We start from the raw sequence: 57,671 nt of genomic DNA, 5'->3' as shown, positions 1-57,671 counted from the left end.
TGGAAGCGCGTCATCGTGATGTTCGCCGGCCCGTTCATGAACCTGATCCTCGCCGTCCTGCTGTTCTTCGGCAGCGCCATGGCCGTCGGGTTCGAGACCCAGACCACCAAGGTCGCCGGCGTCACCAACTGCGTCATCGACCAGAGCGAGAAGCGCGACACCTGCAAGGCCGGCGACCCCGAGTCGCCCGCCAAGGCCGCCGGACTCCTCAAGGGCGACCGCATCGTCGCCTTCAACGGCGAACGCGTCTCGGACTGGAACACCCTCTCCGACCGCATCCGCGCCACCACCGGCCAGGCCACCGTCACCGTCCAGCGCGACGGCAAGGAGCTGGACCTGCGGGCGACGCTCCTCGAGAACAAGGTGCTCAAGAAGGACGCGGACGGCAAGGTCGTCCAGCCCCCGCAGTACGTCACCGCCGGCTACCTGGGCTTCGAGTCAGGCCGCGAGGTCGTCCCGCTCACCTTCGGCGAGTCCGCCTCCCGCATGACCGACCAGCTCCAGGCCGGCGCCGCGGCCGTGCTCGCCCTGCCCGGCAAGATCCCGGACCTGTGGGACGCCACCTTCGGCGACGGCGAGCGCAAGCAGGACTCCCCGGTCGGCGTCGTCGGCGCGGCCCGGATCAGCGGCGAGCTCATGAACATCGACGCCCCGCCGCAGACCATCCTGGTCTTCTTCCTGCAGCTGGTCGTGATGTTCAACGTCTCGCTGTTCCTGTTCAACATGCTGCCGCTGCTGCCGCTCGACGGCGGGCACATCGCGGGCGCCCTGTGGGAGTCCGTACGCCGCCACACCGCGCGGATCTTCCGGCGCCCCGACCCGGGCCCGTTCGACGTGGCCAAGCTGATGCCGGTGGCTTATGTGGTGGCGGGCGTCTTCGTCTGCTTCACCCTGCTCGTCCTCGCCGCCGACATCGTCAACCCGGTGAAACTGACGTGACGCACGGGCGGCCGGACCCCCTGGGTGTCCGGCCGTCCGCCGCCGGGGCGGTAATCTCGAAGACCTGAGCCCGATGAACCACACCTTGGGGTTGTACAGCTGATGACCGCGATTTCTCTCGGTATGCCGTCCGTTCCGACGAAGCTCGCAGAGCGGCGCAAGAGCCGTCAGATCCAGGTCGGATCGGTCGCGGTGGGCGGCGACGCCCCCGTCTCGGTGCAGTCGATGACGACGACCCGTACCTCCGACATCGGCGCCACGCTGCAGCAGATCGCCGAGCTGACCGCCTCCGGCTGCCAGATCGTCCGCGTGGCCTGCCCGACCCAGGACGACGCCGACGCGCTCGCGGTCATCGCGAAGAAGTCGCAGATCCCGGTCATCGCCGACATCCACTTCCAGCCGAAGTACGTCTTCGCCGCCATCGACGCCGGCTGCGCCGCGGTCCGTGTCAACCCCGGCAACATCAAGCAGTTCGACGACAAGGTCAAGGAGATCGCCAAGGCGGCCTCCGAGACCCGTACCCCGATCCGGATCGGCGTCAACGCCGGCTCGCTCGACGCCCGGCTCCTCGCGAAGTACGGCAAGGCCACCCCCGAGGCGCTCGTCGAGTCCGCGCTGTGGGAGGCGTCCCTCTTCGAGGAGCACGGCTTCGGCGACATCAAGATCTCGGTCAAGCACAACGACCCGGTCGTCATGGTCAACGCCTACCGTCAGCTCGCCGCCCAGTGCGACTACCCCCTGCACCTCGGCGTCACCGAGGCCGGACCGGCATTCCAGGGCACCATCAAGTCCGCGGTCGCCTTCGGCGCCCTGCTCTCCGAGGGCATCGGCGACACCATCCGCGTCTCCCTCTCCGCGCCGCCGGTCGAGGAGGTCAAGGTCGGCAACCAGATCCTGGAGTCGCTGAACCTCAAGCCGCGCCGTCTGGAGATCGTCTCCTGCCCGTCCTGCGGCCGCGCCCAGGTCGACGTCTACAAGCTCGCCGAAGAGGTCACCGCGGGCCTGGAGGGCATGGAGGTGCCGCTGCGCGTCGCCGTCATGGGCTGCGTCGTCAACGGCCCCGGCGAGGCCCGCGAGGCCGACCTCGGCGTCGCCTCCGGCAACGGCAAGGGCCAGATCTTCGTCAAGGGCGAGGTCATCAAGACCGTCCCCGAGTCGAAGATCGTCGAGACCCTCATCGAGGAGGCGATGAAGATCGCCGAGCAGATGGAGAAGGACGGCGTGATGTCGGGCGAGCCGACGGTCGCCATCGGCGTCTGACCGCGTACGTACACCACGAGGCCCCGGCGCCCCGCGCGCCGGGGCCTCGCGCTGTCGCTCCGCAGGGGCGGGGCGCACGCGACGCCCGGGCGAGGCCGGGCCGGCCGCGGGCGTCGGCCGGGGTTCCGGCACACCACCCGACACCCCGGCGGTGGGCCAGGTAAAGTGCGGAGATCAGCAGACCGCACCGTGAGGCGCCCCCGTGTTGACGCAGACCACCACCCGGGTCCTCGAACCCGCCGACCTCGGCGCCGCGCTCGCCGTCCTGGAGAGCGCCCCCGTCGAGAACGCCTTCGTCGCCGCCCGCGTCCAGGCCGCCGGGCTCGACCCCTGGCGCCTCGGCGGCGAGATGTGGGGCTGGTACACCGACGGGCAACTGCGCTCCCTCTGCTACTCCGGCGCCAACCTCGTCCCCATCTGCGCCACACCCGACGCCGTCCGCGCCTTCGCCGACCGCGCCCGCAGGAACGGCCGCCGCTGCTCCTCCATCGTCGGCCCCGTCGAACCCACCACCCAGCTCTGGCGCCTCCTCGAACCCAGCTGGGGCCCCGCCCGCGACGTCCGCCCCCACCAGCCGCTGATGGTCACCGAGGAACCCTCCGCCACCGTCGAACCCGACCCCTTCGTCCGCCGCATCCGCAAGGACGAGATGGAGGTGATCATGCCCGCGTGCGTGGCCATGTTCACCGAGGAGGTCGGCGTCTCGCCGATGGCCGGCGACGGCGGACTGCTCTACCAGGCCCGCGTCGCCGAACTCGTCGGCAGTGGCCGCTCCTTCGCCCGCATCGAGGACGGCAAGGTCGTCTTCAAGGCCGAGATCGGCGCCGCCACCCGCCACGCCTGCCAGATCCAGGGCGTCTGGGTCGACCCCGAGTTCCGCGGCCGCGGCCTCTCCGAGACCGGCATGGCCGCCGTGCTGCGCTACGCCCTCGCCGACGTCGCCCCCGTCGTCAGCCTGTACGTCAACGACTACAACACCCCGGCCAGGGCCGCCTACCGCCGTGTCGGCTTCCGCGAGGTCGGCGCCTTCATGAGCGTGCTGTTCTGAGGCCCGGACCGGCTTATAAGGTGCGGCGCATGGATGACGCAGAGATCGCCGAGGTCACGATCGGGCCGGTCAACCTCGCCGCGCGGGTCGACGACGCCCTCGCCGTCCAGGCGCTCGCCTTCGGACTGGGCGAGGACGAGATCGTCGTACGACGCCACATCGTGCTCCGCCATCTGCTCAGCCCCGGCGCCTGCGCGTACGGCGCTACCACCGCCGCCGGCCGGCTGGTCGGCTTCGTGTACGGGATGCCCAACGACCGCAGCCACTGGTGGTCCGGCGTGGTGGAGCCGTATCTCCGCGCCACCGGCACCGCGGAGTGGCTCGAGGAGTCGTTCGTGATCACCGAGCTCCACGTCCACCCGTCGTACCAGGGCCGCGGCGTCGGCCGTGCGCTGATCACCACCATCACCGACCAGTCGGACCTGCCCCGCTCGATCCTCTCCGCGATCGACACCGAGAGCCCGGCCCGCGGCCTGTACCGGTCGCTCGGTTACGTCGACCTGGCACGGCAGGTCCACTTCCCCAGCGCCCCCCGCCCGTACGCCGTGATGGGCGCCCCGCTGCCGCTGCCGCGCCGGAACTGATTTCACCGAGCCGGGGCGGCCCGGCTAATCTCGGGGCCATCATCCTTACCCGGCAGGAGTACGAGAACCATGGCCAACGCACCGGTCCAGCGCATGTCCCAGTTGATGGCGAAGACGCTGCGCGACGACCCGGCCGACGCCGAGGTCCTCAGCCACAAGCTCCTCGTCCGCGCCGGTTACGTCCGCCGGACCGCCGCCGGCATCTGGAGCTGGCTGCCCCTGGGCAAGAAGGTCCTCGCCAACGTCGAGCGCATCGTCCGCGAGGAGATGGACGCCATCGGCGCCCAGGAGGTGTCGCTCCCCGCGCTGCTGCCGCGTGAGCCCTACGAGGCGACCGGCCGCTGGGACGAGTACGGCGCCGAGCTCTTCCGCCTCCAGGACCGCAAGGGCGGCGACTACCTCCTCGGCCCGACGCACGAGGAGATTTTCACCCTGCTGGTGAAGGACCAGTGCTCGTCCTACAAGGACCTGCCGGTCATCCTGTACCAGATCCAGACGAAGTTCCGCGACGAGGCCCGCCCGCGGGCCGGCATCCTGCGCGGCCGCGAGTTCCTCATGAAGGACTCGTACTCCTTCGACACGGAGGACGAGGGCCTCGCCCAGTCCTACGCCCTGCACCGCGCGGCCTACCAGCGGGTCTTCGAGCGCCTCGGGCTCGACTACCGCATCGTCGCCGCGACCGCGGGCGCGATGGGCGGCTCGAAGTCCGAGGAGTTCCTCGCCCCTGCCGGGGCCGGCGAGGACACCTTCGCCGACTGCCCGAACTGCGACTTCGCGGCCAACACCGAGGCGATCGCCTACGAGCTCAAGCCGGTGGACGGCTCCTCCGTCCCGGCCGCCGAGGAGATTCCCACGCCGGACACCCCGACCATCGAGACCCTCGCCGCCTCCCTCGGCGTCCCGGCCTCCGCGACGCTGAAGAACCTTCTGGTGAAGGTCGACGGCGAGATCGTCGCCGTGGGCGTGCCCGGGGACCGCGAGGTCGACCTGGGCAAGGTCGAGGCGCACTTCGCGCCGGCCACCGTCGAGCTGGTCACCGAGACGGACTTCGCCGAGCGCGGGGACCTCGTCCGCGGCTACGTCGGCCCGCAGGGTCTGGACAAGGTGACGTACATCGCCGACCCGCGCGTGGCGCCGGGCACGGCCTGGATCACGGGCGCCAACAAGGAGCACACCCACGCCAAGAACGTGGTCGCGGGCCGCGACTTCGAGGTCGACGCGTACGTCGACGTCGTGGTCGTCCTGGAGGGCGACCCGTGCCCGAAGTGCGGCACCGGCCTGAAGCTGGACCGCGCCATCGAGATCGGCCACATCTTCCAGCTGGGCCGCAAGTACGCCGACGCCCTGAAGCTCGACGTCCTCGGCCAGAACGGCAAGCCGGTCCGCGTGACGATGGGCTCGTACGGCATCGGCGTCTCCCGCGCGGTGGCGGCCCTCGCCGAGCAGACCGCCGACGACAAGGGTCTGTGCTGGTCCGCCGAGGTGGCCCCGGCCGACGTCCACGTCGTCGCCGCGGGCAAGGCCCTCCAGACCGAGCTGGCGCTGGAGGTCTCCGACAAGCTGTCCGCGGCGGGCCTGCGGGTCCTGGTCGACGACCGCGCGGGCGTCTCGCCCGGCGTGAAGTTCACCGACGCGGAGCTCATCGGCGTCCCGAAGATCCTCGTCGCGGGCCGCCGGGCGGCGGAGGGCGTGGTGGAACTGAAGGACCGCCGGACGGGCGAGCGCGAGGAACTGACGGTCGCGGAAGCGATCGCGCGCCTGAGCGCGTAGCGCGTAAGGAGAAGGGCGGTCGGGACGCCCGGACCCCCACCTGCCCCTTGCGGAGCCGGCGCCCGCCGCCACCCGGGCGACCCTGCCCCCGCCGGTGCGAGCCCGCCCGCCCCGGCGCCCGCCGTCATCCGCGCGGCCCTGCCCCCGCTGGGGCGAGCCCGCCCGCCCGGCGGCCGCCGTCATCCGCGCGGCCCTGCGCCACCCACCCCCCCCGTGTGGGCAACTGTCCCGCTGGGGCGGGACGGGTGGGCACACGGGACGGCGCCCTTGCCGGGCCCAGGCTCCCGGTGCGTGCGGTGCCCACGGGTGCGGCGCCGTTGTCGGGTTGTGCCCACCCGTTCCGCCCTGCGGAACGCCTGCCCACAACCGGCGGGGTTGAGGGTGGGCACCGCCCGGCGGGAGGGGCCGCAACCTCGGGGTGGGGGTGGGCACCGCCCGGCGGGCTGGCGCGGTCTCTCAGGCCGCGTCGGCTTGAGGGGGTGGGTCCGCGGGGGCGCCCAGGAGCGTGTCCTCCGGGAGGTCCGGGAGGTCCGTGGTCGGGCGGGGCGTCGGGGACTCGTCCTGGAAGGTCTCCGGCAGGGCCACCGGCGGAGGCGCGGCCCCGGCCCCCGTACCGGCCCCGGCCCCGGCCACAGGCTGGCCCACCGCCCCGCCCCCCGGCTGCGCCGCCCGCTCCAGGAACCGCAGCAGCTCCACCGGGAACGGCAGCACCAGCGTCGAGTTCTTCTCCGCCGCCACCGCCACCACCGTCTGCAGCAGCCGCAACTGCAGCGCCGCCGGCTGCTCCGACATGACCGCCGCCGCCTCCGCCAGCTTCTTCGACGCCTGCAGCTCGGCGTCCGCGTTGATCACCCGCGCCCGCCGCTCCCGGTCCGCCTCCGCCTGCCGCGCCATCGACCGCTTCATCGTCTCCGGCAGCGAGACGTCCTTGATCTCGACCCGGTCGATCGCGACACCCCACCCCATCGCGGGACTGTCCAGCATCAGCTCAAGGCCCTGATTGAGCTTCTCCCGGTTCGACAGCAGGTCGTCCAGGTCGCTCTTGCCGATGATCGACCGCAGCGAGGTCTGCGCCATCTGCGAGACCGCGAACCGGTAGTCCTCCACCCGCACCAGCGCGTCCGCCGCGTCGACCACCTTGAAGTACACGACCGCGTCCACCCGCACCGTCACGTTGTCCCGGGTGATGCCCTCCTGCGCGGGCACCGGCAGCGTCACGATCTGGAGGTTCACCTTGTGCAGCCGGTCGATGACCGGCACGATCATCGTGAAACCGGGCTGCCGGACCTCGCTCAGCAGCCGACCGAAGCGGAAGACCACGCCCCGTTCGTACTGCTTCACCACGCGTGCCGCCGCCGCCGTGTACGCCACCACGGCCGTTCCGACACCTGCCGCCGCTGTCAGCAGCTCCTCGACCATGACGGCCCCCTGGGTTTCGAGCCGAGCGTTACCGGCGTTACCAGCGTTACAGCAGGGTTATTCCCCTACAGCCAGCCCGCGAACTCCATCAGCAGCTCCGCGTCCCGGCGGCGGCCCGCCGTCAGCGCCCGCGTACCCGACTCGACCGCCCGGAACAGCGTCCAGCCCCGCAGCCGCTCCCGGTCCACCTCCAGCGAGTCCGCCAGCTTGTTGACCCGGCGGCGGGCCGCCGAGGCCCCCGCCGAGGACGCCACCAGGTCCTCCACCCGGTCCCGTACGAGCCGCGCCAGGTCGTAGGCGCGCTCGCCGACCAGCGGCTCGGGGCCCACGGCCAGCCAGGGGGCGCGGTCACCGGCCAGCACCTTGCCCTGACGGAAGCACCCGTGCAGCAGCAGCGTCTCGGGGGAGTCGGCGACCAGCTCCTCGCGCGCCGCCAGCGCGGCCGCCGTCAGCGCGCCCGTCTCGGCGTCGTCGCGGTAGGACTCCATCCCCGCCGCCTGCCGGGCCGTGCGCCCGGCGACCGACTCGAAGCCGTTCTCCGCCGGCGGCTCCACCCACAGCTTCCGTACCGTCCCCGCGGCCTCCAGGAGCGCCTTCGCCTCCGGCAGGGACCGCAGCGACACCTCGGGCTGCAGACGTTCGAGCAGCAGCGAGCCGTCCTCGGGCGCGTCGAGCAGCCGCACCGCGCCCCAGCCGTTCCAGTGCGCCAGAGCGTCCCGCTCCAGGTCGGGCCGGGCGACCTCCGGGGCGACCTTCAGCGCCGCAGGAGAGCCGTCGGCCCGCCGTACGAGCACCACCAGGCTGCTGCGCCCCCCGGGCGCCACCACCCGTTCGCTCTCCAGGGAGGCGCGCTCCAGCGAGGTCCGCGCGAGCTCGGGCAGCTTCCCGAGCCACTCGGCCGCGACAGCGTCCCCGTACGTCTCGCCGAGCACCCGCACCAGTCGCTGCGGCGGTTCAAAACCCATGCGTGTGTTGTTCCTTCTGGTCAGGGAAGGACTCACACCCGCTCGGCGAGCCCAGGAAAGGTTACGTCGGTGCCGCGCCAGCGGACGGCCCGTACCGCCGCCTCGCGCAACGCGGCGGCCGCGTCCCGCCGCAGCGGCCCGTCGGCGGCCCGTACGAGATCGGAGTACACCCCGGCGACCCGGTCCTCCAGAACCGCGGCCAGCCGTACGGCGGCGGCCGTGTCCGGCACACCGAACGGCAGTTCGTAGCCGGCCGCCGCGGCGGCCGGTTCCCCGCCGAGGTCCCGTACGGTCCTGCGCAGCGCGTCCCGCCGTGCCCGGTGCGCCTCGTACGCCGAGGTCGCCTCGGCGCGCCGGTCGGCACCGATCCGGCCGCCGACGACCCCGTACCCGTACACCGCCGCGTGTTCGGCGGCGAGCGCGGCCTGCGCCGCGTCGAGGGCGCTCATGCCGGGCCTCCTTCGGTCAGCAGATAGGCGTGGGCCGCTCCGGCCGCCGCCACCGAGGCGAGCAGACGGGCGTACTCGGGCGGCGCGTCGAGGAGTGTGGCCGTGTGCGCGTCGGCGGTCCGGCGGACGGTGGCCGCCAGCTCGGTGAGCGCGGCCGCCGGATCGGCGGAGACGGAGACGGGCGCGGGGACGGGTGCGGAGGCCGAAGGGGTGACACCGTCCGCCGACCGGGTGCCCGCCGAAGGAGCGGCGTTCGTCGCCGTACGGGCGGAGGGGGAGGCGCTCGGTGCCAGGCCCTCGGCCAGCGCGGCGGCGTGCGCGGCGGCCGCGCGTCGCAGCGGGCTCAGGCGTGCCGCCAGCGAGGGATGCGCGGCGAGCACCGCGTCGTAACGTTCCAGCAGGGTCCGGCCCTGCGCCGCCGAGCGGCGGCGCAGGGCCGCCTCGGCGAGCGCCGCCCGTTCGGCCGCGGTCTGCTTCCTCGGCCGCCCGCCGCCACCCCCGTCCGAGGTGCAGCCGGCCAGTGTCACCGCCCCGGCCGTCAGAAGCGCCCGCCTGCCCAGGGTCCCCGTGCGCCCCACATCCACTCCCTCGGCCTCGGTCGAAGATCACCGCAGGCGAGCGTACCCGCGGCCCCCGGGCCCGTGGACGGCAACACCCCCCGGGACCGGATACCCTTTGGTCTGACACGCGACGAAACCCACAACAGCACACGCGGCCGAGGAGTCACCCGGATGAGCACCACCCAGAGCGACAGGCTGCGAGCACTCCTTGAGCCGCTCATCGCCTCGCAGGGACTCGATCTCGAAGAGCTCGAGGTGGCATCCGTGGGACGCAAGCGAGTGCTGCGGGTCGTCGTCGACTCCGACGAGGGAGCCGACCTGGACCAGGTCGCCGATGTGAGCCGCGCGCTCTCGGCGACGCTGGACGAGACGGACGCGATGGGCGAGGGCGAGTACACCCTCGAGGTCGGCACCCCGGGCGCGGAGCGCCCGCTCACGGAGCACCGCCACTACATGCGCGCCACCGGCCGCCTCGCCAAGCTCCAGCTGAACGACGGCGCGGAGCTCGTCGCGCGGATCGTCGCCGTGGACGACGCCGGCGTCGACCTCGAAGTGCCGGGCGTGAAGGGGCGCAAGCCCACCGCCCGCCGGGTCGCGTTCGCCGACATCGCCAAGGCGCGTGTCGAGATCGAGTTCAACCGCAAGGACAAGAAGGAAGAGGAGGCGTAGCCGTGGACATCGACGTGAAGCTCCTGAAGGGCTTGGCACAAGAGAAGGAGATCTCCTTCGACCTGTTGGTCGAGGCGATCGAGTCGGCCCTCCTCATCGCCTACCACCGCACGCCCGACGCCCGCCGCCATGCGCGCGCGCAGCTGGACAAGCACACCGGTCATGTGACGGTGTGGGCGAAGGAAGACCCCTCCGAGCTGGAGGAGGGCCAGGAGCCCAAGGAGTTCGACGACACCCCGTCGGACTTCGGCCGGATCGCGGCGAGCACCGCCCGCCAGGTCATCCAGCAGCGGCTGCGTGACGCCGAGAACGACGTCACCTTCGGCGAGTACGCCCGCCGCGAGGGCGACATCGTCGCCGGTCAGGTGCAGCAGGGCAAGGACCCGAAGAACGTCCTCGTCCGGCTGGACGACAAGCTGGAAGCCATCCTTCCGGTGCAGGAGCAGGTGCCGGGCGAGGACTACACGCACGGTCTGCGGCTGCGTACGTACGTCGTCCGGGTGGCCAAGGGTGTCCGCGGTCCGTCCGTCACCCTGTCGCGCACCCACCCCAATCTGGTGAAGAAGCTCTTCGCGCTGGAGGTTCCCGAGATCGCGGACGGTTCCGTCGAGATCGCGGCGATCGCCCGGGAGGCGGGTCACCGCACCAAGATCGCCGTACGGTCCACCCGTTCGGGTCTGAACGCCAAGGGCGCCTGCATCGGCCCCATGGGCAGCCGCGTGCGCAATGTCATGGCGGAGCTGCTCGGCGAGAAGATCGACATCGTCGACTGGTCCGACGACCCGGCCGAGATGGTCGCCAGCGCGCTCTCCCCGGCCCGGGTCTCCAAGGTCGAGATCGTCGACCTGGCCGCCCGCTCCGCCCGGGTGACCGTGCCGGACTACCAGCTGTCGCTGGCGATCGGCAAGGAGGGGCAGAACGCCCGCCTCGCCGCCCGCCTCACCGGCTGGCGCATCGACATCCGCCCGGACACCGAGCAGCCGGCCGACGAGCGGCACGACCGGCACTGAGTCGCGCGACGGGACGTCGTCGCGCTGCGAAGGCGCGCCGCGAAGGCGGGTCGCGAAGCGGGTCGCTGGGAATAGTTCTCGCCCTCGTCACGTTGAGTGAGGGCGAGATCACGACAAACGACCGTTCGATTTTTGCCCCAAACGGGTGAGGTCGGTACGGGGAGGTAGACTTAGCCGTGTCTGGCCGGACGCAAGCCCGAGCGTGCCCTGAGCGAACCTGTGTGGGATGCCGGGAGCGAGCGGCCAAGAGCGATCTGCTGCGCATCGTGGCGATCGAGGGTGCATGCGTCCCCGATCATCGCGGTACGCTGCCCGGCCGGGGTGCATATCTGCACCCCGCCTCGGTCTGTCTCGACCTGGCGGTCCGCCGCCGGGCGTTCCCGAGGGCCTTCAAGGTCCAGGGGCCGCTCGAAACGGCGGCAGTGCGCCAGGTCTTGTAAGAAGAAGTACGGCACGGAACACCGTGCGGTCAGGTACCTCGCGAGTTGGAAGTAGGTCGAGATTGCGATGAGCACTCGATGAGTACGCGATGAGTACGCCCATGAAGTAGCGACGGTCCGGCGGTAACCGGACCTAAAAGGAGCGAAGTGGCTAAGGTCCGGGTATACGAACTCGCCAAGGAGTTCGGTGTGGAGAGCAAGGTCGTCATGGCCAAGCTCCAAGAACTCGGTGAATTCGTCCGTTCGGCGTCCTCGACGATCGAGGCGCCGGTCGTGCGCAAGTTGACTGATGCACTGCAGGGGCCCGGCGGCAACGCCGGCAAGTCCGCTGCCAAGCCGGGCGCGCCTCGTAAGGCCGCCCCCTCGAAGCCCTCGGCGCCCTCCCCGGCCGCCGGGGCACGTCCCGCTGCCCCGAAGCCCGGCGCCCCGGCCCCCAAGCCGGCTCCCGCCGCGCCTGCGGCGCCGGCCCCGGTCACTCCGGCCGCCCCGGCGAGCAGCACCCCCTCTCCGGCTCCGGCCGCCTCGGGCCCCCGCCCGGGTCCGAAGCCCGCGCCCAAGCCGGTCACGCCGGCTCCGGCCGCCCCCGAGTTCACCGCGCCCCCGTCGGCCCCGGCCGCCGGTCCGCGTGCCGGTGGCGGTGCCTCGGGTCCGCGTCCCGCCGGCGAGCGTCCCGCTCGTCCGGGTCAGGGCGCACCGCGTCCGCAGGGCCAGGGTGCCCCGCGTCCCCAGGGCCAGGGCGCTCCGCGTCCCGGTGGCGCACGTCCGGCGGGTCCCCGTCCGGGCAACAACCCCTTCACCTCGGGTGGCTCCACCGGAATGGCGCGCCCGCAGGCGCCCCGTCCCGGTGGCGGTGCCCCCCGTCCCGGCGGCGACCGTGCCGTTCCGGGTGCCCCGCGTCCGCAGGGTGGCCCCGGCGGCGCCCCGCGCCCGCAGGGTCAGGGCGGCGCGCGTCCCACCCCCGGTGGCATGCCGCGTCCCCAGGCGCCGCGTCCGGGCGGCGCGCCCGGCGGTAACCGTCCCAACCCGGGCATGATGCCGCAGCGTCCCGCTGCCGGCCCGCGTCCCGGTGGTGGCCCCGGCGGCCGTGGCCCCGGTGGCCCCGGTGGTCGTCCGGCAGGCGGCGGTGGCGGTCGTCCCGGTGGCGGCGGCTTCGCCGGCCGTCCGGCCGGTCCCGGCGGTGGCGGCGGCGGCTTCGCCGGTCGTCCCGGTGGTCCCGGTGGTGGCGGCGGCGGTCGTCCGGGTGGTCCCGGCGGCGGTGGCGGCGGCTTCGGCGGTCGTCCCGGTGGCTTCGGTGGCCGTCCCGGCGGTCCCGGTGGCCGTGGTGGCACGCAGGGCGCCTTCGGTCGCCCCGGCGGTCCCGCGCGTCGTGGTCGCAAGTCGAAGCGGCAGAGGCGCCAGGAGTACGAGGCCATGCAGGCCCCGTCGGTCGGCGGCGTGATGCTGCCTCGCGGCAACGGGGAAGTCATTCGCCTGTCGCGCGGTGCGTCCCTCACCGACTTCGCCGAGAAGATCAACGCCAACCCGGCGTCGCTCGTCGCGGTGATGATGAACCTCGGTGAGATGGTCACGGCCACGCAGTCCGTCTCCGACGACACGCTGACGATGCTCGGCGAGGAGATGAACTACACCGTTCAGATCGTCTCCCCGGAGGAGGAGGACCGCGAGCTTCTCGAGTCCTTCGACATCGAGTTCGGCGAGGACGAGGGCGGCGAAGAGGCTCTGGTCTCCCGTCCGCCGGTCGTCACCGTCATGGGTCACGTCGACCACGGTAAGACCCGACTGCTCGACGCGATCCGCAAGACGAACGTCGTCGCGGGCGAGGCCGGTGGCATCACCCAGCACATCGGTGCCTACCAGGTGGGTACCGAGGTCAACGGCGAAGAGCGTCGCATCACCTTCATCGACACCCCGGGTCACGAGGCGTTCACCGCCATGCGTGCCCGTGGTGCGAAGTCGACCGACATCGCGATCCTCGTGGTCGCGGCCAACGACGGCGTCATGCCGCAGACGATCGAGGCGCTCAACCACGCCAAGGCCGCCGGCGTCCCGATCGTCGTCGCGGTCAACAAGATCGACGTCGAGGGTGCGGACCCGACCAAGGTCCGTGGTCAGCTGACCGAGTTCGGTCTGGTGGCCGAGGAGTACGGCGGCGACACGATGTTCGTCGACATCTCCGCCAAGCAGGGTCTGCACATCGACTCCCTGCTGGAGGCCGTCGTCCTCACCGCCGACGCCTCGCTCGACCTGCGGGCCAACCCGGACCAGGACGCGCAGGGTATTGCGATCGAGTCCCACCTGGACAAGGGTCGCGGTGCTGTCTCGACCGTCCTGGTCCAGCGCGGAACGCTGCGCATCGGCGACACCGTGGTGGTCGGCGACGCGTACGGCCGCGTCCGGGCGATGCTCGACGACAAGGGCAACAACGTCGAGGAGGCGACCCCGTCGACTCCCGTCCTGGTGCTCGGTCTCACCAACGTGCCGGGTGCCGGCGACAACCTCCTGGTCGTCGACGAGGACCGTACGGCCCGTCAGATCGCCGAGAAGCGCGCTGCGCGTGAGCGCAACGCCGCCTTCGCCAAGCGCGTCCGCCGGGTGTCCCTCGAGGACCTCGACAAGGTGCTCAAGGCCGGTCTGGTCCAGGAACTCAACCTCATCATCAAGGGCGACGCGTCCGGTGCGGTCGAGGCTCTCGAGTCCTCGCTGCTCCAGCTCGACGTCGGCGAAGAGGTCGACATCCGTGTCCTGCACCGCGGTGTGGGTGCGGTCACCGAGTCCGACATCGACCTGGCGATGGGCTCCGACGCCATCGTCATCGGCTACAACGTCCGTGCGGCCGGCCGTGCCGCGCAGATGGCGGAGCGCGAGGGTGTCGACGTCCGGTACTACTCGGTGATCTACCAGGCCATCGAGGAGATCGAGGCGGCGCTCAAGGGCCTCCTCAAGCCGGAGTACGAAGAGGTCGAGCTCGGTACGGCGGAGATCCGCGAGGTCTTCCGCTCGTCCAAGCTGGGCAACATCGCCGGTGTCCTCATCCGCTCGGGCGAGGTCAAGCGCAACACCAAGGCGCGCCTCATCCGCGACGGCAAGGTCATCGCGGAGAACCTCAACATCGAGGGTCTGCGCCGGTTCAAGGACGACGTCACCGAGATCCGCGAAGGCTTCGAGGGTGGTATCAACCTCGGAAACTTCAACGACATCAAGATCGACGACGTCATCGCGACGTACGAGATGCGCGAGAAGCCGCGCGCCTGATCGCGTCCGATCGCAGCGTTGAGTCGGGGCCGGTCGGCGGAAGTTATTCCGTCGATCGGCCCCGGCCGTTGCGTGTACGGTTCTGGTGTCCCTGCCAAGTCCTTGGCGGGGCCACTGACCCCGAACCGGCGGGACATCCGGACATCCATGTATGTGGGGACTCTGTCCTTCGATCTGCTCCTCGGCGACGTTCATTCGTTGAAGGAGAAACGCTCCGTCGTCCGGCCCATCGTCGCCGAGCTCCAGCGCAAGTTCTCCGTGAGCGCGGCCGAGGTGGGCGACCAGGACCTCCATCGCAGAGCCCGGCTAGGGGTGACGCTGGTGTCCGGGGACCCGGGGTTCGTGTCGGACGTGCTCGACCGCTGTGAACGGCTGGTCGCCGCGCGGCCCGAGGTGGAGCTGCTGTCGGTGCGACGCAGGCTCCACACTGATGAAGACTGATTGAGCAAGGCAAAGAAGGAGAAGGACCAGTGGCCGACAACGCGCGGGCGAAGAAGCTGGCGGACCTCATCCGGGAGGTGGTCGCCGAGAAGCTGCAGCGCGGTATCAAGGACCCGCGCCTGGGTACGCACGTGACCATCACGGACACCCGCGTCACCGGTGACCTGCGGGAGGCCACGGTCTTCTACACGGTCTACGGCGACGACGAGGAGCGGGCCAGCGCCGCGGCGGGGCTCGAGAGCGCCAAGGGCGTGCTGCGCTCCGCGGTGGGCCGGGCGGCGGGCACCAAGTTCACGCCCACCCTGACCTTCGTCGCGGACGCCCTCCCGGAGACCGCCAAGACCATCGAGGACCTCCTCGACAAGGCGCGCGCCTCCGACGCCCAGGTGCGCGAGGTGTCCTCCGGCGCGAAGTACGCCGGCGAGGCCGACCCGTACCGCAAGCCCGGTGACGAGGACGAAGAGGGCACCACCGCCGAATGAGCACCGCAGGGACTACGCCCGACGGCCTTGTCATCGTCGACAAGCCGTCGGGCTTCACTTCGCACGACGTCGTGGCCAAGATGCGCGGGATCGCCAAGACCCGCCGGGTCGGCCACGCCGGCACGCTCGACCCCATGGCCACCGGCGTCCTCGTCCTCGGCGTGGAGCGGGCGACCAAGCTCCTCGGCCACCTGGCGCTGACCGAGAAGGAGTACCTCGGCACCATCCGCCTCGGCCAGACGACGATCACCGACGACGCCGAGGGCGAGATCACGGCCTCCGTGGACGCGTCCAAGGTCACCCGTGAGGGGATCGACGCGGGCGTGGCGGAGCTGACCGGCGCCATCATGCAGGTGCCGTCGAAGGTCTCCGCCATCAAGATCGACGGCAAGCGGTCGTACGCGCGCGTGCGCGGCGGCGAGGAGTTCGAGATCCCGGCCCGGCCGGTGACGGTCTCGTCCTTCCAGGTGTACGACGTGCGGGAAGCGGTCGCCGAGGACGGTACGGCGGTCGTCGACCTCGTCGTCTCGGTCGTCTGTTCCTCCGGTACGTACATCCGGGCGCTCGCCCGGGACCTCGGCGCCGGGCTCGGCGTGGGCGGTCATCTGACCGCGCTGCGACGGACCCGGGTCGGTCCGTACAAGCTGGACTCGGCCCGGACCCTGGACCAGCTCCAGGAGGAGCTGATGGTCATGCCGGTCGCCGACGCGGCCGCGGCGGCGTTCCCCCGCTGGGACGTCGACGAGAAGCGCGCCCGGCTGCTGCTGAACGGCGTCCGTCTGGAGATGCCGTCGTACCCCACCGGTCCCGTGGCCGTCTTCGGCCCGGACGGCCGTCTGCTGGCGCTCGTGGAGGACCAGAAGGGCAAGGCCAAGAGCCTGGCCGTCTTCGGCTGAGCCGCCCTGCTCATGGTGGAGCGGGCACGCGCGCGTGCCCGCTCCACGATCCCCCTCCGGGGACTGTCTATCCACTCCGATCCGCTCATTCACCCCTTTGGGCAGGCGCTCGGAGTGAACCGGGGGAGCGCCGGGGGGCGCGTTCGTCCGGTGTGCTTCTCGGAGTGATCACTTCCGGCCTACCGTCGACAGCATGGGACGCGGGGACCTGGCGACGCTGGTACGGATCTGCGATCCGGCGGGCCGGCCGCGCGGGACGGGCTTCGTCGCCGACGACCGGGGGACCGTCGTCACCAGCCACGAAGCCGTGGACGGGCTCGTACGGATCGTGCTGCAGGCACCCGGCGAGCGGATGTTCCTCGCGGAGGCCGACGCCATCACGGCCCTGCCCGAGGCCGGTCTCGCACTCGTACGGACCGAGGGGCTCGGCCTCCGCCCGCTGCCGGTCTCGGCCCGGACCGAGATCGAGCCCGGGACGTACGTACGGATCGCCGCGCACGGCTGGCGGGAGGCGCGGGTCCTGGGCGGCGCCACCGTCACGTACACCGCCTCCGACCGCCTCCACGTCCTCGGCCACGCCCTGGAGCTGGCCATCGGCACCGAGGGAGCGGAGGCCCTCCGACTCGGCGGGCGGGCCGCGGGCGGGCCCGTCGTGGACCCGGCGACCGGAGCCGTGGTCGCCGTCCTCGGCACCGCGCTGCACGGCGACCACCGCGACGCGGCCGGGTACGCGGTGTCCCTCGCGACCGTGGAGCCGCTGGCGGCCCTGCTGCGACGCAACGGCGCCACCGTGCCCTGCTACGGAAGAGACCTCAACCTGGCGGGCGTCCTGGAGCTCACCGCCACGTCCACCGGCTCCGCCGGCGGCCCCGGGGCGTGGGCCGACCCCGTCGAACGGGCCGTTTGCGTACGGGAGTTCGCCGCTTTCGCGACCGGAGAGGCGGTGGTCCTCGCGCTCGTCGGCACCCCCGGCACCGGCCGCACCACCGCGCTCGCCGCCCACTGCGCCGACCGCGCCCGGGGCGCCGAGCCCGCCCCCACCGTCTGGCTGCGCGGAGCCGACCTGCACGCGGACGACACCTCGGTCGCCGAAGCCGTCGCCCGCGTCCTGCGCCAGGCCGGCCGGATCGTCGCGGCCACCGGCGCGCGGGGCGACGCCACCGCCGCCACCCCGGAACGGGCCGCCGCCCTTGCCCACGAGGCCGGCCGCCCCCTGCTCGTGATCCTCGACGGCCCGGAGGAGATGCCCCCCGTGCTGGCCCACCGGCTCGACGTGTGGACGGCGGGCACCGAGTCCTGGCTGCGCACCCACGGCGTCCGCCTGATGCTCGGCTGCCGCCCCGAACACTGGGAACAGGCGAGCACGCTGTACGGCCCCGGCGCGACCGCCGCCGTGCGGCTCGGGGAGCTCGCCGAGGGCGAGGCCGCGCTCGCACAGGCGCGGTACGGGCTCCGCGGCGCCGATCTGGGCGTCGACGACGCACGGCACCCGCTCGCGCTCCGGCTGCTCGCCGAGGTGCGCGAGGCGCTGCCCGGCGGTGTGCCCGGACGGCCCGGCCGGGAGGAGATCTTCGGCGCGTACCTGGACCTGATGTGTCTGCGGATCGCGGTTCGGATCGCCGCCGGGTCCCGCCCCCTCCCACGCGGGACCGCGGTGCGACGGCTCGCGGCGCGGGTGGCCGGACAGGTCCACGAGGCCGCCCGCCGGTGCCTCGGACCCGGGCAGGGGGAACTGGACCGCGCGTCCTTCGAGGAGATCTTCCCGTGGCGGACCGGCTGGGCCTCCGCCGTCCTCACCGAGGGCCTCGTCGTCCCCGCCGGGTCCGGGTACCGCTTCGGTCACGAGGAGCTGGCCGACTGGATCCAGGGCGCGCACCTCGACGTCGACGGCGCCCTGCACGCACTCGTCCACCGCTGGCACGAGGGCGCCCCGGTCCGGCTCCCGTCCCGCGCGCACGGCAGTGACGGGGACGACCGCTCGCCCTCGCTCCCCGTGCCCCGTCACCGGATCGGCCCCGTCGTCCAGGCGCTGCTCCTCCTGGACCGCGAGCAGGGCCCCATCGCGCTCGGACGGCGGCTCACGGCCCTGTCCGACGCCCTCGCCCGACTGTCCGACACGGACGCCGAGGCCACCGACGCCGCCTGGTGGGGCTCTCGGCTCCTGGCCCAGACGCTCCTGCGCCTCCCGGACCTCAAGCCGTACCTCCCGGTCCTCCGCCACCTCGCCGACCACATCGCGGCAGCCCCGCTCCGACGACCCGCCCGGCCGGGCGGGGGTCCTGGGCCCGGCGCGCTGCCGTCGATGCCTTCGCCGGCCAGCGGCCTCGGTCCCGGCGCCGAGGTCGGCACGCAGCCAGGGACCGCCTGGTCCGGCCCTGCCACCGGCGGGCTGCCGCCGATGCCTTCGTCGGCCTGCGGCCTCGGCCCCGTCGCCCTGCCGGGGACCGCCCCGACGGGCTCCGGGCCCGGGCCCGGCCGAGGGCCGGGGTACGGGAACGGACTTCCGGCCGCGCCGATGGGTGGTCGCGGACCGGGCCCCGGGCCGTCGTTCGAGGCCCGGGCCGAGGCCGGGGCGGGGCAGCGCCCCGGACCCGTGCCCGCCCAGCGGGCCCCCGGGGTGGCTCCCGGCCGGGGGGCCGCTCCCGCCGCCCCGCGGCTCGGTGCCTTCGCGTACTTCGGGCTGTCCTTCTGGGAGGCCCTGCGCGTCGGGGAGGACGAGCGGGTGGAACTGCTGCGACGGCTCGTGCCCGCCGACGCCGCGCCCGGGGCCGACGCGACGCCCCGGTTCCTCGACGCCGTCGCCGCCCGGCTCGTCGCCGAGCCCCGGAGCGTACAACCGCTGCTGTGCCGCTGGTTCGGGGACGGGCGGCCACTGGCCGCCGCCCCGTACGCCACCGTCGCCACCGCCGCGCAGGCGCTGCTGCACACCCACCGGAACCTGGCCGTCGACGACCTCTGCGAGGCACTCGTCGCCACCGCCCATCCGCTCGCCGACGGGCTGCTCGCCGCGCTCGCCGAGGAGGAGCCGTCCGCCGTCTGCCGGGCCGTCGACCGGTGGGCCCACGACGACGGGCGGCCGGGGCGCCGGGCCGCGGCCGCCGTGTACGGGTGCCTCGTCGCCGAACACGCCACCAGCGGCCCCGACCGCGAACTCCTGCGGTACACGGCCCTCGCCCTGCTCGCCCGCCCCGGCGACGGCGCCCTGCACGGCGACGCGCTCGGCATCCTCGTCCGCGACCCGCACACCCGCGCCCGCCACCTGCCCCGCGCCCTGACCGATCCACGGGTCCCCGCGAGCGCGCTCGCCGCCGCGCTCACCACCCACCCCGAACCGGTCCTCGCCGCGTTCGAGGCCCGGCTGCGCGGGCCCGGCGAGGCCGCGGGCGCAGCGCTCCGGGCGCTCGCCGAGATCACCACGCCCGCCCTGGCCCGCCGCGCCGCCGCCCTCGTGCGCGACTACGTCGACCGCCGGCCCTTCGACCCCGCCGCCGCAGGACACGCCGCCGCCTTCGTCGACCGCCGCCTCGAACACGGCCCGGCCGCCCGGGCGATCCTCTTCCCGCTCGTCACCGGCCTGCTCCGGGGCCGGCCCGTGCAGGTCCGCGCCGCCCTCGCGCCCGTGCTCGCCGCGCCCGGCACCGGCGCCTCGCGCCTCCTGCGCACCGAGCTCCTCGACGTACTTCTCGACCACGAGCGGTACGAGGCTCGGGACCTGACCGTCCTCGACGCCCTGCTGCGCGCCGCCGCCCTCGGCTGCGAGCGGCGCTCCGAGGTCCGTACCCGCGACCTCGTGCACCGCGCCGGCCTCCTCCTGGCCCGCACCCCCGAGGGCGCCACCTGCCTCGACCGACGGCTCGTCGAGCTCGCCCGCGAAGTCCCCGCCTTCGCCGCCCAACTGGCCGGCTGGCTGACGGCGGCGCCGGACGAATGGGCCGCCCTCGTCGGTCCCGGCACCCTCCGTACGGTCCTGAGCCTCGGCAGTTCCATGCCGATGCGAAGCGACGGCCGTGGGCATGGCAGTCTTAGACCTGCGTAATCGGCGAACAGGCGGACGAGGAGCGGTCACAGTGCAGCGCTGGCGTGGCTTGGAGGACATCCCCCAGGACTGGGGGCGCAGTGTTGTCACCATCGGCTCCTACGACGGTGTGCACCGCGGGCACCAGCTGATCATCGGGCGGGCGGTGGAGCGCGCCCGTGAGCTGGGCGTCCCCTCGGTCGTCGTCACCTTCGACCCGCACCCCTCCGAGGTCGTGCGGCCCGGCAGCCACCCGCCCCTGCTCGCGCCGCACCACCGGCGCGCGGAGCTGATGGCGGAGCTGGGCGTGGACGCGGTGCTGGTCCTCCCGTTCACGGCCGAGTTCTCGCAGCTGTCCCCGGCGGACTTCATCGTGAAGGTCCTCGTCGACAAGCTGCACGCGAAGGCCGTCATCGAGGGCCCCAACTTCCGCTTCGGGCACCGGGCCGCCGGCAACGTCGACTTCCTGACCGAGCTCGGCGCCACCTACGACTACGAGGTAGAGGTCGTCGACCTCTATGTGAGCGGCACGGCGGGCGGCGGGGAGCCGTTCTCCTCCACGCTCACCCGCCGACTGGTCGCCGAGGGCGACATGGAGGGCGCGGCCGAGATCCTCGGCCGTCCGCACCGCGTCGAGGGCATCGTCGTCCGAGGCGCCCAGCGCGGCCGCGAGCTCGGCTTCCCGACCGCCAACGTCGAGACCCTGCCGCACACCGCCATCCCGGCCGACGGCGTGTACGCCGGCTGGCTGACGGCGGCGGGGGAGCGGATGCCGGCCGCGATCTCGGTCGGCACCAACCCCCAGTTCGACGGCACCGAGCGGACCGTCGAGGCGTACGCGATCGACCGCGAGGGGCTCGACCTGTACGGCCTCCACGTCGCCGTCGACTTCCTCGCGTACGTCCGCGGGATGCTGAAGTTCGACACCCTGGACGACCTGCTGGTGGCGATGGCCGGGGACGTGAAGCGCTGCCGCGAGCTGACCGAGGCGTACGACCGGAAGAGTTGACCGAGGCGTACGACCGGAAGAGTTGACCGAGGCGTACGACCGGAAGAGCCGGCCGGGCCGACCGGTAGAGCCGGCCGGGCCGACCGGCCGGTCACCAGGTGACGATCAGCTCCTTCGGGCCGCGAATCAGGCCCTTGGACTGGAACACCGTCTCCTCGGCCGGACCCGCGAGCCGCAGCCCGGGATAGCGCCGCAGCAGGGTGGAGAGCATCACCTCGGACTCCATCCGGGTGAGCATCGCGCCCATGCAGTGGTGCGGCCCGTGGCCGAAGGACACATGGCCGGTGCCCTCCCGGTCGAAGTCGACCGTGTGCGGATCCTTGAACACCGACGGGTCACGGTTGGCCGCGAGGTACGACGCGTAGACGGCCTCACCCGCTCGGATCAACACCCCGCCGACCTCCACGTCCTCGGTGGCGATCCGCGGCAGCCCCACGCCGTTGCGGTGCGGGATCCAGCGCAGCAGCTCGTCCACGGCCTGCGGCAGCAGCTCCGGCTCCGCCCGCAGCCGGGCCATCAGATCCGGCCTGGTGAGCAGCAGATACACCATGTTGGCGCTGTTGTTCCGGACCGCGTGCGCGCCGCTGATGAGGATCGCCATGGCCAGTGAGACGGCCTCGTCGACGCTGATCCGGCCCTCGGCCAGGGACTGGGCGAGCTCCCCGGCCAGATCGTCCTGGGGCTCGGCGCGCCGCCGTTCGAGCAGCCGGGCGATGTAGCCGTGGATCTGGGCCTTGGCCGCCCTGCTGCTCTCCGGACCGGGTCCCGAGGACAGGATCAGATCGGGCCAGGACGCCAGCTCCGCGCGGTCCTCCTCGGGGATCCCGAGCAGATCGCAGACCACCGACATCGGCAGCGGACCGTGCAGATGCCTCATCAGATCGGCGGGCCGGCCCGCCAGCTCCATGGCGTCGAGCAGCCGGTCCGCGCTCGCCTGCGCCATCGGGCGCAGCCGCTTGGCGTTCTGCCCCGTGAACGTCTTGGTCACGGCCTTGCGCAGCTGGGTGTGGTACGGCGGATCGGCGTAGTTCAGGGCCGCCTTCGAGGCGACCATGTGACCCGTCATCCCGGTCACCATGCGGTCGAGCAGGGCCGTTCGGCTGAAGCGGGGATCGGACGTCACCTTACGGACGTCGTCGTACCGGGTGACCAGCCACGCCTCGTTCTCGGCGGCGAACGGCAGCCGGACACGGGCCACCGGCTCCTCATGGAGCAGCTCGATCAGCAGGGGGTCGAAGTCCAGCGCGGGGAGGTCGTCGACCGCCCAGGTACGGACCGGCCGTGAACCGGCGGCCGTGGGTTCGGGGGTCAGCTCGGGGGTCAGCTCGGAGGTCATGAGGAGGCTGTTCCCGGCCGGAGGCGGCCCCGATACGCCGGGCGGTCACTGCCGCCTGAACGGAGGACGGCGGCGGCTCGGTCCGATGACCCTCCGTGTCCGCCCGGCGACGCTCGCGGTTGCGGGGTCGCGTCGCCCGGGTGAGTGTGGGCGCAGTTCGCGGTGTACGAGAACGAAGGAGCGACTGTCGTGGTGACTCTGTGCAAACCCGCGGTGTCCGTACCCGAGTACGTGATCACGAGGGAGGAGACGCTCGCCCTCGCCCGCTCGCTCCACGCCGATCACCCTCAACTGCCCCTGGCGCTCCGGCTGATCGAGAACACCGGCGTCACGCAGCGGCACATCGTCCAGCCCATCGAGGAGACCCTGCGCCACCCCGGCTTCGAGGAGCGCAACGCGCTCTACGAGAAGGAGGCGAAGGCCCGGGTCCCGAAGATCGTCGAGGAGGCCCTGCGCAACGCGGGGCTGCGCCCCGCCGACATCGACATGATCGTCTTCGTGTCGTGCACGGGCTTCATGATGCCCTCCCTGACCGCCTGGATGATCAACACGATGGGCTTCCCCAGCCACACGCGGCAGATGCCCATCGCCCAGCTGGGCTGCGCGGCGGGCGGCGCCGCCATCAACCGGGCCCACGACTTCTGCGTCGCCTACCCCGAGGCGAACGTCCTCATCGTGGCCTGCGAGTTCTGCTCGCTCTGCTACCAGCCCACCGACCTCGGTGTGGGCTCGCTGCTCTCCAACGGCCTCTTCGGCGACGCGGTGGCATCCGCGGTCGTACGGGGCAGGGGAGGCACCGGTATCGCCCTGGAGCGCAACGACTCGTACCTGGTTCCCGACACCGAGGACTGGATCGCGTACAGCGTCCGTGCCACCGGCTTCCACTTCCTGCTCGACAAGCGCGTGCCGACCACCATGGAGCCGCTGGCCCCCGCGCTCCGCGAGATCGCGGGCGCGCACGGCTGGGACGCGGGCGAGCTCGACTTCTACATCATCCACGCCGGCGGCCCCCGGATCCTGGACGACCTCAGCCGCTTCCTGGAAGTGCCGCCCGAGGACTTCCGGTTCAGCCGGGCCACCCTCACGGAGTACGGGAACATCGCCAGCGCCGTCGTCCTGGACGCGGTGCGCAGGCTCTTCGAGGCGGGCGGTCTGCCCGAGGGGGCCCGCGGCATCATCGCCGGATTCGGGCCCGGGATCACCGCCGAGATGTGCCTGGGGAGATGGACGACGGCCGCCGGGCCGTCGCTGGAACCCGACCTGAGGGCGCGCAGGATCGTGGGCTACAAGGCCCCGGTCGAGCCGGCGCGCACGACCACCTGACCCTCCTCCGGCTTCCCCCCCCGTTCCGTAAAGGAGACCCGTATGCCTCTCACGCCCCCCTCCCCCCGCAGAGTCGTGCGCGGCCCGGCCGCACTCACCGCGCTGCTCGCCGGTGTCGCCGCCGCCTCGCTCGCCGGTGCTCCCGCCCAGGCCGCCGGGCCGCACCAGGGCAAGGTGCCCATGCACCAGTGCTGGGTCAACGGCGTCTCGGCGCCGCCCGGCGACAAGGTCAACGGCACCGACAAGGACGACCACATCTTCTGCGACAGCGACCTGGAAGGCGTCACCGTCTGGGGCGGCGCGGGCAATGACATGATCGAGGTCCGCGGACTCGTCATCGACTCGGCCATCAGCGGCGGTGACGGGGACGACGTCATCCGCGCCAAGCACCTCGTGCCCCAGACCACCTTCAGCATGGTCCGCGGCAACCGAGGCAACGACGTCATCAAGGTGGCCACCGTGCGTGGCGACGGGGCGAAGCTGGGCGCCGTCGTCCACGGCGACGACGGCGACGACAAGATCACCACCGGTTCGGTGTCCGGGGCACCCGGACAGTTCAACCGGGGCGGCGGAATCGTCACCGGCAACGACGGCGTCGACACCATCAAGACCGGCATCATCGACTTCTCCGGCCGCGTCCTCGGCGGCAGCGAGAACGACACGATCGAGGCGAAGGCCCTCGGCCCGGAGTCGGGCGGTCTCATCCAGGCGGGCCCCGGCAACGACAAGATCAGCGGCCCCGACGGCACGATCCTGATCGTCGGCGAGCACTGGGGGAACGTGGACGGCGGCGTCGGCCGGGACGACTGCAGGGTGAAGTCCGTGTCGACTCGGACGGCGATCAGCAGCTGCGAGATCCTTCCGCCGAAGACCCCCGACACCGGGCAGAAGCCGCCGAACGCCCCCGACGCCGGTCAGAAGCCGCCGCACGCCGAGGACGCCGGCCAGAAGCCGCCGCACCCGGAGGGCGCCGCCGACCCGGGCCAGAAGCCGCCGCACCCGGAGGACGCCGGGCAGCAGCCGCCGCACGGGGAGGAGGGCGGCCAGAAGCCGCCGCACGCCGACCTCGCGTACAAGCCGGCCGAGCCCGTGATCAAGCCCGTGGGCCCCGGCCCCGGCTTCTGAGTTCCGTACGACGCCTGCCGCCGCCCGGCGGTCAGCGCGTGCTCGTGACCTCCGCGCCACCGTTCACCCAGTGGCAGGCCACGTCCCGTGCACCGCTGCCGCCGAGCACCGGCAGGTCCTGGCCCCGGCAGCGGTCGGCGACAGCCGCCGCCTCTCCCGAGGCGAGGACCTGGCACCGGGCGTGGAAGCGGCACCCCGACGGGATACGCGTCGGGTCCGGGGGTTCACCGGTCAGCACCACCGGCTCGCCCCCGGACTCCGGAAGGACCGACAACAGCGCCCGTGTGTACGGGTGCTGGGGGGAGGTCAGTACGGACTCCACCGTGCCGGTCTCCACGATCCGCCCCAGGTACATCACCGCCACCCGGTCCGCGATGTTCCACGCGAGCCCCAGGTCGTGCGTCACGACCAGCGCCGACAGCCCGAGTTCGTCCCGCAGACGCAGCAGCAGCGCAAGGATCTCGCCCCGTACCGACGCGTCCAGGGAGGCCACCGGCTCGTCCGCGACGATGAGCTCGGGCTGGAGGATCAGCGCGCCCGCGATGACGACCCGCTGACGCTGCCCGCCGGACAGTTCGTGCGGGTAGCGCAGGAAGAAGCGCTCCGGCGGACGCAGACCGGCCCGCGACAGGGCCTCCGCGACGGCGGCCCGCTCGTCCCCCCGGTAGCCGTGGATCCGCAGACCCTCGGCCACGGCGTCGTACACCGTGTGGCGCGGATTCAGGGAGCCGCTGGGGTCCTGGAGGACCAGCTGGGCCCGCTTCCGGTACGCCTTGAGGGCGCGAGAGGTGTACGACAGGGGCGCCCCGGCGAACGTGACGGAGCCGGATGTGGGCGGCACCAGGCCGAGCAGCGACCGGGCCAGCGTCGTCTTGCCGCACCCCGACTCGCCCACCAGCGCCACGATCTCGCCCGCGCCGATGTCCAGGTCCACACCGTCCACCGCGCGGGCGGCCGGCGCGCCGCGCCGCCCGGGAAAGGCGACCCGCAGCCCGACCGCTGACAACAGCGGCCCGGAGGACGCGACCTCCACCGACACGGCACCCGTCGCGCCGGCCTCCGACGGTCCGGCCGTCGACGGAGCGGCCTTCGACGTGCCCGCCTTCGATGCACCCGCCTCCGTCGCGCCGGCCTCCGACGTGCCCGCCTCCGACGGTCCCGCCTCTGGCGGGTGGGTCCCGGACGCGAGTGCGTCCGAGGAGCCCGCGCCGGACGGCGCGGTGTCCGGTGACAACGGATTCACGAGCCACTCCCTACGTGTACGCAGGCCGCCCGGCGCCCCGCGCCCGCGTCCCGCAGTTCCTGGTCCTGCTCGCCGCACACCTCCACCGCCGCCGGGCAGCGCGGGTGGAACGCGCAGCCGCCCGGCAGATCCGCCGGGTCCGGCGGATCGCCCGGAAGCCCGCGCGGTGCCCGTCGTGACGCCGGGTCGCCGATCCTCGGGAAGGCCGAGGACAGCGCCCGCCCGTACGGGTGCTCGGCCGCGTCGTACACGGCCCGCGCCGGGCCCTCCTCCACCACCCGTCCGGCGTACATCACCGCGAGCCGGTCGCAGGTGTCGGCGAGGACCGCCAGATCGTGACTGATCATCAGCAGACTGATCCCGTCGTCGGCCACCAGACGCTCGATCAGCCGCAGGATCTGCGCTTGAATCATCACGTCCAGCGCCGTCGTCGGCTCGTCCGCGACGATCAGCCGCGGATCGCAGGCGAGCGCCATCGCGATCATCACCCGCTGGCGCTGCCCGCCCGACAGCTCGTGCGGATAGGCCGCCGCCCGCGCCGGCGGCAGACCGACGTGCTCCAGGAGCTCCCCGACCCGTGTGCGGGCCGCCGCGGGGGTGGGGCGCCCGTGCACGAGCAGCGGCTCGGCGATCTGGTCCCCGATCCGGTGCACCGCGTTCAGCGAGTGCATCGCGCCCTGGAAGACGATGGACGCCCCCGCCCAGCGCACGGCCCGCAGCCGCCCCCACTTCATGGTGAGGACGTCCTCGCCGTCGAGCAGGATCTCCCCGGTCAGCCGCGCCGACGCCGGAAGGAGCCGCAGCAGCGCCAGCGCCATCGTCGACTTCCCGCAGCCCGACTCGCCCGCGACCCCGAGCTTCCGCCCGGCGGCCAGACTGAGGTCGACGCCCCGCACGGCGGGGACGGCCGTCGCCCCCGTCCCGTACGTCACGCTCAGGTTCCGTACCTCCAGCAGGCTCATCGACCCACCCCCAGCTTCGGGTTCAGCACGGACTCGACCGCTCGTCCGCACAGCGTGAACGCGAGCGCGACCAGCGCGATCGCGATCCCGGGCGGGGCGAGGTACCACCAGTGACCCGAGGAGACCGCGCCCGCCTCCCGGGCGTCCTGGAGCATGCCGCCCCAGGACACCACCGTCGGGTCGCCGAGGCCGAGGAAGGCGAGGGTCGCCTCGGTGAGGATCGCGGCGGAGATGCCGAGCGTGGTCTGGGCGAGCACCAGCGGCATCACGTTCGGCAGCACGTGCCGGCTCATCACGTGCCCGTGTCCGCCGCCCAGCGCGGTGGCCCGCTCGATGTACGGCCGGGACTCCACCGCGATCGTCTGGGCACGCACCAGCCGGGCGGTGGTCGGCCAGCTGGTGACGCCGATCGCCAGGATCACCGTCCACATCGAGCGGGACAGCACGGTGGCGAGCACGATGGCGAGGACCAGCGCCGGCATCACCAGGAACCAGTCGGTGATCCGCATGACGACGGTCGAGAACCAGCCGCCGTAGTGGCCCGCGAGGATGCCGACGAGCGTGCCGATGGCGACCGAGAGCGCCGCCGCGAGCAGGCCGACGAGCAGCGAGATCCTGGCTCCCCAGAGCAGCAGACCGAGCAGGGAGCGCCCGAACTGGTCCGTCCCGAGCGGGAACCGGGCGCTGGGGGACTCCAGGGCCGTGCCGGGCGCGTTCGTCACCGACTGCACGTCGGAGCCGACGACCAGCGGGGCGGCGAGCGCGAGCAGGGCGATCAGCGCGAGCCCGGCCAGCCCGTAGAGACCGGCGCGGTGGGAGCGGTACTGCTTCCAGAAGCGGGACACGGCGTTCTTGCGCCGCGTCCAGGTCAGAGAGGTCGTCATCGGCCCACCCGGGGGTCGAGCAGCGGATAGAGCAGGTCGGCGATCAGGTTCATCACGATCATCGCGCCGGCGAAGACCACGAACAGGCCCTGGACCAGCGGCAGATCGGGCACGCTGAGCGCCTGGTAGAACAGCCCGCCGAGCCCCGGCCAGGAGAACACCGTCTCCACCAGGATCGAACCGGCCGCCACATGGCCCAGATTGATGAAGACCATGGTCACGGTCGGCAGCAGCGCGTTCGGCACGGCGTGCCGGCGCCGTACGGAGTCGTCGCGCAGCCCCTTGGCCCGCGCGGTCGTCAGGTAGTCGCTGCCCATCTCGTCGAGCAGCGAGGAACGCATCACCAGCAGGGTCTGCGCGTAGCCGACGGCCACCAGCGTGAGGACCGGCAGCACCATGTGGTGCGCGACGTCGAGGACGTACGCGAACCCGGTCTCGCCCGCGCCCGACTCCATGCCGCCCGTCGGGAAGAGCCCCGGGATCGGGCCGATGCCCACCGAGAAGACGATGATCAGGAGCAGCCCGAGCCAGAACGACGGCACCGACCACAGGGTCAGCGCGACCCCGGTGTTCAGCCTGTCGCCGAGGCCGCCGTGGTTCCAGGCCGACCGGGTGCCGAGCCACAGACCCAGCGCCGAATAGATGACCACGGCGACGCCGGTGAGCAGCAGCGTGGCCGGCAGCTTCTGGGCGATGAGGTCGCCGACCGGGGCGTGGAACTGGTACGAGGTGCCGAGATCGCCGCTCAGCGCCTTCGCGCAGTAGTCGGTGAACTGCTGCCAGAGCGGCAGGTCGAGCCCGAACTGCCGGCGCAGGGTCGCCAGCTGTTCGGCCGAGGTCGGCACCCCGTGCGTCATCGCCTTGACCGGGTCGCCCGGGATGATCCGGAAGAGGAAGAAGCTGGTGACGAGTACGGCGAGCAGCGAGACGGCCGCGCCGGCCAGCTTGCCGGCCACGTAGCGGAGGTAGGAGAGGGTCGTACCGGTGCGGGGGGCGCCGTCCGTGGCGCGGACCGGATCGGTCCGCGCCACGTCGGCGGCCGCGTGTGCCGTCGTCACCGACTACTCGCGGTCGTCGGCGGTGGAACGGCGCCGGAGGACGGTCCAGACGCCCACCCCGACGAGGACGAGCGCGGCGGGGCCGAGGATCAGCCAGACGGTGGACGAGCCGCCGTCGGAGCCGGACTCGGATCCGGCGGCGGAGGTGGCCGGCTCGGCCGACCACCAGCTCCAGTAGCCGTCCTGACCCCAGAGGTTGCCGGCAGCCGCCGGCATCGTGGTGATCGACCTGATCTGGTCCGTGCGGTACGCCTCGAGAGCGTTCGGGTACGCCATGATGTTCATGTACCCGGTGTCGTACAGCCGGGACTGCATCCGCTTGACCAGATCCGCCCGCTTGGCCGCGTCGTACTCCACCGCCTGCTGCGCGTACAGGGCGTCGAACTGCTGGTCGCAGATGAAGTTGTCGGTGGCGCCGGTGTCCTTCGGGGTCGCGGGCAGCGTGCCGCAGGTGTGGATCGACAGGACGTAGTCCGGGTCGGGGTTGACCGACCAGCCGTCGAAGGCGAGGTCGTAGTCGCCCTTCGTCCAGGGGTCGCCGACGTTGTCGAGGCACTCCACCTTCAGCCCGATGCCGAGCTTGCCCCACCACTCCTGGAGGTACTTGCCGACCGCCTTGTCGTTCGGGTCGGTGGCGTGACACAGGATCCGGAAGTCCAGCGCCCTGCCGTCCTTGCCGACCCGCTTGCCCTCGCCGTTCTTCCGGTATCCGGCCTGGTCGAGGACCTGCTCGGCCTTGGCCGGGTCGTACGCCAGCTTCTGCCCGGCGCCGGGCTTCCAGAAGTACGCGTCGAAGCGCGGCGGGATGTAGCCCTCGCCCTCGACGGCGTGGCCCTGGAAGACCTTCTCGACGATCGTGGTGCGGTCCACGGCGAGGAAGAGCGCCTTGCGGACGGCCGGGTCGAGCAGCGCCGGGTGCCCGTTGCCGAAGGTCTTGCCGTCCTTGGCCCGCGCGCCCGGGTTGGTGGCGAGCGCGAAGAAGCGGCGGCCGGGAGCGTCGTTGACCTTGATGTTCTTCGCGGACTTCAGGGCTGCCGCCTGAGCGGGCGTCAGGTTCGGTACGAAGGACACCTCGCCCTTCTGCAGCGCGGCGACGGCCGCGTCACCGTCCTTGTAGTACTTGAACACCAGCTCGTCGAACTTGGGTGCGCCGCGCCAGAAGCTCTTGTTCGGCTTCAGCTTGATGTACTGGTCGACCTTGAAGTCCGTGATGACGAACGGACCGTTGCCGACGATCGGGAACTGCTGGTCGTTGTTGAACTTCGAGAAGTCGCCGACCTTCTCCCAGACGTGCTTGGGCACGATCGGCACGTCCAGCGCCGTCATCGTGGCCTGGGGCTTCTTCAGCTCGATGACGAGCGTCCGCGGGTCGGGCGCGGTGACCTTCTTGAAGTTGGCCGTGAAGCTGCCGTTGGCGGTGGCGGCGTTCTCGTCCGTCATCATCTTGTTGAAGGTCCAGGCGGCGTCCTCGGCGGTGGCCTGCTTCCCGTCGGACCACTTCGAGTCCTCGCGGATCGTGTAGGTCCACGTCAGCTTGTCGGGGGAGGACTTCCACTCGGTCGCCAGGCCGGGGATCGGCTTGGCGTCCTTCGCGTCGTAGTTCGTCAGGTACTCGTAGGCCAGCCGGTGGATGCTGGTGGAGACGAGCTTCTGGGCGAGGAAGGGGCTCAGGGAGTCGACGCTCTGCGAGACGGCGACGGTGAGGGTGGTACCCCCGGCCTTGCCGTCCCTCTCGGCCGGCGGGGCCGCCTGGGCGGCCGTCGGAACCGCCAGGGCGGTGGCAGTGACGCCGGCGGCGAGGAGGAGTCGGAGGGGTCTGCGGGGGGCGACCGGGCGGGGTGGAACCTTCGTGACCATGACCATGGGACGTGACCTCGCGTCGTGGATCTTGGGGCGCCAACTGGTGAAGCGAAGGTCTATCAGCGGCGGCGAGCGGCGTCAACGATGTGTCAAACCCCTTGTGGGCTGCGGGAATGCCAAGAGGCTCCGCACCGGAGAGCCGGTGCGGAGCCTCATTGGTCTATTCCTCTGACGCCTTACTGATGAGGGGCTGGCGGTGCCTGCGGAGGCGTCTGCGGGGGCTGCTGCCAGCCCTGGGGCATCCCGGGCTGACCGGGCTGCTGGGGATGGGGCTGCTGCTGCGGCGGGTACGGCTGCGGCTGGGCCTGCGGGTACGGCTGCTGCTGACCACCGTACGGCTGACCCGGCTGCGGGGTCTGGGGCGCGTACGGCTGACCGGGTGCCGGCTGTCCTCCGTACGGCTGACCGGGCTGACCGGGCATCGGCTGGCCGGGCTGGGCCGGCATCGGCGGGGCCATGTGCGGCGGGAGGCCGCCCTGGCCGTCACCGGTCCACAGCCCCTGCGCCTGCTGCGCCCGCACGAAGTCCTCGGCGACCATCGCCGACAGGTTGAAGTACGCCTCGCGGGTCTTCGGCCGCATCATGTCGAGGTCGACCTCGGCGCCGGCCGACAGGTGCTCGTCGAACGGCACGACCACGACCCCGCGGCAGCGGGTCTGGAAGTGCTGCACGATGTCGTCGACCTTGATCATCTTCCCGGTCTCGCGGACCCCCGAGATGACCGTGATCGAGCGCTGCACCAGCTCCGCGTAACCATGCGCGGAGAGCCAGTCGAGCGTCGTCGACGCGCTGGAGGCGCCGTCCACGGACGGGGTGGAGATGATGATCAGCTGGTCGGCGAGGTCGAGCACCCCGCGCATCGCGCTGTAGAGCAGACCCGTGCCGGAGTCGGTGAGGATGATCGGGTACTGCTTGCCCAGGACGTCGATCGCCCGCCGGTAGTCCTCGTCGTTGAACGTCGTCGAGACGGCCGGGTCCACGTCGTTGGCGATGATCTCCAGGCCGGAGGGCGCCTGCGAGGTGAAGCGGCGGATGTCCATGTACGAGTTCAGGTACGGGATCGCCTGCACGAGGTCGCGGATGGTCGCCCCGGTCTCGCGGCGCACCCGGCGGCCGAGCGTGCCGGCGTCCGGGTTGGCGTCGATCGCCAGGATCTTGTCCTGCCGCTCGGTGGCCAGGGTCGCGCCCAGCGCGGTGGTGGTCGTGGTCTTGCCGACGCCACCCTTGAGGGAGATGACCGCGATCCGGTAGCAGGACAGGACCGGCGTACGGATCAGGTCGAGCTTGCGCTGCCGCTCGGCCTCCTCCTTCTTGCCGCCGATCTTGAAGCGGGCGGAGGCGCCCGGGTTCCGGCTGGACTTGGCCTTCTGCTTGTTGTTGCGCAGGAGCCGGTCGGAGGAGAGCTCCACGGCCGCGTTGTAGCCGAGGGGCGCACCCGGCACGGAACGCTCGCGCTGGTCGTGCATGACCGGAGTGGGCCACGCGGCACCGGTCCGCGGATCGACCGGCGGCTGCGACGGGTGCGGCTGCTGTCCGCCCTGCGGCGGTACGGGCGCCTGGTGGGGCGGCACCTGGTGATCCGGGTGCATCTGCCCGGGCACCTGCGGGTTCTGCGGCGCGGGCTGCGCGCCGGGGTGGGGGAAGCCGTAACCGCCCTGCGGGGCCGGGGCGTTGACCTCGGGCGCCTGGGGGTACGGGGGCGCGGGCTGCGCACCCGGGTGCGGGAAGCCGTAACCGCCCTGCGGGTTCTGCGGCGCGGGCTGGGCACCCGGGTGCGGGAAGCCGTAACCGCCCTGCGGGTTCTGCGGCGCGGGCTGGGCACCCGGGTGCGGGAAGCCGTAACCGCCCTGCGGGGCCGGGGCGTTGACCTCCGGTGCCTGCGGGTTCTGGGGCGCGGGCTGCGCGCCCGGGTGGGGGAAGCCGTAACCGCCCTGCGGAGCCTGAGGCGCCGGCTGTACGGCCGGGTGCGGGAAGCCGTAGGCACCCTGCGGGTTCTGGGGCGCGGGCAGCGGCTGGCCGGGGTGCGGGAAGCCGTAACCGCCCGGGGCGCCCTGCGGCGGCACGGGAGCCTGGGCGTTCGGATGCGCCGGGGCCTGCTCCGGGGTCTGCGCCGGCCATGAGGCGGCGGGCGGGAGCGGGGCGGCCGACGGCGCCGGCTGGTCGCCAGGGGGAACCGGGGCGGGCCACTGCGGCGCCGCCGTCGGAGCCGCGGGCTGGAACGACGGAGGCAGCGGAGGCAGCCCGGCGCCGCCCTGCGGCGGGGCGGGGCTCCACGGCTCGGGTGCCGGGGGCAGCGCCGGCGGCAGCGCGGCGGGGACCGCGTCCCGGGGCTCGTCGGAGGGGGCGGCGGTCTCGGAGGCCGCCGGGGCCTCGGGGGTGCCGTCGGTCGCGCCGGGGGCACCCGGCTCGGAGGTCTCGTCCGCCGCCGCGGCGGCGGGCACCGCCGTGTCCGTTGCGGGGGAACCGGGCGTGGTCTCGTCAGCGGGCTCCGGTGCCGTGTGGTCGTCCGCCACGGCGTCCGTGCCGTCCGCTGCCGCCGGCGGCTCCGCAGGGGCGGAGCCCTCCGGGGCCGGGGCGCCGGCGGTGTCCACCGTGCCCTCGGGCGCGGCGGCCGGCTCCGGCGTGCCGCTCACGGCCGCCGCGGGCAGTTCCGGCGTGGTGGCGCCACCGACGGGCGAGGCCGCCGCCTCGTCGCCCGACGCACGCGCGCCGGCGGAGGGGGGCCCGTCCACGGCGGGAGCGCCAGGGGCGTCGGACGCCGACGAGGCACCCGGGGCGCCCGTCGCGGTGGCCTGCTCGGCCGACGAGCCGTCACCGGCGGCGGGGGCGCCCGCCGAGGGGCCTTCCGCGGCCGGGGTGCCGGGCGCGGCACCGGTCTGCGCCGCCGCGCGCTCGGAGATCTCGGCCATCTCGCGCTTCAGCGCGGCGGGGGAGAAGCGCATGGTCGCGCCGCTCTCCAGATCGCCGCCCCCGAGCGACCCGCCATCGGCGGGCGCCGCGGCGACAGCAGGCGGGGCCACAGCAGGCGGGGCCACAGCAGGCGGGGCCGGCGCGGTCGGTGCGGGCGCGGTGGGTGCGGGTGCGGTCGGTGAAGGGGCGGCCGGTGCAGGAGCGGGCGTCGGCGGTACCGGGGCCGGAGGCGCCCACGTGGGCTCGAAGCCGCTGCCCGCCGGAAGTCCCGGGACAGCGACGGGCGCACCGGTCGGCGGCGGTGGGGTCACGCCGCCGGATCCCCCGGCCTCACCCGTACCGGCCGATCCCGACGCGTTCTGCGTGTACCAGGCCGGAGGGGTGTAGTCGATGGTGAACTCACCCGTCATCTCGGCGGGATCCGCGTCGGACTGATCATCGGCGGATGGATTCCAACCCCCGTGGATCTCGTCCCGATCGCCGTTCACTTTGCCTCCTGGTGTGGTCGCGCACCCTTGTGCTGTCGTGGGCGGGCCCTCCCACCCTAAACGCCAACCGTGTCCGTGGGGCAGGCCAGACTGCCCACCCCCGCCGGCCCCCTCGGTCACGTCTCGCCCCCAAGTGACCTACCCGCACCGCAGAGTGAACCCCCAGGTGATCACGTGGCGATTCACATCCGTACATATATGGACAGGATGGGAAATCGTCGCGCCGTCAGTCCATCCGGCGCGCGCTGCCCAACAATCCGGTCTCGGCGTCCGTCGCCTGCGTCATCACGAACTGCCGGTCACTCGGCGTGCACCACAGGGTCACACCGTCCGCGAGCGTCGACAACGCCTCCGACTCCCCACGCGGCAGCCCCATGATCCGGCCGATCTGCGCGGCCTCGTCCGGGGACACCCGCTGCACGCCGACCAGCGAGGACTTCTCCAGGAGACGCGGCGCCACCGGGCTCAGATACGGCAGCAGCGTCACCACCGACTGCCAGGGGCCCGACACGACCCGGCCGCGCGGCGGACGCATCCCGCAGTCCCGCACCACGACCACCGGACTGCCGGCCGACGCGCCCTGCGGCGGCACGCGCCCGACGTCGTGCAGCGTGATGCACGGCTGACCGCCGCCCGCGGCCTGCGCGAGCGCCGTCCACGCCTGGGCCCGGCCGGTCTCGACGGCCACCCGTGCCCCGGTCGCGGCGGCGCGCAGCGCCATGACCTGCGCCGTCCACAGACCGCCGATCAGCGTCACGTCGTACGGAGCCGGGCGGTTGATGCCGAGCACCGCGGGCCGGCCCTCGGCGTCCACACCGATGACCATGCCGTCGTCGCCCACCGGGAGGCTCAGCGCGCCGAGTTGCTCCAGCGGTACGGAGTGCCGGTCGCGGCGCGGACCGACGAGCCCGAAGCCGAACCGGGGCCGCGCGCCCCGGCCCGTACCGCGCCCGGACCCGCCGTGGCGGGGGCCGGTACCGGCGGAGGCGGCCGGACCCATGCCCTGGCCCCCGGGAGACGGTGAAGAAGAAGGCGAAGTGGAGAAGGACATCAGCGCGCACCCCCGAGCGGCAGCGAAGCCAGCATGGCCGGAACCTGTTCGCGGTCGAGCCGCACCAGACCCGTCTTCACCCCGCGCGCCGCACGCTCCAGTTCGTGCCGTGCCGCCACGAGCTCCTCGTCGCTGCGGCCGGTGATCCGTACGTGCCCGGCCACCGTCACCTCCTGACGGTCACCGCCGCTCAGCGTCAGGCTGAACGTCGTCGCCAGCGCCGGGAGCGAGGTCAGCAGCGCGATCAGCTGCGGCATCGACGCCCCCGCGCCACCCGCGCCGCCCAGCTGGGGCCAGCGCCCCACCCAGTACGTCGTGTGGCGACGGTCGTCGACCCGCCAGGTCCGCGCGGTCTCCTGCGTCCGCCGCGCCTGCGCCTGGCCGCGTCCCGCCTGCGCGATCGCCATCGGGCTCGCGCACGTCGACGTCGCCAGCGCGGCGATCAGCTCCTGCTCGGTGAGCACGGTCGCCCGGAACCCGGCGCCGGTCAGCCGGCTCGCCAACTGGTCCGCGGCCCGCACCACACACTTCTGGGCGCCCTCCAGGCCGCCGCCGCGCGCGGCGACCGCCTCCGGGCACAGCTCCGGGTCCAGCTTCAGCGCCACCCAGGTGATCCGCAGCGCCGGCGAACCCGTCTGCGCCTGCAGCGGCGCGTAGTTCCGCTTGGCCATCGACTGGTCGGGCAGATGCGGAGCGGGCGCCGGCTGCGTGTGCTGCACGATCTGCGCCGACTCCAGCCGGATCCCGTCGACGTCCAGGACGTCCCGGACGATCCCGACGGGCAGCGGCCGCGCCGCGCGGTCCGGGCGCAGCGCCGTGGCCTCCGACTCGACCCGTACCAGCGCCGTGAGGAACGTGCCGTCGCCGACCATCCCGACCGGCCGCCGGTCCCGGTCGCTGTACGCGTAGGTGCGCAGCGCCGGATCGCACTCCACGACCGGCGCGAGGCCCGGCTCCGTGCCCTCCGGCACGACGAGCGAGGCGGCCCGGCGCGTCCGCGTGCGCAGGGCGAGATAGGTGGTGAGCCACTCCGGCATCGAGCGGCGGTGTCTGCGCACGACCGCGAGCAGGACCAGCAGCGTCGCCACGACACCGGCCGGGACCAGCAGCAACGGCTCGATGACCCACGCCACGAGCAGCAGCGCCGCCGCGACCTCGATCAGGACGAGTTGTTGCAATCGGAACGCCCCGAAGTGTCCCGGGCGTGCCTGAAGGCGAGGCGAGACGGCCGAGGGCGCGCCCGCCGAAGAGTGCGCCGGAGGCGCCGAGGAGGGTGCGGCCGCCGCGGGCCGCGTCCGCGTCGCGGATGCCATCATGGAGAATCCCCCCAATTCGTCCCGATCACCCTGGCCTGCCAGGGCTTTGGCGGCCTGTTCACCCTACCCGGCCCACAAGCACCACCGGACAGCAGGCATAGTAGGGGGCCGGTCCGACAGCCGGAGTCCGGGTGCCATGCCCCCCGGACTCGTCGGTGAAGACTGCGCCTGACGAAAATGGGGACTCATGGCATCACGGCGGGATGAGCTCAACGCGTACACCTTTGCGAAGAAGCGCACGGTGGCCGCATTCCTCCAACCTTCGCCCTCGGGTACGGAGGAGGGAGCGCCGAGGCCGCTGCGCGCGGTCGTTCCCGGCCTCATCGTCGGCGCGCTGGTGCTCGCCGGGTTCGGCGCCTGGGGCATGTTCAGCCCCAAGGCCCCCAAGGGCTGGGACAAGCCCGGTGCCAAGGTGATCGTCGGCAAGCAGTCGACCACCCGCTACGTCGTGCTCACCACCGGCAAGGGCAAGGACAAGAAGACCCTCCTCCACCCGGTCCTCAACCTGGCCTCGGCGCGGCTCCTGCTCAACCCGCAGGAGTTCTCGGTCATCCAGGTCGACGACAAGCTGCTGGACGCGGGCAAGCCGCCGCGCGGCCCGATCCTCGGCATCCCGTACGCCCCCGACCGGCTCCCGAACGCCAACGAGGCGGGGACCGCCAAGCGCTGGGCCGTGTGCGAGCAGCCCGGCGGCGGCAAGGGAAGCAGCGTCCAGAAGGCCACGTTCGTCTTCGCCAAGCGCGACTTCGCGCGCACCGAGGGCGGCGGGCAGCTCAAGGACGGACAGATCATGTACGTCAAGGGGCAGAAGGACAGCGCCCGCTACCTCGTCGACCACCGGGGTACGAAGTACCTGGTGCCCGGGACCCCCACCGAGTCCGCCGGACTCACCACGGCGCTCGTCGGCCTCAACAAGGAGCCGCAGCAGGTCACGGACGACTGGCTGGCCACGCTGCACACGGGCAGCCCCGTCGAGTTCCCGCAGATCCCCGGCAAGGTCGGCGACCCGGCCGGCATCGGCGGCGGCAGCCTCAGCCAGACCGAGGACCGGGTCGGCATGGTCCTCCTCGCCCAGACCGGTTCCGGGCCGCAGCACTACGTGGTCCTGCCCGGCAAGGTCCAGCCGGTCTCGGAGTTCACGGCCTGGCTGCTCATCAACTCGCCGCAGACCGACGCCCTGGACATGGACGGCAAGGCGACCACGGTCGACGCGGCCTCCTTCACCCCGGACTCCGCCACCTTCGGCACGGAGTACCGCTGGCCGACCCGCAAGTCCGAACAGGTCAACTCGGTCACCGGCGCGGGCGCCCGGGACACCGTCTGCAACGTGCTCAACCAGGTCGACGACAAGGGCCGTACGACGCTGACCACCTGGGCCGGTCCCACGTACCCGGCCGAGATCACCGCCGGCGGCACCAGCACGTACGTCACCCCCGGCAGCGGCCTGCTCTACACCCAGGTCCAGGGCAACCAGACCAAGCCCGACGGCTCGCTCTTCCTCGTCACCGACACCGGACTGCGCTACGCCGTGCAGGCCAACGGCGACAGCGACGCCGCCCGCTCCGACATCGGCACGGGGGACCAGGACAAGCAGACCGACGGCCGCCCGGAACCGAGCGAGGCGCAGACTCGTCTCGGCTACGAGAAGGTCACTCCGCTCCTCGTCCCGATCACGTGGTCGGAGTTCCTGTCCAAGGGGCCGAGGCTCGACACCAACAGCGCGCGTCAGCCGCAGGGTTCGTAAGGGGGTGGCAGTGGTGACGTACCGTACGGCGGCCCTGTTCGCCGCCACGGCCCTCACGGGGCTCCTCGCCGCGCCGCCCGCGGCCGCGGAACCGCGCGACGTCGTCCTCGACGGCAGCGGCGAGTGCACGTTCCCGATGAAGAAGCAGATCGAGGGCATCCCCTGGTCGCTCCAGCGGGTCCTGCTCGACGAGCTCTGGCAGGACACCAAGGGCAAGGGCGTCCGCGTCGCGGTCATCGACACGGGCGTCGACGACGTCAACCCGCAGCTGAAGAACGCGGTGGACGCCAAGGCGGGCAAGGACTACCTGAAGCCCGACAAGGAGAACCCGGGCCCCGGCGACGAGATGCGCGGCAAGACCGACGGCACGGTCGACGAGGTCGGCCACGGCACCAAGGTCGCCGGCATCATCGCCGCGCGCCCCCGCTCCGGCACCGGCTTCGTCGGGCTCGCCCCCGAGGCGACGATCATCCCGATCCGGCAGAACGACGAGAAGAACAGCGGCAAGTCCGACACGATGGCCCTGGCGATCGACCACGCGGTCGCGCAGAAGGCCCACGTCATCAACATCTCGCAGGACACCACCCAGCCGCTCGACACCAGTTCCCCGATGGGCAGGGCGGTGGCCCGCGCCCTGGAGAAGAACATCGTGGTCGTGGCCTCCGCGGGCAACGACGGCATGGACGGCAAACTCAAGAACACCTACCCCGCGGCTTTCCCCGGGGTGCTCGCCGTCGCCTCGTCCGACCGCAACAACGAACGGGCCGTGTTCTCCCAGTCCGGCACCTTCGTGGGCGTGGCCGCGCCGGGTGTCGACATGGTCTCCACCGTCCCCGGCGGCGGCCAGTGCGTCGACAACGGCACCAGCTTCTCCGCGCCGTACGTCTCCGGTGTCGCCGCCCTGCTGCGCGCGAAGCACCCGAAGTGGACGGCGGCCCAGATCGTGGCCCGTATCGAGCAGACCGCCGTACGGTCCGTCAACGGACGGGACAATCACGTCGGTTGGGGAGTCGTCGACCCGGTCAAGGCACTCGCCGACGCGCCCGAACCGCAGCCGGACGTGCCGACGGAGGACCCGGGCCCGCCCAAGCCTCCGGCGCCCGAGGCGGCCCATCTGGCCCTCACGGAGACGCCGCAGGAGCGCACCGAACGGCTCGCCACCTACGCGCTGGGGATCGGCGGTGTGCTGGTGGCGGTGGTCGCCGGCACGGCCGTCGTGATCCGCGACAGCCGCCGCCGCCACGGGGTCGCTCGATGAACCGAAACAGTCATGTACCAGTTCGGTCCTTTGCAGTTGGAACTGTCGTACCGAATGGCTAGAGTGACTGTCGGGGGCACGGCAGTGAAGTGACCCTGCACGGGGGCGGCATCAAGAGATACCCGTCCGCATCACGACCGGAAGGCCCGACGGCAGGGACCGTCGAGACGCCACCGAAGGAAGAAGGGGCAAGATGTCGAATCCGAACCTGAAGGCAACCAGCGCCGAACAGACCAAGCTGGCCGGCCGCATCCAGGACTTCCACGACGAGATCCAGGCGCGCATCACCTCGCTGAACGGCGTGGTGGACCGCATTCAGGCCGGATGGCAGGGCGCGGCACAGAAGGAGTTCGACCGGGTCCAGGGTGACCTGAACCTGCGTCTGAAGAACATGCGCGTCGAGCTGATCAAGCTCGAGGAGTACATGCGGATGAGCGCCGACGGCTTCACCCGCGAGGAAGAAGAGCGCATTCGCAGCTTCCGGAAGATGGACGACACGAGCCAGGGCCAGAGCGCCATCCTCGGCATGGCCTGAGCCTCAGGGCTTCGTCCTCTCCCCGTCTTCGCGTACCTCTCACTCCAGGAGCCAAGAACATGACGACTGCCGTCAATTACGACACCGTGACGCAGGCGGCCGGCGACGTCCGTCTCACCGCCTCCCAGCTCAACCAGAAGCTCTCCGACCTCATGGCCGAGGTCAACCGCGTCGCCTCCAACTGGGAGGGTGACGCGAAGGAGGCGTACCAGGAGAGCCAGACCCGCATCGCCAGGGACCAGGCCGGCATCAACCAGGACCTGCAGCGCATCGCGCAGCTGCTCGACGAGTCCGTGATCGGCTACCAGGACACGGACAAGGGCAACGCGGCCCGGTTCCGCATGAGCATGTGAGACCACGCGCACAAGCGTGAGGGGGTGGCCCGTTCCGTACGGGCCACCCCCTCACGCATGTCCGGGCGCCTACCGGAGGTCGAACTCCCCGTCGCGGGCGCCCAGGACGAACGCGTCCCACTCGGCCTTCGTGTACCGCAGCACGGTGTCCTTGTCGAGCGACGACCGCATCGCCACCGCCCCGTCGGGCAGATGCGCGATCTCCACCCGCTCCTCGTCCGGCGAGGTCCCGGGCGCGCCCTGCCACTCGACGTCGGAGATGTCGAGCGCGTAGAGCTCTTCCTTCTGGCGTTCCTTCTCGCTGGCGTCGGCCATCGGCGCGATCCTTATCTGTGCTGTGAAACGAGCCTGGTGCGGTGGTCAAGCTTGTGGATCAGCCTAGTGGCCACGCCGCCGCGCCGTGGCCCGTACGCCGGAGACGGAACCGTCCGGCGGCTGCCGGAGCGGCGAGGGGCGGTGTGGATGCTCCACACCGCCCCTCGCCGCTCCCGAGGCCGTCAGTGGCTCTCCGGCAGCCAGCCCAGCTGTACCAGCGGCGTGCCCCGCTTGCGGGAGACGAACGTGCCACGGCCCGGCGGCATCGGCCTCGCGCGGACGTTGCCGAGGATGTCGCCCTCGCCCGGGTCACCGGAGAGGATGACGCCCTGGGCGCCCAGCTCCTTGGCGCGCTGCATGAAGGGCTCGTACATCGCCCTCGACGCGCCCGCCGCGCTGCGCGCGACGATGAAGCGGATGCCCACGTCCCGCGCGAACGGCAGGTTCTCCACCAGCACCTGCAGCGGGTTGCCCGAGTTCGTCGCCACCAGCTCGAAGTCGTCCACCAGCACGTACAGCTGCGGACCCGTCCACCAGCTGCGGTCCCGCAGCTGCTGCGGGGTGATGTCGGGCTTCGGCGCCCGCTTCGTCATCACCGTGTTGATCGCGTCCATGTGCATCTGCATGGCCGACGCCATCGGCGCGTACTCCAGCAGGTGCGAGGGCGCGACCGCCTCCAGCATCGTGCGCCGGTAGTCGCCGACCACGATCCGCGCCTGCTCCGGGGTGTACCGCTCGCACAGCTGCTTGGCGATCAGCCGCAGCAGACCCGTCTTGCCGGACTCGCTCTCGCCGAAGATCAGGAAGAACGGGTCCGTCTCGAAGTCGACGAACACCGGTTCCAGGTTCGTCTCGTCGATACCGATCGCGATGCCGTGCTGCGGGTACTCGAAGCCCTTCGGCAGCTGCTCCGCCGGCAGCCGGCGCGGCAGCAGCCGCACCGCCGGAGCGGGCGCGCTCGTCCAACTGCTCTTCACGGCCTGCACGAACGCGGCCGTGCCCTCGGAGAGGTCCACCGCCGAGCTCGACCCGTCGATCCGCGGCAGCGCGCCCATGAAGTGCAGCTTCTCCGGCACCTGACCGCGACCGGGCACGCCCGGCGGCACGTTCGCCGCCACCTTCCGGTCGAACTCCGAGTCCATGACGTCGCCGAGCCGCAGCTCCAGACGCCCCAGCATCTGGTCCTTCAGCGCCGCCCGCACCTCCATGTACCGCGCCGCGGTGATGACCACGTGGATGCCGTAACCCAGACCACGCGCCGCGATGTCCGAGACCACCGGCTCGAGACCGTCGTACTCGTTCCTGAAACCGCCCCAGCCGTCGATGACCAGGAAGACGTCGCCCCAGGCCTCGCCCGGCAGTTCACCCGCGGCGCGCTTGCGCCGGTAGGTCGAGATCGAGTCGATGGCGTTCGCGCGGAAGAACTCCTCACGCCGGTTCAGTACACCGAGCACCTCCGCGACCGTCCGCCGCACCCGCTCCGGGTCGAGCCGCGACGCGACCCCGCCGACATGCGGCAGGTCCGCCAGCGACACCATGCCGCCACCACCGAAGTCCAGCGCGTAGAACTGCACTTCGGCCGGGGTGTGGGTCAGCGCGAACGACGAGATCAGCGTCCGCATCAGCGTCGACTTGCCGGACTGCGGACCGCCGACCACCATCATGTGGCCCGCCGCACCCGAGAAGTCCCGGTACAGCACCTCGCGCCGCTGCTCGAAGGGCTTGTCGATCAGGCCGAGCGGCACCGTCAGACCGCCGGGACGGGTGTACTCCGTCGCCGTCAGACCGCGGTCCACGGTCGGCGCGAGCCCCGGCAGCAGCTGGTCCAGCGAGGGCGCCTGGTCCAGCGGCGGCAGCCACACCTGGTGGGCGGGCACGCCCTGCCCCTCCAGGCGCCGCACGATCACGTCGAGAACGGTGTCCGCGAGCGCGTCGTCCTCCTCCTCGCGCTGCGCCGTCAGATACGCCGGGTCGGGCGCCGCGTACACCACCGGCACCGGCGAGGCCGTGAAGAGCGCCGGACGCCGCTCGATCGGCATCTGCCCGGCCGTGAGCCGCGGCCCGCCCGTCCGGTACGTCCCCGAGACGTACGCCGCCTTGAACCGCGTCATCTCGTCCGTACCGAACTTCAGATAGCCCGAACCCGGCACCGACGGCAGGTGGTACGCGTCCGGCACACCGATCGCCGTGCGCGACTCGGCCGCCGAGAACGTCCGCAGACCGATCCGGTACGAGAGGTACGTGTCGAGGCCGCGGAGCTTGCCCTCCTCCAGCCGCTGCGAGGCGAGCAGCAGATGCACACCCAGGGAGCGGCCGATGCGGCCGATCTGGATGAACATGTCGATGAAGTCCGGCTTGGCGGTGAGGAGTTCGGAGAACTCGTCGATGACCAGGACCAGCGAGGCCAGCGGCTCCAGCGGCGCACCCGCCGCCCGCGCCTTCTCGTAGTCGTGGATGTTGGCGTAGTTGCCGGCCGACCGCAGCAGCTCCTGACGGCGCTGCAGCTCACCGCGGATCGCGTCGCCCATGCGGTCGACGAGCGTGAGGTCGTCGGCGAGGTTGGTGATCACGGCCGCGACGTGCGGCATCTGGGACATGCCCGCGAAGGTCGCACCACCCTTGAAGTCCGCGAGGACGAAGTTCAGCGTCTCCGAGGAGTGCGTCACCGCCAGACCGAGGACGAGCGTGCGCAGCAGCTCCGACTTTCCGGAACCGGTCGCGCCCACGCACAGACCGTGCGGGCCCATGCCCTCCTGCGCGGCCTCCTTGAGGTCCAGCATGACCGGCTGGCCGTCCTCGCCGACACCGATCGGCACGCGCAGCCGCTCGGCCACCGACCGCGGCCGCCAGGTCCGCGCCACGTCCACCGACCCGGCGTCGCCCAGGTTCAGCAGATCCGTGAAGTCCAGGTTGGCGAGCAGCGGTTCGTCGTCGTCCCCGCCGCCCGTCCGCAGCGGCGCGAGCTGGCGTGCCAGCGCCTCGGCGGCCGGCAGGGAGATCCCGTCCGGCACCCCCTCGTACGCGAAACCGCCGCCCGACTCCAGGCGCAGCCGCCCGGGCCGCACGACCACCGACAGACCACCGCGCGGCTCGTCCAGCTCACCGGAGACCACCTCGACGATGGTCACGCCCTGCAGCCCCTCCGGCGCCGCGAACAGCGAGTCCGGCGGCACCATCCCGCCGTCCAGCACGACCACGACGTGCGGCTGGTCCAGGACCGGCTGGTTCTCGCGGCTGAACCGCGGCCGGCCGTCGAGCCGCGAGCGGATCATCGACTCCAGCTCGCCGAGGTCGTCGCCGAACAGCCGCTTGGTGCCCGCGCCGTCGACCTGACCCTGCACCTGCGTGTGCGGCAGCCACTTCGTCCAGTCCCAGCGCTCCTGCGCGCCCCGGGCCGCGACCACGGCCAGCATCAGGTCCTCGGGGGAGTGCAACGTCACCAGCTGGGAGATCAGACCGCGCGCCGCGGCGTGCGCCGCCTCCGGCTCACCGGAGACCGTCACGTGGTAGAAGGCGCGCATCGAGACCGCCATCGGCAGCCCGTCCAGCGACCCGTGCACGGCCAGGAACTGCTGCATCGCACCCGCGCAGAGCGGCTCCAGCTCGTCCACCGGGGCCGTGTCCGGCGCGACCAGGGGCGTCGCCAGCTGCTGGGCGCCGAGCCCGATCCGTACGTGCCCGAAGTCCTTGTCGCCCACACGGCGTTCCCACACCCGCGAGCCCTCGGCCACCACCGACCACAGCTGTTCGGGGGAGGGGTGCAGATACAGCTGCGCGTCGCGCTGCTTGCGCGCGGTGCGCCGGACCGTACGCCGGGTCTGCGCGAGGTATTTGAGATAGTCGCGCCGGACATCGGCAATTTGCCCCTGCGTACCCTTCCGGAACCGCACAAGCTGCGCGATGACCATCGCGACCGTCGAGACGAGCATCAGGATGCCCATGATGCGCATGAACGGATGCGCGCCCGGCATGAAGAAGAACACCACCGAGGAGCCCATGCCGAGCATCGGCAGGAGCTGCATCAGCATGCCCTCCTGCTGACCCCGCGGCAGTTCGGGCGGAGACTCCAGGACCAGTTCCTCACTGGGTACTTCAGGAGGAAGGGACCTCGGCGGGCGTTTGACGACGATCTGGCTCACCGGCGCATCAATCCCTCGTTACGGGCCGACTTCGTGCGGGAGTTCCGCACCGGCGCCCCCGTCGGCGACGGCCTCCCCCAGAAGCGCGATCCTACGTGCAGCCACTGACACCCGTCCCCGGTAGGGTGGCCCGCGCAGTGTGCGCAACCGCGAATCAGGGGGTCCAGACACGTGAGTACGACCGCAGCGACCGGTTTCTGCCGCGTCACCGTCGTGGCGCCGGACAGTCGTATCGACGTCGCACTCCCGGAGGACATCGCCGTCGCCGACGTCTATCCGGAGATCCTGCGGCTCACCGGCCAGACCCAGTCCGCCGGCACCCCGACCGGCTACCACCTGGTCCGGCGCGACGGCTCGGTCCTCGACGGCGCGCGTACCCTCGCCGCCCAGCAGGTCCTCGACGGCGAGGTCCTCTCGCTGCGCCCGTTCGCGCAGTCGCTGCCGCCCGCCGTCTTCGACGACGTCTCCGACGCCGTCGCCTCGGCCGTCACCCGCGACCGGCACCTGTGGAGCGACGACCTGCTGCGCGGCGCCGGACTCGTCGGCGGTGTGCTGCTGCTGGTCCTCATGGGCTTCGTGCTCTGGTTCGCCGATCCCGTACGTCACGACATGCACAGCCTCCCCGGCATCATCGCGGGCGCCGCGGGTGTCCTGCTGACCGCCTTCGCCGGTGTACGGGCCCGGGTGTACGGAGACCGGGCCACCGCTGTCGCCCTCGGCCTCGGCGCCCTCCCGCTCCTGCTCATCGCCGGCTCCGGCATCGTCGGACCCGACGCCGGCCACGGCCCCGGCCGCCTGCAGTTCCTGCTCGGCTGTGTGACCGTCCTGGTCGCCTCCGTGGCCCTGGTGGCGCTCACCCCCAGCGGCGACGCCCCGTTCGTCGCGGCGACCTTCCTGGCCGCCGTGGGCACCCTCGCCACCTTCCTGGAGATCCTCAGCGAGTCCTCCGCCACCGAGACCGCCGCCGTCTGCGCCCCTGTCGCCGTCGGCCTGGTCGCCTTCCTGCCCGGCCTCTCCGCCCGCTTCGCCCGGCTGCCCATCGGCTACGCCTCCCCGCGCAGCGCCACCGACGACGAGTTCCACGCCGACCCGAACCAGACCCCCGACGAGCCCCAGCCCGTCGACGGCGAGCGCATCGCCCTCCAGGCCCGACGCGGCCACGAGATGCTCCTCGGCCTGGTCGGCGGCTGCGCCGCCGTCGTCGTCGGCTCGGCCGCGGTCCTCGGCTTCGCCGGCAACGTCTGGGGCCAGCTCCTCGCCCTCGCCTCCGGCCTCGCGATGCTGCTGCGCGCCCGGCTCTTCCGCTACACCTCGCAGGTCGCCTGCGTCCTGGTCGCCGGCATCGCCGCGATCGCCCTGCTGATCCTCGGCCTCTCCCTGAACCCGCCGGCCGATCTGGTCAAGGACCTGTTGATCTACGGGGACCGCGGCGGCCTGGACATCCGTACGATCTGGCTCACCGCGGCCGTCGCCGCCGGCGCCGCCCTGGTCACCGCCATCGGCCTGATCATCCCGCGAAAGGGCCTCTCGCCCTTCTGGGGCCGCCTGCTCGACCTGGCCGAGGGCTTCGTCCTGCTCTCCCTCGTCCCGCTCTGCCTGGCCGTCCTGGACGTCTTCATGGCGGCCCGTTCCCTCACCAGCAAGTAAGAGGCGCTCCTCCGGGCTGGTACGCTGTGTGACGGCCGTTTGTGTACGCGCTCCCGGAAGCTCGAAGCTCTGGAAGCTGCGCCCATCGGACCTTCGCCCGACGAGTCACGGAAGCTCCCCTGAGAACCAGACCAGGGGCACTCGCGGACGCACGAACACCAAGAGGAGTACCGAGTGTCTCTCGACGCCGCTACGAAGAAGCAGATCATGGCCGAGTTCGGCACCAAGGAGGGCGACACCGGCTCCCCCGAGGTCCAGGTCGCGATGCTCTCCCGCCGCATCTCGGACCTGACCGAGCACCTCAAGCAGCACAAGCACGACCACCACTCCCGTCGTGGTCTGCTGATCCTGGTCGGCCAGCGTCGCCGCCTGCTGCAGTACCTGGCCAAGAAGGACATCCAGCGCTTCCGTGCCCTGGTCGACCGCCTCGGCATCCGCCGCGGTGCGGCCGGCGGTGCCAAGTAAGGACGCCGTGAAGGGAGCGGTTCCCACTTTTAGGGGGCCGCTCCCTTTGCTGTACGTGCGCGATGTGCCGACCGGCACTTAGTCTGGACGCACAACGCCACATTTCCACGAGCGAGAAGCCACCGGCAGGCCGCCGGTCCTCGGTAGTGGCCCCCGGACCACTGACCCCGGGTGCTTCGATCGAAGACCGGCCCGCACCCGAAGGTGCGCTTCTCCTCCACCACCGTCCCCGGCCACACGGGCCGACGGACGAAAAGACGAACACGTAGGAGAAACCCATAGTGGAGAACGAGACCCACTACGCCGAGGCCGTCATCGACAACGGCACGTTCGGCACCCGCACCATCCGCTTCGAGACGGGCCGTCTCGCCAAGCAGGCCGCCGGCTCCGCCGTCGCCTACCTGGACGACGACACGATGGTCCTCTCGGCCACCACCGCGTCCAAGAAGCCCAAGGACCAGCTCGACTTCTTCCCCCTGACGGTGGACGTCGAGGAGCGGATGTACGCGGCCGGCAAGATCCCCGGCTCCTTCTTCCGCCGGGAGGGCCGCCCCTCCGAGGACGCGATCCTCACCTGCCGCCTGATCGACCGGCCGCTGCGCCCCTCCTTCAAGAAGGGCCTGCGCAACGAGATCCAGATCGTCGAGACGATCATGGCGCTCAACCCCGACCACCTCTACGACGTGGTCGCGATCAACGCCGCCTCCTGCTCCACGATCCTGGCGGGCCTGCCCTTCTCCGGCCCGATCGGCGCCACCCGTGTCGCCCTGATCAAGGGCCAGTGGGTCGCGTTCCCGACGCACACCGAGCTCGAGGACGCCGTCTTCGACATGGTCGTCGCCGGTCGCGTCCTGGAGGACGGCGACGTCGCGATCATGATGGTCGAGGCCGAGGCCACCGAGAAGACGATCGAGCTCGTCAAGGGCGGCGCCGAGGCGCCGACCGAGGAGCTCGTCGCCGCCGGTCTCGAGGCCGCGAAGCCCTTCATCAAGGGCCTCTGCAAGGCCCAGTCGGACCTCGCCGCCAAGGCCGCCAAGCCGGTCGGCGAGTTCCCGGTCTTCCTCGACTACCAGGACGACGTCCTGGAGGCGCTCACCGCCGCGGTCAGGAGCGAGCTCGCCCAGGCGCTCACCATCGCCGGCAAGCAGGAGCGCGAGACCGAGCTCGACCGCATCAAGGAGCTCGCCGCCGAGAAGCTCCTCCCGGCCTTCGAGGGCCGCGAGAAGGAGATCTCGGGCGCCTACCGCGCGCTGACCAAGAAACTGGTCCGCGAGCGGATCATCAAGGACAAGGTCCGCATCGACGGCCGCGGGCTCACGGACATCCGTACGCTCGCCGCCGAGGTCGAGGCCATCCCGCGCGTGCACGGCTCGGCGCTGTTCGAGCGTGGCGAGACCCAGATCCTGGGCGTCACCACCCTCAACATGCTCCGCATGGAGCAGCAGCTGGACACCCTCTCCCCGGTGACCCGCAAGCGCTACATGCACAACTACAACTTCCCGCCGTACTCCGTCGGTGAGACCGGCCGCGTGGGCTCGCCCAAGCGCCGCGAGATCGGCCACGGCGCGCTCGCCGAGCGCGCCATCGTGCCGGTGCTGCCGACGCGCGAGGAGTTCCCCTACGCGATCCGTCAGGTGTCCGAGGCCCTCGGCTCCAACGGCTCGACGTCCATGGGCTCGGTCTGCGCCTCCACCATGTCGCTGCTGAACGCCGGTGTGCCGCTCAAGGCCCCCGTCGCCGGTATCGCCATGGGCCTGATCTCCGAGGAGATCGACGGCAAGACCCACTACGTCGCCCTCACCGACATCCTCGGTGCCGAGGACGCGTTCGGTGACATGGACTTCAAGGTCGCCGGTACGAAGACCTTCGTCACCGCGCTCCAGCTCGACACCAAGCTCGACGGCATCCCGGCCTCGGTCCTGGCCGCCGCGCTGAAGCAGGCCCGTGACGCGCGTCTGCACATCCTCGACGTGATGAACGAGGCGATCGACGTTCCGGACGAGATGTCCCCGAACGCGCCGCGCATCATCACCGTCAAGATCCCGGTGGACAAGATCGGTGAGGTCATCGGCCCCAAGGGCAAGATGATCAACCAGATCCAGGAGGACACCGGCGCCGACATCACGATCGAGGACGACGGCACCATCTACATCGGTGCCCAGCAGGGCTCGCAGGCCGAGGCCGCCCGCGCCACGATCAACGGCATCGCCAACCCGACCATGCCGGAGGTCGGCGAGCGCTACCTGGGGACGGTCGTCAAGACCACCACCTTCGGTGCCTTCGTCTCCCTCATGCCCGGCAAGGACGGTCTGCTGCACATCTCGCAGATCCGCAAGCTCGCCGGTGGCAAGCGCGTGGAGAACGTCGAGGACGTGCTCGCGGTCGGCTCCAAGGTCCAGGTCGAGATCGCCGAGATCGACCAGCGCGGCAAGCTCTCCCTCGTCCCCGTCATGGCGGACGAGGAGAGCGGCGCCGCCGCGGACGCCGACAAGAAGGACGACACCGACCAGTGACGTCCCGTAGTTCCGCGACGACGGCCCGCCCCTCTTCGGAGGGGCGGGCCGTCGCCCGTACCCAAACGCTTCTCCCGGGCAAGGACGGCATCGGCACGGTCCGCCGCACGACCCTCCCCGGTGGCCTGCGCATCGTCACCGAGACCCTGCCCTCCGTACGCTCCGCCACCTTCGGCATCTGGGCGCACGTCGGCTCCCGCGACGAGACGCCCACCCTCAACGGGGCCACGCACTACCTGGAGCACCTCCTCTTCAAGGGCACGAAGCGACGCAGTGCCCTCGACATCTCCGCCGCGCTCGACGCGGTCGGCGGCGAGATGAACGCCTTCACGGCGAAGGAGTACACCTGCTACTACGCGCGGGTCCTCGACACCGACCTGCCGCTGGCGATCGACGTCGTCTGCGACATGCTGACCGGCTCGCTGATCCTCGAAGAGGACGTGGACGCCGAGCGCGGCGTCATCCTCGAAGAGATCGCGATGACCGAGGACGACCCGGGCGACGTCGTCCACGACCTGTTCGCGCAGACCATGTTCGGCGACACCCCGCTGGGTCGTCCCGTGCTCGGCACGGTCGACACCATCAACGCCCTCGACCGCGGCCGGATCGCCCGCTTCTACAAGAAGCACTACGACCCGACCCACCTGGTCGTCGCCGCCGCGGGCAACGTCGACCACGCCACGGTCGTACGCCAGGTCCGCCGCGCCTTCGAGAAGGCCGGCGCCCTCACCCGTACCGACGCGCTGCCGGTCGGCCCGCGCGAGGGCCGGCGCACCATCCGCACCGCGGGCCGCGTCGAGGTCCTCGGCCGCAAGACCGAGCAGGCCCACGTCGTCCTCGGCATGCCGGGCCTGGCCCGCACCGACGAGCGCCGCTGGGCGCTCGGCGTGATGAACACGGCCCTCGGCGGCGGCATGTCCTCCCGGCTCTTCCAGGAGGTCCGCGAGAAGCGCGGCCTGGCCTACAGCGTGTACTCGTACACCTCGGGCTTCGCCGACTGTGGCCTCTTCGGGGTGTACGCGGGCTGCCGCCCCAACCAGGTCCACGACGTGCTGAAGATCTGCCGCGACGAGCTCGACAAGGTCGCCTCCGACGGGCTGTCCGACGACGAGATCGCCCGCGCCATAGGCCAGCTCTCCGGCTCGACCGTCCTCGGCCTGGAGGACACCGGCGCGCTGATGAACCGCATCGGCAAGAGCGAGCTGTGCTGGGGCAGCCAGATGTCCGTCGACGACATGCTCGCCCGCATCGCCGCGGTCACCCCGGACGAGGTCCGGGAGGTCGCCCGTGATGTGCTCGGACAGCGCCCCTCGCTGTCGGTCATAGGGCCGCTGAAGGACAAGCAGGCCGCACGCCTGCACGAATCCGTCTCCTAGAGAGAGTTCACAGAGCAATGAGCAAGCTGCGCGTGGCGGTCCTCGGAGCCCAGGGCCGTATCGGCTCCGAGGCAGTACGGGCCGTCGAGGCCGCCGAGGACATGGAACTGGTCGCGGCCCTCGGCCGCGGCGACAAGCTGGAGACGCTCGCCGACGCGGGCGCCCAGGTCGCGGTCGAGCTGACCACCCCGGCCTCCGTGATGGACAACCTCGACTACTGCGTACGCCATGGCATCCACGCGGTCGTCGGCACCACCGGCTGGACCGAGGAGCGCCTCGCGCAGCTGAACTCCTGGCTCGCCGCCTCCCCGGGGACCGGCGTCCTGATCGCCCCGAACTTCTCCATCGGCGCGGTGCTGACCATGAAGTTCGCCCAGATCGCGGCCCCGTACTTCGAGTCCGTCGAGGTCGTCGAGCTGCACCACCCGAACAAGGTCGACGCCCCCAGCGGCACCGCCACCCGCACCGCCCAGCTGATCGCCGCCGCCCGCGCCGAGGCCGGCCTCGGCGCCCAGCCGGACGCGACCGCGACCGCCCTCGACGGGGCGCGCGGCGCGGACGTCGACGGCGTACCGGTGCACGCCGTACGCCTGCGGGGCCTGCTGGCCCACCAGGAGGTCCTGCTCGGTGGCGAGGGCGAGACCCTGACCATCCGTCACGACTCGCTGCACCACTCCAGCTTCATGCCGGGCATCCTCCTGGGCGCCCGCCGCGTGACCACCGCCCCCGGCCTCACCTTCGGCCTGGAGCACTTCCTGGACCTGGGCTGACGGCCATGGGCGGAAAGATCACGTACGTCTTCCTCGCCACCGTGCTGGTGCTCGTCTTCGGCGTGGTGGCGATGGAGGGCGTCCTGCTCCTGCTGACCGGCGAACCGGCCGCCATGGGCATGGGCGCGGTCGCGTTCCTGCTGCCCTGCGTGGGTGGCTGGTTCCTCTGGAAGAACACCGCCTTCGCGCGGAACGCGCAGCGGCTGGCCCGCGAGCTGGAGGCCGAAGGCGGCCTGCCCGTGGACGAGTTGAAGCGTACGGCCGGCGGCCGGATCGACCGGGACTCGGCCGACGAGGTCTTCGCGCGACGGCGTGCCGAGACCGAGGACTCCCCGGACGACTGGCGCTGCTGGTTCCGGCTCGCGGTCGCCTATCACGACGCCCGCGACACCCCGCGCGCCCGCAAGGCGATGCAGCGCGCGATCGCCCTGCACGCGGGCCGTACGGTCAGCGCGTAGCGGCGACCGCGACCGGCGGCACGACGCCGTACTCGGCGTTCCACGCCTCGACGGTGTCGGCCGCGCGGTCGAACGCCTCGACGCGGGAGAGGAAGTCGGCACTGTGGTCGGTGAGCAGAGCGATCTGCTCACCACCCTGCCGTACGAGAACCAGCGCCTGGCCCTGCACGGTGCGGGGCAGCCCCAGCCATCGCACGGGCTGCTGCACCGTGCGGAGCTCCGTCACCCGCGGCCAGGCCACGGTGACCGTGGAGAGGAAGCCGACCCGGCGCACGCCGTGCCGGCTCACCCACGTGCCCACCCGCAGCGCCCGCAGCGCACCGGCGATGAGGACCGCGGCGAGCCCGAAGGTCGCGAGGGCACCGCCCGACGCACCCGCCGCCGCGATGATCACCGAGGCGAAGAGCACGAACGAGGCGAGCAACAGCGCGAGCGCCGCCGCCCCGACCCGCCAGGGTCCGGGCCGGTAGGGACGACGCCACTGGTCGTGGTCGTCGAACGGCAGCGCGACGTCGTCGGTGGCGTCAAAAGCGCGGTCGGCCGTCAGAAAGGGCAGGGGCACGACTGATCCTCACTCACAAGCACGCTCGAAGGGTTGTGCCCGGTGAGGCTACCCAGGTGGTCTCGACCGGGGCCACCCCAGGGGGCCGTACTGCTCAGCGGTTGTCGGAAGCCTCGGACTGCTGCCGGTGGCCCTCGGCCGAACCCGACTGCATGGACGGCATTCCGAAGAGCAGCGAGCCGACGAGACCGGCCACGACGGTCAGCCCGACCAGCGTACGGCCCATGACCTCGGAGACACTGAGGCGCTCCCTCGGCGGCGGAGTGACGTTACTGCGGAAGCGGTCGGCATCAGCGACGAACGCGAACGGGACGGCTTCTCGCCGGGTGAACATGGAGCCACTCTCCTTGGGGTCTGTGGTGTGCGGTGTCACAGAGAGAGACGAGTCTCGTCACCGTTCGGTGCCCGATTTCCCCGAATTGGCCAAAGAAAGTCCTCCGGGTGGGTGCGGGAGCCCCTTGTCAGTGGGTCCCCGTAGAGTGGGCGCCGCCCGAGCGACGCACTTTGGAAGGACCCCGCCGGTGACCGACACCCCCGCAGAAGAGCTCAAGCCCAGTTTCCGCAGCGATGTGACCGTCGAGCTGGTCAAGCACAGCGCCGCCGACTCGGACGTGCTGTGGGCGGCCCGCGTGTCCACCGCGGGGGAGCAGTCGCTGGACGAGCTGCAGAAGGACCCGGAGCGGTCCAAGGGGCTCATCAACTACCTGATGCGGGACCGGCACGGCAGCCCCTTCGAGCACAACTCGATGACCTTCTTCATCAGCGCCCCGATCTTCGTCTTCCGCGAGTTCATGCGCCACCGCGTCGGCTGGTCGTACAACGAGGAATCGGGTCGCTACAGGGAGCTGGAGCCGGTCTTCTACGTTCCGGACGCCTCGCGGAAGCTGGTCCAGGAGGGCCGCCCGGGCAAGTACGTCTTCGTCGAGGGCAGCGAGGCCCAGCGGGAACTGACCAGCCGTGTCATGGAGGACTCGTACGTTCAGGCGTACGCGGCGTACCAGGAGATGCTCGCCGCCGGCGTCGCCCGCGAGGTCGCCCGCGCGGTCCTGCCCGTCGGCCTCTTCTCCTCGATGTACGCCACGTGCAACGCGCGCTCGCTGATGCACTTCCTCGGCCTGCGCACCCAGCACGAGCTGGCCACGGTGCCGTCCTTCCCCCAGCGGGAGATCGAGATGGTCGGCGAGAAGATGGAGCAGCACTGGGCCCAGCTCATGCCGCTGACCTATGCCGCGTTCAACAAGAACGGCCGTGTGGCCCCATAAAGAACAGATGTACGATCACGCCTCACGAAGTGTCCGTATTGCGACGTTTCACGAAGTTCATCTAGGCTGATCAAACGGACCCGGCACTGCTTGAACCCCCGAGCAGGCAGTGCCGGGCTCCTTTCTCACGTCCCCCTAGGGGGCACCGGGCGCTGAGCAGCGAGTAGCGTGTTACCCATGGCTCCGATCTCCACTCCGCAGACCCCCTTCGGGCGGGTCCTCACCGCCATGGTCACGCCCTTCACGGCTGACGGCGCACTCGACCTCGACGGTGCCCAGCGACTCGCCGCCCATCTGGTGGACGCAGGCAACGACGGCCTCGTCGTCAACGGCACCACCGGAGAGTCCCCGACCACCAGCGACGCGGAGAAATCGGAGCTGGTACGAGCCGTACTGGACGCGGTCGGCGACCGCGCCCACGTCGTCGCCGGCATCGGCACCAACGACACCCACCACTCCATCGAGCTCGCCCGCACCGCCGAACGCGACGGCGCGCACGGCCTGCTCGCCGTCACCCCGTACTACAACAAGCCCCCGCAAGAGGGTCTGTACCGGCACTTCTCGGCCATCGCCGACGCCACCGAGCTTCCGGTGATGCTCTACGACATCCCCGGCCGCAGCGGTGTCCCGATCGACACCGAGACGATCGTCCGCCTCGCCGAGCACCCCAGGATCGTCGCCAACAAGGACGCCAAGGGTGACCTGGGGCGGGCCAGCTGGGCCATCGCCCGATCGGGCCTGGCCTGGTACTCCGGCGACGACATGCTCAACCTGCCGCTGCTCTCCGTGGGCGCCTGCGGCTTCGTCTCCGTCGTCGGCCACGTCGTCACCCCCGAGCTCCGGGCACTCCTGGACGCTCACCTGAACGGCGAAGTCCAGAAGGCCACCGAGATCCACCAGCGGCTCCTGCCGATCTACACCGGCATGTTCCGCACCCAGGGCGTCATGACGACCAAGGCCGCCCTTGCCCTCCAGGGCCTCCCGGCGGGACCGCTGCGCATGCCGCTCGTGGAGCTTTCCCCCGAGGAAACCGCACAGCTCAAGCTCGATCTCGCCGCCGGCGGGGTAGAGCTCTAGGAAAAGACTTCACAACTGAATATCCGATCTGCGGACGCGACGAAAGTTTCCCGGCGTCCGACGAGATCCCCTGACACAGACAACAGCAAGTGCACGAATGTCATGCGCGCCACGTGCCGAAGCGGTACGTGGCGCGTGTGGTGAGGAGAGTCTTTTGAGTCATCCGCATCCTGAACTCGGCGCCCCGCCGAAGCTGCCCAAGGGCGGCCTGCGCGTCACCCCGCTCGGCGGGCTCGGTGAGATCGGCCGCAACATGACGGTCTTCGAGTTCGACGGCCGGCTGCTGATCGTCGACTGCGGCGTCCTCTTCCCCGAGGAGGAGCAGCCGGGCATCGACCTGATCCTGCCCGATTTCACCACCATCCGGGACCGCCTCGACCAGGTCGAGGGGATCGTGCTCACGCACGGCCACGAGGACCACATCGGCGCCGTCCCCTACCTGCTCCGGCTCAAGCCGGACATCCCGCTCATCGGCTCCAAGCTGACCCTCGCCCTGATCGAGGCCAAGCTCCAGGAGCACCGCATCCGCCCCTACACCCTCGAGGTGTCGGAGGGCGACCGGGAGAACCTGGGCGCGTTCGACTGCGAGTTCATCGCGGTCAACCACTCCATCCCCGACGCGCTGGCCGTCGCCATCCGCACCCCCGCGGGCATGGCCGTCGCCACCGGCGACTTCAAGATGGACCAGCTCCCGATGGACGGCCGGCTCACCGACCTCCACGCGTTCGCGCGGCTCAGCGAGGAGGGCATCGACCTCCTGCTGTCCGACTCGACGAACGCCGAGGTCCCCGGCTTCGTCCCGCCGGAGAAGGACATCTCCAACGTCCTGCGGAACGTCTTCGCGAACGCCCAGAAGCGGATCATCGTGGCCAGCTTCGCCAGCCACGTCCACCGCATCCAGCAGATCCTGGACGCCGCGCACGAGTACGGACGCCGGGTGGCCTTCGTCGGCCGCTCGATGGTCCGCAACATGGGCATCGCCCGTGACCTCGGCTACCTCCGGGTCCCGGCCGGCCTGGTCGTCGACGTGAAGACGCTCGACGACCTCCCGGACGACGAGGTCGTGCTGGTCTGTACGGGATCCCAGGGCGAGCCCATGGCGGCCCTGTCCCGGATGGCCAACCGCGACCACCAGATCCGGATCGTCCAGGGCGACACCGTGATCCTGGCGTCCTCGCTCATCCCGGGCAACGAGAACGCGGTCTACCGCGTGATCAACGGCCTGACCCGCTGGGGTGCCAATGTCATCCACAAGGGCAACGCCAAGGTCCACGTCTCGGGCCACGCCTCGGCCGGCGAGCTGCTGTACTTCTACAACATCTGCAAGCCGAAGAACCTGATGCCGGTCCACGGCGAATGGCGCCACCTGCGCGCCAATGCCGAGCTCGGCGCGATGACCGGTGTTCCGAAGGACCGCATCGTCATCGCCGAGGACGGCGTGGTCGTCGACCTGGTCGACGGCAAGGCCAGGATCGTCGGCAAGGTCCAGGCCGGTTACGTGTACGTCGACGGCCTCTCGGTCGGCGATGTCACCGAGGTCCACCTCAAGGACCGCCGCATCCTCGGCGACGAGGGCATCATCTCGGTCTTCCTGGTCGTGGACGCCTCGACCGGCAAGATCGTCAGCGGCCCGAACATCCATGCCCGGGGTTCCGGCATCGAGGACTCGGCGTTCGACGCCGTGATCCCGAAGGTCGAACAGGTCCTCAACAAGTCGGCCCAGGACGGCGTGGTCGAGCCCCATCAGCTGCAGCAGCTGATCCGCCGTACGGTCGGCAAGTGGGTCTCGGACACCTACCGCCGGCGCCCGATGATCCTCCCGGTCGTCGTGGAGGTCTGAGCAACCGACGCTGCCTGACCAGCGTCAACCCGGAGCGGGGCGCCTCGATTTGCATCGGGGCGCCCCGCTCCAGTACGTTTACGGCTCCGCCAGCAAGGGAACCCCGGCACCTTCGTGTGCCCGAACGGGTGACTGGAAGGGGCGGGGAATTCGACTCAGAACTTCTGATAAAGTCGGATCAACGCCGGAAAGCGAATCGGGAAACCGAAGAGCCGGAAAGCACCGAGGAAATCGGATCGGAAAGATCTGATAGAGTCGGAAACGCAAGACCGAAGGGAAAAGCCCGGAGGAAAGCCCGAGAGGGTGAGTACAAAGGAAGCGTCCGTTCCTTGAGAACTCAACAGCGTGCCAAAAATCAACGCCAGATTAGTTGATACCCCGTCCATCTTCGGATGGTCGAGGTTCCTTTGAAGAAAAACACAGCGAGGACGCTGTGAACGACTGGTCCTATTCCGACCGGTCGTTCCGCTCTCGTGGTGTGCACCCGATTACGGGTAAACATTCACGGAGAGTTTGATCCTGGCTCAGGACGAACGCTGGCGGCGTGCTTAACACATGCAAGTCGAACGATGAAGCCCTTCGGGGTGGATTAG

At 71.6% G+C, this 57,671-nt stretch carries 46 protein-coding genes and 1 rRNA gene (1 of these 47 running past the window's edge); 30 read left to right on the top strand and 17 right to left on the bottom strand.

The window, feature by feature from the left end; translation table 11 throughout:
• The 5 genes from ACFYV5_RS06495 to ACFYV5_RS06475 all read left to right on the top strand — a co-directional run.
• Positions 1–939, top strand: the 3' portion of a protein-coding gene (locus ACFYV5_RS06495; RefSeq protein WP_389165206.1) for a M50 family metallopeptidase. Its footprint begins 366 nt before the window's first position; the window shows 939 of its 1,305 coding nt (coding positions 367–1,305); the start codon falls outside the window, past its left edge; the stop codon is at positions 937–939.
• A gap of 102 nt (positions 940–1,041) precedes the next feature.
• The gene (ispG, locus tag ACFYV5_RS06490) at positions 1,042–2,199 is read left to right on the top strand and encodes a flavodoxin-dependent (E)-4-hydroxy-3-methylbut-2-enyl-diphosphate synthase (RefSeq protein WP_355107259.1); all 1,158 of its coding nucleotides are present in this window, start codon (positions 1,042–1,044) and stop codon (positions 2,197–2,199) included.
• 202 nt (positions 2,200–2,401) lie between these two features.
• Complete coding sequence (locus ACFYV5_RS06485) at positions 2,402–3,247, top strand: GNAT family N-acetyltransferase (protein WP_389165203.1); 846 nt, start codon at positions 2,402–2,404, stop codon at positions 3,245–3,247.
• A 29-nt stretch (positions 3,248–3,276) separates the two neighbouring features.
• Positions 3,277–3,831, top strand: a complete 555-nt coding sequence (locus ACFYV5_RS06480) for a GNAT family N-acetyltransferase (protein ID WP_355107255.1) — start codon at positions 3,277–3,279, stop codon at positions 3,829–3,831.
• 69 nt (positions 3,832–3,900) lie between these two features.
• Positions 3,901–5,601: a proline--tRNA ligase gene (locus tag ACFYV5_RS06475; RefSeq protein WP_389165200.1), complete on the top strand. Its 1,701-nt coding sequence runs from the start codon at positions 3,901–3,903 to the stop codon at positions 5,599–5,601.
• A 456-nt stretch (positions 5,602–6,057) separates the two neighbouring features.
• Here ACFYV5_RS06475 and ACFYV5_RS06470 read toward each other — a convergent pair whose 3' ends face one another.
• The 4 genes from ACFYV5_RS06470 to ACFYV5_RS06455 all read right to left on the bottom strand — a co-directional run bounded on the left by ACFYV5_RS06470 (position 6,058) and on the right by ACFYV5_RS06455 (position 9,012).
• Positions 6,058–7,020 (bottom strand): slipin family protein, encoded by a 963-nt coding sequence (locus tag ACFYV5_RS06470; RefSeq protein ID WP_355116186.1) that lies wholly within the window; start codon positions 7,018–7,020, stop codon positions 6,058–6,060.
• Between the two features lie 65 nt (positions 7,021–7,085).
• Positions 7,086–7,985 carry an aminoglycoside phosphotransferase family protein gene (locus ACFYV5_RS06465; protein ID WP_389165197.1) on the bottom strand — a complete coding sequence of 300 codons (900 nt, stop codon included), beginning with the start codon at positions 7,983–7,985 and terminating at the stop codon, positions 7,086–7,088.
• Positions 7,986–8,017: 32 nt separating this feature from the next.
• Positions 8,018–8,434 (bottom strand): ferritin-like domain-containing protein, encoded by a 417-nt coding sequence (locus ACFYV5_RS06460; protein ID WP_355116182.1) that lies wholly within the window; start codon positions 8,432–8,434, stop codon positions 8,018–8,020.
• A complete protein-coding gene (locus ACFYV5_RS06455) occupies positions 8,431–9,012 on the bottom strand; it encodes a hypothetical protein (RefSeq protein ID WP_389165193.1) in 582 nt (193 codons plus the stop codon). The genes ACFYV5_RS06460 and ACFYV5_RS06455 overlap by 4 nt, the downstream gene beginning before the upstream one ends.
• Before the next feature lie 153 nt (positions 9,013–9,165).
• On the opposite strand from ACFYV5_RS06455, the gene rimP reads away from it, so the two are divergent.
• The 9 genes from rimP to ACFYV5_RS06410 all read left to right on the top strand — a co-directional run bounded on the left by rimP (position 9,166) and on the right by ACFYV5_RS06410 (position 21,208).
• Positions 9,166–9,663 carry a ribosome maturation factor RimP gene (gene rimP, locus ACFYV5_RS06450; RefSeq protein WP_355116179.1) on the top strand — a complete coding sequence of 166 codons (498 nt, stop codon included), beginning with the start codon at positions 9,166–9,168 and terminating at the stop codon, positions 9,661–9,663.
• A 2-nt stretch (positions 9,664–9,665) separates the two neighbouring features.
• A complete protein-coding gene (gene nusA, locus ACFYV5_RS06445; RefSeq protein WP_389165190.1) occupies positions 9,666–10,673 on the top strand; it encodes a transcription termination factor NusA in 1,008 nt (335 codons plus the stop codon).
• 176 nt (positions 10,674–10,849) lie between these two features.
• Entirely contained in the window at positions 10,850–11,113 is a 264-nt protein-coding gene (locus ACFYV5_RS06440; RefSeq protein ID WP_355116175.1) for a YlxR family protein, read from the top strand.
• A 147-nt stretch (positions 11,114–11,260) separates the two neighbouring features.
• The gene (infB, locus tag ACFYV5_RS06435) at positions 11,261–14,365 is read left to right on the top strand and encodes a translation initiation factor IF-2 (protein WP_389165188.1); all 3,105 of its coding nucleotides are present in this window, start codon (positions 11,261–11,263) and stop codon (positions 14,363–14,365) included.
• Between the two features lie 147 nt (positions 14,366–14,512).
• Entirely contained in the window at positions 14,513–14,806 is a 294-nt protein-coding gene (locus ACFYV5_RS06430; protein ID WP_355116172.1) for a DUF503 domain-containing protein, read from the top strand.
• A gap of 29 nt (positions 14,807–14,835) precedes the next feature.
• A complete protein-coding gene (gene rbfA / locus ACFYV5_RS06425) occupies positions 14,836–15,288 on the top strand; it encodes a 30S ribosome-binding factor RbfA (protein ID WP_158991080.1) in 453 nt (150 codons plus the stop codon).
• A complete protein-coding gene (gene truB, locus ACFYV5_RS06420; protein WP_389165185.1) occupies positions 15,285–16,184 on the top strand; it encodes a tRNA pseudouridine(55) synthase TruB in 900 nt (299 codons plus the stop codon). Before rbfA ends, truB begins: the two co-directional genes overlap by 4 nt.
• Positions 16,185–16,377: 193 nt before the next feature.
• Positions 16,378–20,220, top strand: a complete 3,843-nt coding sequence (locus ACFYV5_RS06415) for a trypsin-like peptidase domain-containing protein (RefSeq protein WP_389165182.1) — start codon at positions 16,378–16,380, stop codon at positions 20,218–20,220.
• Positions 20,221–20,251: 31 nt separating this feature from the next.
• Positions 20,252–21,208, top strand: a complete 957-nt coding sequence (locus tag ACFYV5_RS06410; RefSeq protein WP_355116167.1) for a bifunctional riboflavin kinase/FAD synthetase — start codon at positions 20,252–20,254, stop codon at positions 21,206–21,208.
• Between the two features lie 91 nt (positions 21,209–21,299).
• On the opposite strand, the gene ACFYV5_RS06405 is transcribed toward ACFYV5_RS06410, so the two are convergent.
• On the bottom strand, positions 21,300–22,544 hold the full coding sequence (locus ACFYV5_RS06405) for a cytochrome P450 (RefSeq protein ID WP_389165178.1): 1,245 nt from the start codon (positions 22,542–22,544) through the stop codon (positions 21,300–21,302).
• A gap of 189 nt (positions 22,545–22,733) precedes the next feature.
• On the opposite strand from ACFYV5_RS06405, the gene ACFYV5_RS06400 reads away from it, so the two are divergent.
• Both ACFYV5_RS06400 and ACFYV5_RS06395 read left to right on the top strand, forming a co-directional pair.
• Entirely contained in the window at positions 22,734–23,867 is a 1,134-nt protein-coding gene (locus tag ACFYV5_RS06400) for a type III polyketide synthase (RefSeq protein WP_355116163.1), read from the top strand.
• Between the two features lie 42 nt (positions 23,868–23,909).
• Positions 23,910–24,992 (top strand): hypothetical protein, encoded by a 1,083-nt coding sequence (locus tag ACFYV5_RS06395; protein WP_389165174.1) that lies wholly within the window; start codon positions 23,910–23,912, stop codon positions 24,990–24,992.
• Positions 24,993–25,023: 31 nt separating this feature from the next.
• On the opposite strand, the gene ACFYV5_RS06390 is transcribed toward ACFYV5_RS06395, so the two are convergent.
• From ACFYV5_RS06390 to eccE, 8 genes are all read right to left on the bottom strand, one after another.
• Positions 25,024–26,031 (bottom strand): ABC transporter ATP-binding protein, encoded by a 1,008-nt coding sequence (locus ACFYV5_RS06390; protein WP_389166333.1) that lies wholly within the window; start codon positions 26,029–26,031, stop codon positions 25,024–25,026.
• 200 nt (positions 26,032–26,231) lie between these two features.
• Positions 26,232–27,197, bottom strand: a complete 966-nt coding sequence (locus tag ACFYV5_RS06385; protein ID WP_389165171.1) for an ABC transporter ATP-binding protein — start codon at positions 27,195–27,197, stop codon at positions 26,232–26,234.
• Positions 27,194–28,081 (bottom strand): ABC transporter permease, encoded by an 888-nt coding sequence (locus ACFYV5_RS06380; protein ID WP_355116158.1) that lies wholly within the window; start codon positions 28,079–28,081, stop codon positions 27,194–27,196. The genes ACFYV5_RS06385 and ACFYV5_RS06380 overlap by 4 nt, the downstream gene beginning before the upstream one ends.
• Positions 28,078–29,139: an ABC transporter permease gene (locus ACFYV5_RS06375; RefSeq protein ID WP_389165168.1), complete on the bottom strand. Its 1,062-nt coding sequence runs from the start codon at positions 29,137–29,139 to the stop codon at positions 28,078–28,080. The genes ACFYV5_RS06380 and ACFYV5_RS06375 overlap by 4 nt, the downstream gene beginning before the upstream one ends.
• A 3-nt stretch (positions 29,140–29,142) precedes the next feature.
• The gene (locus ACFYV5_RS06370; protein WP_355116189.1) at positions 29,143–30,996 is read right to left on the bottom strand and encodes an ABC transporter substrate-binding protein; all 1,854 of its coding nucleotides are present in this window, start codon (positions 30,994–30,996) and stop codon (positions 29,143–29,145) included.
• 179 nt (positions 30,997–31,175) lie between these two features.
• Positions 31,176–34,397 carry an SCO5717 family growth-regulating ATPase gene (locus tag ACFYV5_RS06365; protein WP_389165165.1) on the bottom strand — a complete coding sequence of 1,074 codons (3,222 nt, stop codon included), beginning with the start codon at positions 34,395–34,397 and terminating at the stop codon, positions 31,176–31,178.
• A 226-nt stretch (positions 34,398–34,623) separates the two neighbouring features.
• Positions 34,624–35,397, bottom strand: a complete 774-nt coding sequence (locus ACFYV5_RS06360) for a hypothetical protein (RefSeq protein WP_355116154.1) — start codon at positions 35,395–35,397, stop codon at positions 34,624–34,626.
• A gap of 50 nt (positions 35,398–35,447) precedes the next feature.
• Positions 35,448–36,761: a type VII secretion protein EccE gene (gene eccE, locus ACFYV5_RS06355; protein ID WP_355116188.1), complete on the bottom strand. Its 1,314-nt coding sequence runs from the start codon at positions 36,759–36,761 to the stop codon at positions 35,448–35,450.
• A 190-nt stretch (positions 36,762–36,951) separates the two neighbouring features.
• Between eccE and eccB the strand changes: the two genes are divergently transcribed.
• The 4 genes from eccB (at position 36,952) to ACFYV5_RS06335 (ending at position 40,654) form a co-directional block, all read left to right on the top strand.
• Positions 36,952–38,508, top strand: a complete 1,557-nt coding sequence (eccB, locus tag ACFYV5_RS06350; RefSeq protein ID WP_389165162.1) for a type VII secretion protein EccB — start codon at positions 36,952–36,954, stop codon at positions 38,506–38,508.
• Between the two features lie 13 nt (positions 38,509–38,521).
• Entirely contained in the window at positions 38,522–39,766 is a 1,245-nt protein-coding gene (gene mycP, locus ACFYV5_RS06345) for a type VII secretion-associated serine protease mycosin (RefSeq protein ID WP_355116151.1), read from the top strand.
• 193 nt (positions 39,767–39,959) lie between these two features.
• On the top strand, positions 39,960–40,301 hold the full coding sequence (locus tag ACFYV5_RS06340) for a WXG100 family type VII secretion target (protein WP_355116149.1): 342 nt from the start codon (positions 39,960–39,962) through the stop codon (positions 40,299–40,301).
• A gap of 59 nt (positions 40,302–40,360) precedes the next feature.
• The gene (locus tag ACFYV5_RS06335; RefSeq protein WP_355116147.1) at positions 40,361–40,654 is read left to right on the top strand and encodes a WXG100 family type VII secretion target; all 294 of its coding nucleotides are present in this window, start codon (positions 40,361–40,363) and stop codon (positions 40,652–40,654) included.
• Between the two features lie 69 nt (positions 40,655–40,723).
• On the opposite strand, the gene ACFYV5_RS06330 is transcribed toward ACFYV5_RS06335, so the two are convergent.
• Positions 40,724–40,969, bottom strand: a complete 246-nt coding sequence (locus ACFYV5_RS06330) for a DUF397 domain-containing protein (protein ID WP_355116146.1) — start codon at positions 40,967–40,969, stop codon at positions 40,724–40,726.
• Positions 40,970–41,151: 182 nt separating this feature from the next.
• Positions 41,152–45,108, bottom strand: coding sequence for a type VII secretion protein EccCa (gene eccCa / locus ACFYV5_RS06325; protein ID WP_389165156.1), 3,957 nt, complete (start codon positions 45,106–45,108; stop codon positions 41,152–41,154).
• Positions 45,109–45,279: 171 nt separating this feature from the next.
• Between eccCa and eccD the strand changes: the two genes are divergently transcribed.
• The 6 genes from eccD to ACFYV5_RS06295 all read left to right on the top strand — a co-directional run bounded on the left by eccD (position 45,280) and on the right by ACFYV5_RS06295 (position 52,337).
• Positions 45,280–46,755: a type VII secretion integral membrane protein EccD gene (gene eccD / locus ACFYV5_RS06320; protein ID WP_355116143.1), complete on the top strand. Its 1,476-nt coding sequence runs from the start codon at positions 45,280–45,282 to the stop codon at positions 46,753–46,755.
• Between the two features lie 174 nt (positions 46,756–46,929).
• Positions 46,930–47,220, top strand: coding sequence for a 30S ribosomal protein S15 (rpsO, locus tag ACFYV5_RS06315; protein WP_158991116.1), 291 nt, complete (start codon positions 46,930–46,932; stop codon positions 47,218–47,220).
• Between the two features lie 281 nt (positions 47,221–47,501).
• A complete protein-coding gene (locus tag ACFYV5_RS06310) occupies positions 47,502–49,733 on the top strand; it encodes a polyribonucleotide nucleotidyltransferase (RefSeq protein ID WP_389165151.1) in 2,232 nt (743 codons plus the stop codon).
• Positions 49,730–51,109 (top strand): M16 family metallopeptidase, encoded by a 1,380-nt coding sequence (locus ACFYV5_RS06305; RefSeq protein ID WP_389165148.1) that lies wholly within the window; start codon positions 49,730–49,732, stop codon positions 51,107–51,109. The genes ACFYV5_RS06310 and ACFYV5_RS06305 overlap by 4 nt, the downstream gene beginning before the upstream one ends.
• A gap of 17 nt (positions 51,110–51,126) precedes the next feature.
• Positions 51,127–51,879, top strand: coding sequence for a 4-hydroxy-tetrahydrodipicolinate reductase (gene dapB, locus ACFYV5_RS06300; protein ID WP_355116136.1), 753 nt, complete (start codon positions 51,127–51,129; stop codon positions 51,877–51,879).
• 5 nt (positions 51,880–51,884) lie between these two features.
• Entirely contained in the window at positions 51,885–52,337 is a 453-nt protein-coding gene (locus ACFYV5_RS06295) for a hypothetical protein (RefSeq protein WP_355116134.1), read from the top strand.
• On the opposite strand, the gene ACFYV5_RS06290 is transcribed toward ACFYV5_RS06295, so the two are convergent.
• Positions 52,327–52,899 carry a hypothetical protein gene (locus tag ACFYV5_RS06290; RefSeq protein ID WP_389165144.1) on the bottom strand — a complete coding sequence of 191 codons (573 nt, stop codon included), beginning with the start codon at positions 52,897–52,899 and terminating at the stop codon, positions 52,327–52,329. The genes ACFYV5_RS06295 and ACFYV5_RS06290 overlap by 11 nt on opposite strands.
• A gap of 94 nt (positions 52,900–52,993) precedes the next feature.
• Positions 52,994–53,233, bottom strand: coding sequence for a hypothetical protein (locus tag ACFYV5_RS06285; RefSeq protein WP_355116132.1), 240 nt, complete (start codon positions 53,231–53,233; stop codon positions 52,994–52,996).
• A 187-nt stretch (positions 53,234–53,420) separates the two neighbouring features.
• Here ACFYV5_RS06285 and thyX point away from each other — a divergent pair, with 187 nt between their 5' ends.
• The 4 genes from thyX to ACFYV5_RS06265 form a co-directional block, all read left to right on the top strand.
• The gene (gene thyX, locus ACFYV5_RS06280; RefSeq protein WP_355116130.1) at positions 53,421–54,161 is read left to right on the top strand and encodes an FAD-dependent thymidylate synthase; all 741 of its coding nucleotides are present in this window, start codon (positions 53,421–53,423) and stop codon (positions 54,159–54,161) included.
• A 177-nt stretch (positions 54,162–54,338) separates the two neighbouring features.
• The gene (gene dapA, locus ACFYV5_RS06275) at positions 54,339–55,238 is read left to right on the top strand and encodes a 4-hydroxy-tetrahydrodipicolinate synthase (protein ID WP_355116128.1); all 900 of its coding nucleotides are present in this window, start codon (positions 54,339–54,341) and stop codon (positions 55,236–55,238) included.
• Between the two features lie 154 nt (positions 55,239–55,392).
• Complete coding sequence (locus ACFYV5_RS06270) at positions 55,393–57,078, top strand: ribonuclease J (RefSeq protein WP_355116126.1); 1,686 nt, start codon at positions 55,393–55,395, stop codon at positions 57,076–57,078.
• A 501-nt stretch (positions 57,079–57,579) separates the two neighbouring features.
• Positions 57,580–57,671, top strand: a 16S ribosomal RNA gene (locus ACFYV5_RS06265); the annotation flags it as partial.

Source organism: Streptomyces sp. NPDC003035, from assembly GCF_042888285.1.
Classification (GTDB): Bacteria; Actinomycetota; Actinomycetes; order Streptomycetales; family Streptomycetaceae; genus Streptomyces.
The sequence above is the reverse complement of the archived record's forward strand: the minus strand, read 5'-3'. Positions and strand labels throughout refer to the sequence as shown.

Bases quoted from the DNA above. Each gene is read 5' to 3' on its own strand.
- ACFYV5_RS06385 (WP_389165171.1), bottom strand. From the start codon at position 27,197: ATGAGCCTGCTGGAGGTACGGAACCTGAGCGTGACGTACGGGACGGGG.
- truB (WP_389165185.1), top strand. From the start codon at position 15,285: ATGAGCACCGCAGGGACTACGCCCGACGGCCTTGTCATCGTCGACAAG.
- ACFYV5_RS06475 (WP_389165200.1), top strand. From the start codon at position 3,901: ATGGCCAACGCACCGGTCCAGCGCATGTCCCAGTTGATGGCGAAGACG.
- dapB (WP_355116136.1), top strand. From the start codon at position 51,127: ATGAGCAAGCTGCGCGTGGCGGTCCTCGGAGCCCAGGGCCGTATCGGC.
- ACFYV5_RS06480 (WP_355107255.1), top strand. From the start codon at position 3,277: ATGGATGACGCAGAGATCGCCGAGGTCACGATCGGGCCGGTCAACCTC.
- eccB (WP_389165162.1), top strand. From the start codon at position 36,952: ATGGCATCACGGCGGGATGAGCTCAACGCGTACACCTTTGCGAAGAAG.
- ACFYV5_RS06295 (WP_355116134.1), top strand. From the start codon at position 51,885: ATGGGCGGAAAGATCACGTACGTCTTCCTCGCCACCGTGCTGGTGCTC.
- eccE (WP_355116188.1), bottom strand. From the start codon at position 36,761: ATGGCATCCGCGACGCGGACGCGGCCCGCGGCGGCCGCACCCTCCTCG.
- ACFYV5_RS06405 (WP_389165178.1), bottom strand. From the start codon at position 22,544: ATGACCTCCGAGCTGACCCCCGAGCTGACCCCCGAACCCACGGCCGCC.
- ispG (WP_355107259.1), top strand. From the start codon at position 1,042: ATGACCGCGATTTCTCTCGGTATGCCGTCCGTTCCGACGAAGCTCGCA.
- ACFYV5_RS06430 (WP_355116172.1), top strand. From the start codon at position 14,513: ATGTATGTGGGGACTCTGTCCTTCGATCTGCTCCTCGGCGACGTTCAT.
- rimP (WP_355116179.1), top strand. From the start codon at position 9,166: ATGAGCACCACCCAGAGCGACAGGCTGCGAGCACTCCTTGAGCCGCTC.
- ACFYV5_RS06340 (WP_355116149.1), top strand. From the start codon at position 39,960: ATGTCGAATCCGAACCTGAAGGCAACCAGCGCCGAACAGACCAAGCTG.
- ACFYV5_RS06415 (WP_389165182.1), top strand. From the start codon at position 16,378: ATGGGACGCGGGGACCTGGCGACGCTGGTACGGATCTGCGATCCGGCG.
- ACFYV5_RS06460 (WP_355116182.1), bottom strand. From the start codon at position 8,434: ATGAGCGCCCTCGACGCGGCGCAGGCCGCGCTCGCCGCCGAACACGCG.
- ACFYV5_RS06370 (WP_355116189.1), bottom strand. From the start codon at position 30,996: ATGGTCACGAAGGTTCCACCCCGCCCGGTCGCCCCCCGCAGACCCCTC.
- ACFYV5_RS06360 (WP_355116154.1), bottom strand. From the start codon at position 35,397: ATGGGTCCGGCCGCCTCCGCCGGTACCGGCCCCCGCCACGGCGGGTCC.
- ACFYV5_RS06285 (WP_355116132.1), bottom strand. From the start codon at position 53,233: ATGTTCACCCGGCGAGAAGCCGTCCCGTTCGCGTTCGTCGCTGATGCC.
- dapA (WP_355116128.1), top strand. From the start codon at position 54,339: ATGGCTCCGATCTCCACTCCGCAGACCCCCTTCGGGCGGGTCCTCACC.
- ACFYV5_RS06470 (WP_355116186.1), bottom strand. From the start codon at position 7,020: ATGGTCGAGGAGCTGCTGACAGCGGCGGCAGGTGTCGGAACGGCCGTG.
- ACFYV5_RS06335 (WP_355116147.1), top strand. From the start codon at position 40,361: ATGACGACTGCCGTCAATTACGACACCGTGACGCAGGCGGCCGGCGAC.
- ACFYV5_RS06395 (WP_389165174.1), top strand. From the start codon at position 23,910: ATGCCTCTCACGCCCCCCTCCCCCCGCAGAGTCGTGCGCGGCCCGGCC.
- ACFYV5_RS06465 (WP_389165197.1), bottom strand. From the start codon at position 7,985: ATGGGTTTTGAACCGCCGCAGCGACTGGTGCGGGTGCTCGGCGAGACG.
- ACFYV5_RS06380 (WP_355116158.1), bottom strand. From the start codon at position 28,081: ATGACGACCTCTCTGACCTGGACGCGGCGCAAGAACGCCGTGTCCCGC.
- ACFYV5_RS06330 (WP_355116146.1), bottom strand. From the start codon at position 40,969: ATGGCCGACGCCAGCGAGAAGGAACGCCAGAAGGAAGAGCTCTACGCG.